Below are 41,178 nucleotides of genomic sequence, written 5' to 3' on the forward strand. Positions count from 1 at the left end.
ATGGGGATGACGGCGAGAGCGAGGAAGAGGATCCATTCCTCTCGGGCATATGGATAGAGCGGTGTCGCGAAAGCGAGACATCCCAGCAGCAGGAACACGGTCGCGGCCAGGTAGACGACGAAGGCGTACGGCAGGATCGGGATCTTCTTTCTGATACTCCTCCCGCTGAGAAGATACGCCGCCAGGGCGGCCATCCCCATCAGGGCGAGGATGTCCCCGATGAGGCTCTCCGTCGTGAGGGCCGCGTCACTGACGCCGATCAGCACCATCCCGAAGAGGGCGACCGCTATGCCCACCGCCGCGGTGCGTTCGGTCCTCTCGCCCAGCCAACGGTGGGAGATGATGGCGATGGGTATGGGGTGTGTGCTCACGAGTATCACCGAGTTCGCGACGGACGTGTACTTCAGAGAGGATATCCAGAACCCGAAGTGGAAGGCGAGCGCGAGCCCCACGAGGGTCAGTGTGAGCACCTCCTTCCTGGAAAGTCGGATGAGATCCCTTCCCTGGAACACAAGCGTCGGGACCAGGAGTATCAGAGTCGCGAACGCGAGCCTGTAGAAGGCTATCACGAGAGAGGGCGCGTCGCTCCATTTGATGAAGATGGATGCGAAGGACACGGAGACTATCGCGATGGGAATGGCCGTCCGAGGATTCATCTTCGGAGACACGAACCACCATGTGAGCGCTCGCATTTTATTGTTCCTCCGAGGCCCTCTGATCCGTTGGGAGGGGCACTGGGAAAGCTTTTTTCGGTGGAGAACAATCCCCCCGACGATGGCAATCATAGAGGAACTCGCCGATGAGGATGTGGAGGAGGCTGCGGAGGCGACGAGAGACTGCATGCGGGACGCCTGGGAGCGTTGGGAGAAGGACTACTATCCCAGGGAGGCGATGGAGTCCGATCTGGCCCGCCACAGCGCTGAGGAATACAGGAAACACATGGGGCTCCCGGACGCGTTCACCCTCGTCGCCAAAGAGGAGGGGAGGATCGCGGGCGTCTGCAGCGGACACGTGGTCGGCAAGAGCGGCGTGGCGAGCCTCGGCTGGATGGGTGTCACGCCGGAGTCCAGGAAGCAAGGCCTCGGGAACCAGTTGCTCGAAGCGGTCGAGGCGTATGTCATGGACAGAGGCTGCCACAAGATCTCCTTGGTGATCCTTCCCTGCCTGACGGACGCCGTAAGGCTTCTCTTCAGGCGAGGATGGGTCCCGGAGTGCAATCTGACCCGCCATTGGTGGAAGGTGGATGTCATGGTCGTCAGCAAGTGGTTCGACTAGGGGGTGCGTGGCGATGGAGATGAAGGAACTGACAATCGAGGACTACGATGCGATGATCGAGCTCTGGCGGGAATCCGGCATCTCCCACAGGCCCGAGGGAAGGGACAGCAGCGAGGAGATGGAGAGGCAGATGGGGCTCTTACCGGAGCTCTTCCTGGGAGCGTTCGAGGGTCCGGTCCTCGTGGGCGTCGTCATCGGGACCGATGACACCCGCAAGGGTTGGGTGAACAGGCTCGCGGTCCATCCAGACCATGGGAGAAAAGGCATAGGCACCGCACTGCTCCGCGAGATGGAGGAGCGCCTGCGGCTTCGGGGAAACAGAATCATAGGCGTCCTCATAGAGACGCCGAACGAGGCGTCGGAGAGGTTCTTCGAGAAGATGGGATACGAACCCTACGGCTCGATAGCGTACCTCAGCAAGAGGGACAGCGATGAGGTCTGATACGCCCGAATCTCAGAAAGAAATATGAACGATGTGAGTTTTCCTGTTGCGGGATCGAACATGGAATCGCAAGACGAAGAGATAAAGGGCGTCCTGCTGACGATGAGGAAGGAGAACCGGGACTACGACGTCGTTCTCACGGACAAGAGAGTGGTCGTGTTGTACATCGGCGAAACGCTGGACCCCGTGTCGAGCCTGTTCCATGACGTCACGTGGTCAGGAGGCGACCCCCAGGCCGCGAGCCAGTGGAGGACCTTCTATCAGGGGAAGGACCTGGAGGAAATGCTCAAGGGACACCAGTGGAACTACGCTGTCCCCTTTGAGGACATCAAGACCGTCACTCTGACGAGACACCCTCAGGGCGGGGGCGAGATCCTTTTCGATACCGCCAAGGGCTGGGTCCATTTCATCTTCGCATACTCTCCCGAGCTTGACAAGGCGAGGATGCTGATGCCGCAGGTATTCGGTGACAAGGTCGTCATCAGGGCATAGAGCACGAGCCGTCGAAGGCCGCACGGCTCACTGATTCGTTCACTTTCCTCGATAAGGGCTCAGCAACATTTAAGTCATCGGAATGCCTATAGTATATTAGACTGAGTGCGACTGCACTCTTCCGATAGGGGACGAGGATGTACGAAATATTCGCATCAGGCCTCAGCTGGCATAATACAGTTGCTTCAGAGGAAAGGAGGTCGGTCCCGTGAGGGCGGAGGTTGTCGTTCTCCTCGCTGCGGCGGGCGTTCTCCTCGTCATCGGTGTTTTTGGATATATGATCACGGAAACGGAGATCGTGGCAGGCGATCCCCCGGACGTACATATGATACAGCCCTATCTCCCAGCAGGGATGACATCTCTGGCACTTGGCCTGATAGTCCTGGTTGTGGCTGTCGTCGCCGCGGTCGCCATGAGATCGAGGTAGCGGTCCCTCGTTCTGACCCGATTCTTGAACCCACGGGCAGACGTTTATGTAGTCCTTCTTGAATGAGCATAGAGCCGAGACGATCTGATGTTCAAGAGGGTAATGATCATCGCTGACAACTACAAGCTCATCGATTCCCTGCTCAGGTATACCCCTATTCTCTTCCCCGATGCGGAGTACCACGTCGTGAGCATCGTGGACTACAGCTATGACATTATGTCTGCAACCTCGTTCGTGGACGACTCGCTGGAGCGAAGCGCGGTGAGCGCCCTCTTCCATTGCGTTGACAATCTGAAGGCGATGGGCATACAGGCAAAGAAGGGATTCTACAAGGGCAACTTCGAGGCCATCGTGGAGAACTACGTCAGGCGGGAGAGGATCGACCTGGTCGCCACGGAGACTCCCATGGAAATGGACCAGAAGCGGACCCACGTATGCTGGCACGTGGAGAAGATATTCAGGACGCCCATCAAGAACGTCCTCATCCTCGACAGAATGCCGGAGCTCCGTCGCCCCAAGAGGATCTTCATCGTTGTGGGGGACTCGCCGAAGTCGTGGCTGGCGGCTGAGCGGGGCCTGCTGCTCTGCAAGGAGTTCGGGGCAACGTGCGGGATGAGCTATGCGGGAAAGAAGGTGAGAAGGTCGGTCTACGAGGGTTTCTCCAGGCTCGCGGAAGAGAACGAGGTCGATTTCGAGATCAAGGAGTTCGAATGGAGCATGAAGGAGGAGATACCGAAGTTCCTCGAGGAATTCGACTTCCTTGTGATGAGCCGGGGAGGGTACAGGCTGAGGGACCAGCTCAGGATGGTCGTGAGAACATTGCCCCTGTCGAAAGGCGAGATAAACATACTCTTCTACGCCCCGATCCCCGTGCTACTGGTAGAAGGAGGAAGGGGGTAGACGATGGTCGAGGCTTGGATCCAGGCAATCACTGTCGTCATTTTCGTCGGCACGTTGGTCCTGATGATCATGGAGAAGTTGCACAGGACAACGGTCGCGCTATTGGGTGCCGCTGCGATGATTGTCGCCCACCTCCTCTTTGGCTATTTCCAACCTAGCGATGGTCTGTACACACCCGACCTGGGCTTCATTGCGATAGACTTCAACACTCTCGGTCTCCTGTTCGGGATGATGGTCATTGTCGGCGTGATCGCTGAGACAGGGTTCTTCGAATTCGTGGCCATCAGAATGACGAAGACAGTCTCGGGCAACTATTGGGGGCTCATGCTGATGCTCGGAATCGTCAGCGCCGTCGCTTCGGCGTTTCTCGACAACGTGAGCACCGTTCTTCTGCTGATACCCATCACGATAGCGATTGCGAAGAGGCTCGAGTTGAACCCTATCCCCATTATTATGGTTGAGATACTTGCATCCAACGTTGGAGGGGCGGCTACACTCGTCGGAGACCCGCCGAACATCATGATCGGCAGTGCCGCGGACATATCGTTCATGAGCTTCATCATTCATGTCACGCCAATCGTGATAATCACCATGCTTGTGGCCATCCCCCTATTCAAGCGGATGTTCAGGGAGGAGATCAAGCAAACCCCGAGCAATCTCGAAGAGATTCTCAAGGTGAATGAATGGGATGAGATTAAGAACATGAAACTTCTCAAGAAGTCTCTCATCGTGATGGGAATCGTCATCATATTCTTCGGGATTCACCACATACTCCACGTACCGGCCTCTGTCATTGCGATTCTAGGTGCTGTAGCATTGCTCGTCTGGGGAAGGATACATCCCGAGGATGCGCTGAGGCACGTCCACTGGTCTACGCTTATCTTCTTCGCAGCCCTTTTCGTTTTCGTAGGAGGATTGGTTCAAGTCGGGGTGATGGATATTGTTGGAGATGCTCTTGTCGGCCTTACAGGAGGCAATCTACTTGTGGCATTGGTGTTCATCATATGGTTCTCCGCGATGACTTCTGCCACCCTGAGCAACATCCCCGCGACCGCCACGATGATTCCGATCATCTTCGCTATGGAGCCATATTTCAACCTGGATGGATTCTTCATCAATCCAATGTGGTGGGCGCTGTCGATTGGTGCGTGTTTCGGGGGAAATGGTCTGTTGGTTGGCTCACCGGCAAATCTTATTGCCGTGGGGATTTCCGAGAAGTTCGGGTTTCAGATAACCTTTCGATACTTCATGCGCAAGGCCTTCCCGTTCATGATTCTCACGTTGATTGTGGGAACCGGACTGTTGCTACTGACCGTGGCAATCCAGCTTTCCCTGATGTAGCCCAGGACTACGATGAACCGTCCACCTCCCATTCCGTGACCGGGGCCGTTCTCGCTCAATCGGAGCATGTGAGGTGGATCTAGAGCTCGGAACCGCCGTTCGGAGGCGAAAAAGGGAAAAGCACATTCGCATATTCATTCCCGTGAAGGATTTCCAGGAGAAGCTCGAAGTCACGAAGTTGACGCTCAGATGGGCGATCAGCGAGTTCGAGAGAGTGGCCCTTGCCTGCAGCTTCGGGAAGGACAGCGTCACCGTTCTCAGTCTGGCCCGCGAGATCGACCCACAGATCAAGGTCTTCATGATCAGAACCGGATACGGCTTCGAAGAGACGGAGAAGTTCAAGAACAGGCTGAAGGAAGAGTGGGACCTCAACCTGGAAGAGATATCCCCGTCCGTGAGCAAGGACGAGCTGGAGGCAGAGCACGGCGAGGACCTCTATTCGCGCGACCCGAAGCTGTGTTGCGAGGTCCTGAAAGTGGAACCCACGATAAGATACCTGAATAACCTGGACGCGTGGATAACAGGTCTCAGAAGTGATGAGACGGAATTCAGAACAAACCTCAGGAGGGTCGAGGAATACGAAGGGATGCCTACGAAGGTCAATCCGATCGTTGACTGGACAAACGATGAGGTGTGGCGATTCATCAAGGACAATGGGATTCCCTACAACCCGCTGTACGATGAGGGTTACGCGAGCCTGGGATGCAAGCCGTGCACTCTTGCCGGAACGTGGGGGCGGTACGAGAGGGCAGGCAGGTGGCACGGGAAGGAGAAGAAGGAGTGTGGGATGCACCTCATGGACTCCTCCGACAGTGAATGACGTGGACTGGGATCCATTCTGGAATTGCCTGGATAGGTTTTCCTATTCCGGATGTCTCATTGCCACCGATTATCGGGAGCGCACTTCGGGCGAAGCCCAGGCTATATGGTTGTGACTGATACAGTTCCCGGAAGGTTGGCCTATTCCTCTGGTGACTCAGGAGCCTCAGGTTCGAACTCTTCCCCGGCTGGGCCGCTTCCTCTCCTGGCCATAACGGCGGCCAGCAGTGCGACGATCGTTAGGACGACAAGCGCGACTATGACTATCCAGGACCACATTGGCATCTCGCCTTCAATGGCTGCAGGCGATGCGGATGCTGAGGTCATTCCAGTCGGAATCTCATTCCCGTCGAAGTCAACGGCTGTGACCACGAAGTAGTGCTTGCCGTCGAGTCCTGCCACCTCGTATGTGGTCGTCGTCTTGTCAAAGACGGTGCCAACAGGTGCCAGGCCACTCACATTGGTGATGTCGTCAGTGCTTGCGTAGATGTTGTAGTAGGCGAAATCCGCCGCAGTGCTTGCAGTCCAGCTCAGTTCCACTCTGTCGTCCTTCGCTGTCGCCGTCAATCCGGTCACAACGTTGGGAGCGTTCAGGACCTCGATGACCTGCAGCGAGAACTCGTCAGCGGCCTCAAGCAGCTCTAGCGCGTAGTAGTAGTTGTGCACACCGTGGCTCTTATCCTCTTCCACGAGGTGCAGATTGAACGAAGCGTTGTCAAGCAGATTCTGAGCTATGGTCAGCGTGTGATCGCTCGCGGTTCCTGCAGTCAACACAGCTTCGAGTGCCGTTTCCGCATCTGCAACACTATCCTCAACATCGCTGATCAGTGAGGTCACGTCTGCCTGCCATGCGTCTATCTCAGCCTGTGCGGTCGCGTTGTCTATGAGCTCAGGCGGGATTCCTCCTGTCTGATGGCAATCCCAGCAGGCCTGCGGGGTGGGCTCGAAGTAGTGTCCCTGGAGTGCAGGAGTCACGCCGCGTGGCGTGTTGTACATGTGACAACTCGTGCATTCCACTGTGCCCATGAAGGGAGCTCCCATTTCGGAGCCTGTAATCCCCTCCCTCATCTCACTCTGTGAATGATGTGGTGAGCTGGGTGATGTCGCCCCTCCTGAGGTATGGCAAGTTGTACATACGTCCTCGGGGGATTGCCTCAGCTGATAATCGTTAGCTGTTGCGCTGTGTGTATCGTGACAATCGGCACAAGTTATGCCTCGCCACTCATCTTTTGGTATGTCGACCGCGGTCCCGTAGGTCGCAGCCGGATCCCACTGAGATGGGGACTTGCACTCCGCACAGTATGTGTTCAAACCACCTGGATCGGTCTGTGCTCTGTTGTCCCACGGTGCATGAGCGGAGGCGTTCCATCCCATCACTGTGTCATCACCGAACTGACCGTCTCCGCCGTGGCATCCTGCCTCGTCGGTACCAGCGCATGATCCGGCGTACGGGTCCCGGTCAGTATTGATCGTGCTTGCGGCGTTAGTGGGAATGTCGGGACCTGGATGGTCACCGCCCGGTCCATGACAGACCTCGCACTGGATTCCCAGCAACGGCAGGTTGTATGAATCGTTCCATGGTAGGCCTGGATCGTAGCCACCGATGGACGTTTCATTGTAGCCGACAACGTGACAGGGCAAACAAGACCCCCCTGCGTACGTGAATTTGTTTGTGGGGGTGCCCTGATAGCTCCAGTTGTTAGCGAAATCCGTGCCGTGCAACGTCGTATGCCAGTCTTCGACCTGGGTGTCATGACAACCTTCGCAGTACGCAACTCCCTTGTAGTTGGCGGGGTTTCTGGTGCCCTGGTCAGACGTGTCTACGGTCTCTCTGCTACTGTCGATCTGTGAGAACACTAGCAGAAGACCTACTGTTATTGCGATTCCGGCTATCAGAAACAGTATCTTTCTGTTCATGAGGATCCTTCTCGCGGCGAGTTGGTTTCAATTGAAACCATTGCCACGGGAACGGAGTCAGCATATTTAAGAATATCGACATGAATAGTTGGGTTTCGTCAAGCGCGGACGTTCGCTCTAATAACTGGCTGAATTGACCCCTCACCCACTTTCACCGATAATCGCAACTTCAAGTCGAGATAACATCCATAACACTGTGATTTTTGCCTATACATGACAACACAATGGGCTTTCTAGGCAGGTTTCCTCTTCTACATCTAAGACGAACATAAACGCTACCGAATGGAGAGAGAAGCCATGACGAGAAGAGAGATTGCGGTTGCGATAGGTTTGTTTGCAGCCCTTGTGACCCTGATGGCTCTGATCCACATTGAGACGTCAGCATCTGCTGATGGAGTCAGAAGCACGCGCGGCGAAGCGGACAACTCATATATGGACACGGCGACGTACATCGGTTTGGACCAGTGCGCCCTTTGCCACAACAGTTCCGCCTACGCCTTCAAATACGACACCTGGCAGGGCTCTCTGCACAGTAAGTCGCTGCAGGACCCTAGCACCGAGACAATCATCCCAACGATTTGGACTGGAGCCCTGAACCTGACCGAGGACGGCGTCTGGGGCAATATCACGCTGCACGAGGTCCGATACTTACCACGTTGACCTGGGAAGCGGCCATAACTACACGGTCTGGAAGGTCATGGGGGTCGAATGGAGGCAGCGCTACGTTACGGAAATCGGCAACAGCAGGTATACCCTCCCGCTCCAATGGAACGTTGTGACGGCGGAATGGGTGCCTTACGACTTGGGCAACTGGTTCGATACGCCCGGCATTCCGAAGACGCCTGCCTATGAACATTCGTGGGACAGGCAGTGCGCAGGCTGCCATACGACCGGTACGACGATTGCGTACGTCGGTGCGGAGTGGGTGGCGAATTACTCGGAGACGGCTGTTGGATGCGTGGCGTGCCACGGACCTAGTGGCGATCACTCCGAGGATCCCGATTTCATATGGAGGTCAGCCGACTCCCGAATCTGCGGACAATGTCACGGCAGAGGTGCCAGCATGGCCACCGAGGGTGGCATGTCGATCGTATGGCCTTGGGGTGCTGACGGCAAGTACCACCCGGGAGACGACATCACAGACTACCTCGACAGGGTTGACCCTATCAACGATCCTGACGCATTCTGGCCAAACAACATGTCCAGAATACACCTTCAACAGTACATCGATTGAGCGGGTTCGGCCCATGCGAACGCCCTGACAACTATAACGACGCTGCCGTTCGGAGAGGACGCGTGCCTGGAGTGTCACTCCGCGGACTACTGGCTCGCCGAGAAGCATGGAGGCCCCCTGCCGACAAAGGAAACTGCCCTGTGGAGTATCGAATGCGCGAGATGCCACAACCCTCATGGGAATCCAGCAAACGACAAGATGCTCTGGAAGTCTGAAGACGAGACCTGCGAGCAGTGCCACAATTCAGAGAATGCGGGTCCGGGCGACACGCCGCATCATCCGAACACTGAACTAATCGAGGGCAATATCAACGTCACGGGGCTGGACGGCAGCCCTTGGATGAACGGAGACGTCGGGTGCACTGACTGCCACATGGTTCTGGTTGCCACAAGCGCAGTTCTGGGCGATATACCGACCCATACCTTCGGCTTCGCTAATCCACAGGAGACCATCGACCACGGCATGCCCAACGGGTGCACGTCTTACTGTCATGACGGAGTGAGCGGTTCCCCGAAGACGGAACAGAAAGCAGTGAACCTAATCGACGAATGGATGGCGAACTACACCGCCAGAGAGGCGGATGTCGATACCGTGATAGAGCAGGCCAGGAACGCGCTGATTGCTGCGGAGGGTCTGGGCTTCAATGAGGAAGAAATAGCCGGGGCACAAGCCGCGTTTGACGATGCCAACTTCTCGTACGAGTACGTTCTGTCAGACCGTTCCGGGGGAGTGCACAACAATCCTTTCCAGATGGCCATCCTCGACTACGCTGAGGCGACCGCTCAAAGCGTGATTGACGACCTGACGCCAGTCACGACCGATGGAGAAGAAGCCCCGCTGGACATGATGTGGATCTACCTTGCCCTAGCGGTGATAATCATCGTTGTGGCCATCATCGCGGTAGTGGCAGCCTCGAGGCGAAGAGGAGCACCTCCTGAAGAGCCTTACGAGGAAGAGGAGCCGCCAACAATCGAGTAACCAGCAATCATGCCTCTCGGACTTCGATGAAGGATAGTGCAAACTATCCTCTCTTCTTCTTTTTTTCACTGTGACACAGCTGTGGCCCTGTCGACGCGCATATTGGGTAAGAGTTACGAGACTAGGGAATTATGGAAGGCGATTGTGTGTCATCATCGGGAACCTGCGATTTCATGGAATAGCCCGATTACCACAACAAGAGATTTATAATACCATGAGAATACACAACCGAAGGGATGGGAAGATGCCTTCGGAGGAGATTGAATGAGATCTATGGAATTATTCCGTAAGCATAGTGGGCCATTTGCGTGCGTACTGGTCCTTTTCGCCGCGCTTCTCTGCACCGTGATGTTGGGCACCACGATAGTGATTGCTCAAGACACCGAAGCTCCCGAAATCGACCACACACCGGTGACCGAAGGATGGGTAGGCGTGGAGATACTGATCTCCGCCACCGTGACTGACAACGTGGAACTGGACGAAGTCTGGCTGAACTACACAAATGTGACTGGCATTGGATTCAATGAGACAATGACCCCCGATGGGGACATATACAATTACACCATACCAGCGCAGTCTCCTGCGGGCACCGTAGACTACTTCATCTGGGTAAACGACACAGAGGATAACCAGAACCTAACAGCCACGAGCACGATCACCGTCTCGGTGGACGATGTGCCTCCCGAAATCGACCACACACCGGTGACCGAAGGATGGGTAGGCGTGGAGATACTGATCTCCGCCACCGTGACTGACAACGTGGAACTGGACGAAGTCTGGCTGAACTACACAAATGTGACTGGCATTGGATTCAATGTCTCAATGACCGAGGATGGAGACGCATATACCTACAGCATGCCAGCGCAGACCTCCACGGGAACTGCAGACTACTTCATCTGGGTAAACGACACAGAGGATAACCAGAACCTAACAGCCACAAGCACAATCACCGTCTCGGTGGACTCCGATGCTCCCGAAATAGATCATACGCCGGTGACTACCGCCAATGCTGGCGTGACATTCAACATCTCCGCCACCGTAACTGACAACGCTGCCGTCGATGAGGTTCACTTTGACTACACGGACGTTGGTGGCGCTCATCACAACGAGACAATGATACTGGTGACGGGAGACACATACAACTACACGATACCAGCGCAGTCTTCTGCAGGTACATTGGAATACTTCATCTGGGCAAACGACACGAGCGATAACCAGAATCTGACTGGGAGCTATACTATTGATATTCAAGCCGCGGACACTACTGACCCGACGATAACTCACACGCCCGTGGAGAGTGCCACAGCCGACAAAGAGGTGTCGATCGAAGCCACGATCACGGACAATGTTGGCGTAGAGAGTGCAACCCTCTACTACAGGAAGCAGGGTGATGCAACCTACACGAGCGCCACTATGAGTGTGTCCGGTGACACCTATACAGCTACGATACCGGCCTCGGCGGTGACAACCGACGGAGTGGAATACTACATCTCTGCTACGGACGGCGTGAACGTGGCCACTTCGCCAGCAACAAATCCAACAACGTCGCCTCACGAGATTGAAGTCACGGAAGAAGCCCCGCTGGACATGATGTGGATCTACCTTGCCCTAGCGGTGATAATCATCGTTGTGATCATCATCGCGGTAGTGGCAGCCTCGAGGCGAAGAGGAGCACCTCCTGAAGAGCCTTACGAGGAAGAGGAGCCGCCAACAATCGAGTAACCAGCAACAATGCCTCTCGGAATAAGGGATAGTTTGGGCTATCCCGTCTTTTCCTTTTTTTCACTCTGACACAGCCGTGGCCCTGTCGACGCGCAACTTGGGTAAGAGTTATATCGTATCTGGGCAATTTACTCTCGATATCATGAGAACCACGACCGCGATAGTCATCGGTGCCATTCTCCTGGCCTCCGCGGTGCTCATATTCGTCCCGCCAAGCACAGCGGACAGTTGGGCCCCAGAGATCACGAACGTAATTCGGAGCCAGAAGTACCCGATGGAGGGGGAGGTCGTGGCATTCAACGCGACCGTGATCGACTCCGACGTCATCTGGTTGGTCGAACTGTATATATGCTTCGAGGGTACCTGCAATCCTGAGACCATGAGCGATCCGGACGGGGACTCTGTCTATGGAACCGAATACACGATGCCATCTGGTTGCGACTACGGTGACTATCAGATATCGGCATCAGACGAGTTCTTCCATAACAACGCGAGCGCCCTGGAGTACTTCCCAATCGTCCACTGGATCAATCTGACCGCCAACGCCACTACGAGCTATCCCGTGATCGACGATCCATTCTGGGTGAACGGAACTGCAGTGTACGACGGCAACGACAGCGCACCGGCCGAGCAATCACCTGTGAAACTCGAGATCCTTGAAACAGCGGAGGAGTGGACAACATACGTGGACAGCAACGGGAACTACTCGTTCGCCCTCGCCGCGCCGAGCGTTCATGGCTCGTACAACCTGAACATCACAGTGACGAATCGCACCATGGCAGCGAACGTCACCCTTCCGTTGGATGTCGCGGACATCGACACCGATGGGGACGGCACTCCGAACTACCTTGACGAAGATGATGATGACGACGGTCTGACGGACCTAGAGGAGGCGGCCCTGGGAACGAGTCCGATAGATCCGGACACGGATGATGACGACTACAATGACAACGATGATGCGTTCCCGCTGAACAACACCGAGTGGAACGACAACGACGAGGACGGGATAGGAGACAACTCTGATGACGATGACGACAACGACGGTCTGACGGACGCGGAGGAGGCCGATAAGGGCACTGACCCGACGCTGGCGGACACGGATGGAGACGGTGTCGACGACAAGGAAGATTATGACCCGCTCGACCCCAGCGTTTGGGATTCGCCTGCGGAATCCTTGGACCCAATGATATGGGTCGTTCTGGCCATAGTCATCATAATAGTCGTCGTGATAGTCGCTGTGACGCTATCGAGCCGTAGAGCTCCTCCAGAATGATCGCTCACACCGTGCGGTCAGAGGACTATCCAGGTGTCCACTGATGTCGAGTGCATCCAGTAGCCGTATCCAGTGACCATCAAGTCTGAGCCTGCAGGTGATATGTCCCGCAGGAGATGTGGCGTGGCGGCAGGGTCAAAGGCCTCGGCCTCCGACACATCTGTCACAGACATCACGTTCTGTATGGTGTAAACGGTGCTGAAGGACGGGAATCCGATAAGGTTCCATCCTTTCTTCAGATCGATATTGGTGGATGTCGGAACCAGACCGGCAACCACGAAGTCGTCCGGTACTGGCGTGTACAGCCAGAATCCCATGGTCCGATCGATGGTCCCCAGGTCATTGATGTTCTGTCCTGCGTCGTGGCTCTTCCAATGGTCGGCCTGATCGGCCGCATCGTAGTAGACAGCTCTTCCCGAGGCGACCGTCTGCAGGACCGTTCCCGCAGAAGTGTCCATCGGGGCAAGTGGGAAGGAGACAAGATTCCATCCGGCCGAAAGGGGCCTGACGAACTTGCCAGCGACTTCTGAGGACTGTGTAACTTCCTCGCCATCATCTGCCCAGACATGGAAGAAGTACGTGTTCGGGTCACCGTCGCCACATCCCATGCATGCCCAGGAATATGTCGCCGCTCCGGTTGCCGGCTCGCTGCCGACATAGCTCTGAGGGCCACCCAGAGTTGGTGATGTGTAGATGTCGTACTCCACGACATCGTTGAAGCCTCCGCCATCATCGGCGGAACCAACCCACTCCAGTGTCACGTCCGAAGAACCGCCACTGAGGTACGCTCCCGTGAGCAGAGGTGGCTCTGGCGGGAAATTGGGTGTTCCGATTCTGAAGAGTCCAGTCTCGTCACAGGACTGCTGGCCGTTCGAGTCTCGGGCACACACCCTGACCTTGCAGTCGCTTGACGAGACCGCAGGAACAGACCAGTAGTGGGCTTCATCGTTAACATTTCCTGAAGCGACAGGGTTCCACGTGAATCCGGAATCGGTGCTGTATTCGATATCGACTCCGTCCACTGCGATCTCGACGTCGTGAGCGGACCACTCAATCGTGTACTCGGTCTCACGGATGACGAGGCTCCCAGCGGTAGGCCGTGTGACCTGTACTAATGGCGGCGCAACTCCATCCAGCCAGTAGACGGTGTTCTCCATCACGGCTTCGGCGTTCGCGTCTGAGGGATATGTGTCGGTCCCTTCGAAGTAGTCAAATGAGATGTAAACCACCCTCGAGTCCGCATCGTGTGTCGCTCGCAGGCCGGCAGTGTTAGTGGTTCCAGTATAGACCAGGATCTGATCGGCACCCATGCCTGGAGAGATGCGACTAGGAGAAGAGTCGAATACGTCGAGAGCGGCTAACCCGTTGGTTATCGGATCGGCCAGAATCCCGTCCGCAGTGGTCTGAGGAACACTGTCCGAGACGAAACTCGCATGAAGATTGGTCAGCATCCAACTGCTCCAGCCTCCGCCTTGGGCATCCTGACCGATGTCCTCACCGGTGATGAACAGGCTTCCTCCTGCTCCGAGGTACAGCTCCAGATTGGTCCTGTCAGTCAGGGAGAGAGTGGTCGTTGCCTCACCTGTGTACCACACTAGGGCGCCGTACTTCACCATGTCACCCATGCTCGGCATTGTCCTGAGGTTCTGATTGCCGTTGTCGCCGATTTCGAGTGTATCCCATAGGTCGTATGGGATTCCCTTCTTCGCCATTACATCCTCGAATCTCTCGAACCCCTCGTCCATCGTGTCCGTATTGTCTCCATTGACCAGCAAGACAGTGGGCTCGACGAAGTCGAGTGTCTCAGCCTGGAGCACAGGCCCGTTGAAGAAGTCCTTATCATAAGCGACATGATACCACATGTTCCTGTTGTCGGTCTGAACGAATACAGCCACTCCGAGGTTCCTCTTATCGGCTGTCACGTGGCTATCGGGTTCTGTGCCGTTCCAGGGACCGACCTGGAAGGTCTTGTAGTAATCAACCGAGTCCCCCATGTTGAAACCCGGAGGGAGGGACTCCTCGTTCAGGACTTTTCGCACTATCCTGTCGTACACCCTCTTGTGTCCTGCCGCGTTCTCAACCGTATTGCCATCCCTGTGGTAGTTGTGGTTCTGATAGACCATGAACCTGACCTTGAGGTTGGATTCGGTAATCGGATCGGTCGCCGTAATCCGAGCTTTCACGTAGCCCGTGTTTCCCGTGATGTTCCCTGACAGTTCTATGGTGAGGTTGCTCATCTCGGAGGGCATCAGCTCATCCTCAATCAATCCTCTGTCGTTGTTGTAGTTACCGTACCTGGAGCCCGCGCCGCCGATATCCCAAAGCTCGGCTCCGTTCGGTGAGGGATCAGTGCTGTCACCCGTGTATGGACCTCCGCCATCGATTATCACGGTCGGGAAGTAGTAGCCGCCACCGGCATAGAAACCCGGACGAGTTGCAGTGTCCGTCACGAAGAACTCGTCGGAGCCTGATGTGTGGTAGACCAGAACGACAAGGTTCTCGTGTCCGAACTCGCGTTCCAGCCTCTTGATCGTGTGTCCCTGGGAAACGCAGGGAGGACACCAGTCTGCCGTGAACTTCTCCAGCAGAACCTTCCTGGGCGTCGATCCGCCTCTGCTTCCTATCGCCGTTTCGGTAGTCTCCTCCGAACCAGACGATTCTGAGACATAGCTGAACCCGGCGAATGCCGAGCTGACAAATACCGCGGTCAGAATCATTGCCCACATATACGTGAATCGTGTCTTCATTTCTGCCTCCTCCTAGATGGCTGAACTGAACCCTAATGGCAATATGAGGGCTATTCTATATCAACGTTATGACCGTTTCAGGCATCCACCACGCTCCATACCCCGCAACATCCTTATCTACGGGCTCTGCAATCACAGGAGAGGTTGTAATCATGGCGACAGAAGAGAAAAGCAGCGAATCCACACTCCTCGACGCTCTCAGGATAGCTATGCAGCTGGAGGAGTACGGGTACAGCTTCTACAAGGAAGTGCAGGGGTTCGTCGAAAGCGACAAGGGAATAGCTCTCCTCGAGTACCTCGCGAGCCAAGAGGTCGATCACATCAAGTGGCTGCAGGTGGAGCATGATAAGCTCGAAAAGGACATCAAAGAGGGCCGGAGAAGCGACGAGAGACTGAACATCGATCTCCCGGACCCTCGGATTGTGTTTTCGAAGAAGGACGAGATAACGCAGAAGATGGACTCGATAGAGGCGACGAAGTTCGCGCTGGACATAGAGAGAAGGTCCATCGAGTTCTACTCCGATTGCGGTCAGCTGACGAGCGTGGAGACCGCGAAGGAGCTCTTCGAGAAGCTCAGTCGCTTCGAGGAGTCGCACGCGAAGCTGCTCCAGGAGAACCTCAGCTACCTCGAGACTGAGGGTGACTGGTACGGCTACACACCGATACTCGAGGGCTAGTTGCTCGACGGAACGGCCTTCGGGAACGCACGATCCCCGCACAAGTGGTGATGAGATGAGACCCAGGAAAGTCAAGATCAGGATAACGAGGATCCTCGAGGGCGGTGAATGTCCAGGAGGTCACACCGTGGGCGAGGAGTTCGTCTACCCAGATGACAGAGGCAAGATATGCGCCAGCGCGATGAACACTATGTTCCCCGCGGTCCGGGTGCTGCAATTCGGCGGCTCCTTCCCGTGGGAAGAGGATCCAGACGTGGCCGTCCTCTGCTGTCCGGACGCCAAGAACCCGGTCGTCTTCGAGCTTAAGAGAGAGAATCGGACCGGTGACTAGAAGTCCACGTCCAGATCCAGGAGCTGCTTGACGAACGGGCCGAAGACCAGGTCCTTTATCGTGATCATCCGCTTGATGCTGTACAGCCGGATCAGGGGCATGTCCGCGATCATCTCGTTCTCCTTCAGGTATCGGATCAGGGCGGAGTTCTCGACCTTGAAGTCCTCGTATGTCTTGTAGATCGAGAGAGTGAAGTTCTCGAACCTCTTGGCGGCCAGGAACATCACGGAGTCGGTGTCGATATAGCTCATGTCGATGGTCCCGCTGTTAAAGGGCGTCCTCGGACTGTACTTCGTGTGGCCCAGGCAGAGTATCTCGAACCCGAGCTTGTTCAGGTTCGGGATGGTGATCGTGCTGATCAGTCCCCTCTTCTCCAGCCTCCTGCGGATGTTGGATATGGTGTGCTTGGACAGGCCCGTCTTCTCGGCAATGGTCCCGTCCCTTGCATCGGGATAGCTCACGAGAGCGTAGAACACCATCTTCTCTCTCGTCTTCAGAGTGGCGGGGTCGCCCTTCACGAACTCCTCCCTGCTCTCCGCATCTTCATCGTCTATGCCGAAGTCCCTGGCCAGTAGTCTCGAGTAGTCGAAGAACCTGACTATGTCGCTCGTCTCCAGAGGGAAGACCATCTGCGTCGGGAATGTCGCTTCCAGCAATCCGAGCTCCGCGAACAGCTGCGTCCTGATGTCGCTGATCTTCTCGATGTTCGTGTAGTTCTTGGAAAAGCTCAGCGAGAACCCATAGTTCGTCTCACCGACGGAATAGAAGAGCTCGTCATAGATCTCGATCCTCTCCCTCGCTCTCTCGACCCTGGCCTCCGCAGAGACCGCCGGGTTGAACTCCGCATACGTCACGCCGAGCATCTCACAACCGAGGTTCTGGAGATAAGGGATCCTCTTTCTCGAGAAGTATCCCTCCTTCGCCAGCCGGTGCTTTATCGTGGTCACCGTGGAGTGCTTCATCCCGAGGATGTCGCTGAGCTCTCGGTCCTTCATGTCCGTGTAACGAACGAGGCCGTGCAGCACCCGCTTCTCGTTATCTGAGAGATGACCTCTTCTCACGGACCGCAGAAGGGGGCGAATCGACAAAAAGGTTTTCATGGGACTTCCCGATATCCTCCATCCGAATTGCGTATTTCGTCATTTGGGAAGGTTCGATAATCCGATTATTCCCATGTATCGAGGATAGAAGCGCGTCCCCGCAATCCACCAAATAAGGCTTATATATCCCTTGAAATGTAATTCCGTCTGCCTCGATATTGAGGCGAGGTCCCCCCATGGATGTCCGTTCCAAGACTCAGTTAACCTTCGGTTTTCTTGAGGGAACAGGCAGTGGGGCATTCTGGCATTGCGCACGCAGAGGACCTTACGTTTTCGGAGGTTGTTGTCCTTGAAGTACTGGCGCAGACCGCTTGACAAAGACGAGATCAAGACACCGAAGGGGCACATATACGTGATCCCGGACAGGTGCAAGGGATGTGGATTCTGCATAGAGTTCTGTCCGAAGGGCGTCCTCGAAGAGTCCAAGGAGATCAACAAGAAGGGGTATCATCTGCCCAAGATCGCGGATGGCAAGGAGGATGACTGCATGAACTGCAATTTTTGCATGCTCATCTGCCCTGAGTTCGCGATATACACGGAGGAAGGGAAATGAAAGCAGTGCTCACGGGAAGCCATTTCATGCTGGGCGATATCGCGTGTGCGGAAGGTGCTCTGGCGGCTGGCTGCAATTTCTTCGGAGGATATCCGATCACACCCGCGACCGAGACCGCCGAAAGGATGGCCCTGCGCCTCCCGCAAGTTGGCGGACACTACATCCAGATGGAGGACGAGATAGCAAGCCTCGCGGCTGTTCTGGGTGCCTCGTGTGCGGGTGCGAAAGCGATGACGGCGACGTCCGGTCCCGGATTCAGTCTGATGCAGGAGAACATCGGGCTCGGGATAGTGACGGAGACCCCGTGCGTGATCGTCAATGTCCAGAGGGGAGGACCATCAACGGGACTGCCCACCCTGGCGGGACAGGCCGACATGATGCAGGCGAAGTGGGGCTCCCACGGAGACTACGAGGCGATCGCCTATGTTCCCAACTCGTGCCAGGAGATGTTCGACTTCACGATCAAGGCCTTCAACACGGCAGAGAAGTACCGCCAGCCTGTGTTCGTCATGGCGGACGAGATAATCGGCCACATGACCGAGAGGGTCGTGATCCCTGGACCGAAGAAGATAAAGCTCGTATCTCGAAAGAGGCCAAAAGGCAAGAAGAACTACCTTCCATTCAAACCGGACAAGGACCTCATCCCGCCGATGGCACTTGCGGGAGAGGGCTATGGCATACACATCACCGGGCTCACCCACGATGCCCGCGGGTATCCCGTGATCGATGAGGAGACCCAGCACGAGATGGTCACCCGCCTGATCGAGAAGATCAGAAGGCACGCACCCAAGATATGGGAGTTCGAGGAAGTCGAGACGGAGGATGCGGATATCGTCGTCGTTTCCTACGGTGCGGCATCCAGATCGGCTGGGAGGGCGGTCAACATCGCGAGGAAGGAAGGGATAAAGGCCGGCCTCATGCGCCTGATCACCGCCTGGCCGTTTCCCGAGAAGCGGATAAAGGAGCTTGCGGAGAGTGCGAAGGCGTTCGTGGTCCCGGAGATAAACATGGGACAAATCTCCCGAGAGGTTGAGAGGTTCGCCTCCGGAAGGGTCCTCAGCGTTACTCACGCGGGCGGAGGAATGCTATCACCGGAAGCGGTTCTACAGAAGATCAAGGAGGTGGCGAAGTGAGTGCAAAAGGAGCAGGGAACGAGGGCAAGATCGAGACCGTTGAGGGGCACCCGCTGGATCACATCCTGAGACAGGACCGGCTCCCCCATATATGGTGTCCAGGCTGCGGGCTCGGGTCCGCGATGACCTGCTTTGCCCAGGCGATCGAGAGGGTTGACATTCCTCTCAAGAAGCAGGTGCTGTTGTCCGGAATCGGATGCACTGGAAGGATAGCGGGGTACGTCAATGTCGATTCCTACCACACGACCCACGGGAGGGCGATACCGTTCGCAACGGGGCTCAAGATCGCCAATCCGGAGCTCTGTGTGACCGTCTTCAGCGGGGACGGCGACCTCTTCGCCATAGGCGGGAACCACTTCCTGCACGCGGCGAGGAGAAATGTCGACATCAACGTCATCTGCGTCAACAACTTCAACTACGGGATGACCGGCGGTCAGCAGGGACCGACGACGCCGGTGGAAGCGAAGACCACGACGACCCGCTACGGGAGCTTCGAGCATCCCTTCAATCTTCCATATCTGGCGGCTGCGATCGGCGCCGTCTATGTGTCCCGATGGACGACCCTGCACTGTCGTCATCTCGAGAAGTCCATGGAGAAGGCCCTCCAGAAGAAGGGCTTCACGTTCATAGAGATCGTATCCCCGTGCCCCACCGGCTTTGGCAGGCCGAACAAGCTCGGGGAAGGACTTGAGGAGCTGAGGTACTACAGAGAGAAATCCGTGATAAAGAACGACGCCTCCTGGGATGAGATGGACCTCCACATGCGCGGGGAGGAGCCCATAGTGGTGGGCGATTTCCTGGACACGGAGAAACCGACCTACCTCGAGCTGGAGGAACAGATGCTCAGAAAAAGGGGGTTCATGAAGTGAGCCGAAAGGAGGTTCGTATGGGTGGCTTCGGCGGCCAGGGAATAATCCTAGCGGGCTTCATTCTGGGGAAGGCGGTCGCGATCTATGAGAAGAAGGAGGCCGTCCAGACGCAGTCCTACGGTCCAGAGGCCCGAGGCGGGTCCTGCCTCGCGGATGTCATCATCAGCGACGAGGACATCAACTACCCGATGGGGACGGTCCCCGACATCCTCGTCCTGATGTCACAGGAAGCTTTCAATGAGAACCATGACAAGATAGCCGACGATGCCATCTTGATCGTGGACGAGGACCTCGTGGATGCGTCGGCGTTCAGGAAGAAGAACAAGGTCTTCAAGGCTCCCGCGACGAGGATCGCGGAAGAACTGGGGAAGAAGATCGTAGCCAACATCGTGATGCTCGGGTTCCTGGCAGCCGTGGGGGATGTGGTCAGCCACGATGCCATGAAGAAAGCCATACTCGACTCTGTCCCGAAGGGGACGGAAGACCTCAACCTCGAAGCCTTTGAGAAGGGATACGAACACGGCAAGAATTCGGTGGCGAACTAGTTGGACAAGGGCGTCCTGGTGATAGGAGGAGGAATAGCCGGCATTCAGAGCGCGCTCGACACGGCAGATGCCGGTCGCAAGGCGGTCATTCTCGAAAGCTCTCCCTTCATCGGGGGTCGCATGGCCCAGCTGGACAAGACCTTCCCGACGAACGACTGCTCCATGTGCATACTGTCTCCCAAGCTCGTTGAGGCGGGGAGGCATCCGAACATAGAGCTCGTCACGAATGCGGACCTGATCGCACTGGAGGGAGAGAAGGGCAACTTCACGGCGACTATACGCAAGAAGCCCAGATACGTGGACGAGGAGAAGTGCGTCGCCTGCGGCATCTGTGCGGAGAAGTGTCCCGTCAAGCTTCCGAGCGAGTACGACGCTTCCACTTCCGAGAGGAAGGCGATATACCGAGCGTATCCTCAGTCCGTTCCGTCCACTTACGTCATAGACAAGGACAACTGCATATACTTCAAGACCGGCAAGTGCAGGGCCTGCGAGAAGTTCTGCGAGGCCAAGGCCATCGATTTCGATCAGAGCGAGGAGGAGGTCAGGATAGACGTCGCCTCCGTCATAATCGCATCCGGAGCGGACGTGTTCGATCCCTCCGAAATACACGAGTACGGCTACGGCGTGCTTCCGAACGTCATCACGAGCCTCGAGTTCGAGAGGCTTCTCAGCGCATCAGGGCCGACGCAGGGGAAGGTCGTGAGACCGTCCGACGGGAAGGAACCTGAGAACATCGCGTTCATACAGTGCGTCGGCTCCCGGTCCACGGTGTACGGAGGAGAGTACTGCTCCTCCGTGTGCTGCATGTATGCGCTCAAGGAAGCTATCGTTGCGAAGGAGCACTCCGATTCCATAGACATCCAGATCTTCTCGATCGACTTCAGGGCGTTCGGGAAGCAGTTCGAGGACTACCGCATCAGGGCCGAGGAGGAGCACGGCATAAGGATCTGGAGAGGGAACAGAGTCTCTGCACTGGAACCTGCCCTTCCCGGGGACGGAGTCCTCGTCGTGTACATCGACGGCGACGAGATCGAGCTGAAGGAGTTCGACCTTGTTGTGCTATCTGTTGGTCTGAGACCCCCAGAAGGGGCGGAAGAGCTCAGCAAGATCACCGGCGTTGAACTCAACGAGTACGGATTCTACAAGACCCCTCCGAATGAGAGCTTCCAGACGACGAGACCCGGCGTCTACGTCGTTGGGACTATCTCTGAGCCAAAGGACATTCCGGACACGGTCTGTCAATCATCTGCCGCATCATTGATCGCTCCCGTGTTCGAAGAAGTCGAAGTTGCCGATGACGAGACGGGAGAAGAGGTTCTGGCGGAAGAGGAGGAGCCCAGGACTGGCGTCTTCATCTGCCACTGCGGCATCAACATCGGCGGTGTCGTCGATGTCCCCTCCGTCGTCGAGCACGTGAGGACGCTTCCGAACGTCGCCTACGCCGAGGACAACCTGTATACCTGCTCCGTCACGACACAGGAGAAGATCAAGGAGGCCATCAAGGAGCACGACCTGAATCGAATAGTGGTCGCTTCCTGCTCGCCCCGTTCGTACGAGAAGCTCTTCCAGGAGACGATAAGGGAGGCTGGATTGAATCCATATCTCTTCGAGATGGCGAACATACGCGAACACTGTTCCTGGGTTCACTCCAAGGAGCCCGAGAGGGCTACCGAGAAGGCGAAAGGGCTCGTCGCGGCCGCAGTCGCGAAGGCGAGGCTGCTGGAACCCCTGCACAAGGTGTCCGTTCCAGTTAACAAGACCGCCCTCGTCATCGGAGGCGGATTGAGCGGGATGACAGCCGCATTGTCATTGGCGGAGCACGGGATAGGAGCGCACCTCGTGGAGAAGACGAAGGAGCTTGGCGGGAATCTGAGACGAGTTGCACACACGCTAGATGGCGAGGACCCGCAGGAGCTCCTCAAGGGCATGATACGGGAAGTGAGGGATAATGACAGCATTACGCTTCATATGGGAACGGAAGTTGAGTCCGTCGACGGATTCATAGGCAACTTCCACACCACGCTGGCGAACGGGGACGAGTTCGACCACGGCGTCGTGATCGTCGCCACAGGCGCTGTGGAGTACAAGCCCACGGAATATCTGTACGGGAAGAGCGATCGCGTCATGACTCAGCTCGAGCTCGAGGAGAAGATGTCGCACAAGGACTTCAAGCCCGAGAGCATGGTCATGATACAGTGCGTCGGCTCTCGTGACTCAGAGTACCAGAACTGCAGTCGCATCTGCTGTTCCACGTCAATCAAGAACGCGTTGCGGGTGAAGGAGAAGCACCCCGACATCAACGTGTACGTCCTGTACAAAGACATACGGACGTACGGGTTCAAGGAGAAGTACTACCGAGAGGCTTCAAGGAAGGGAGTCGTGTTCATAAGGTACGACGACGAGAACCCTCCCGAGGTCACGAAGAAGAAGGGGAAGCCACGAGTCGTCGTCAAGGATGCAACGTTGGGAGAGGACGTCTTCCTGGAGCCGGATTACCTTGTGCTCAGCGCGGGGATACGCCCGAATCCAGACAACGAGAACCTCTCCGAGACGCTCAAGGTCCCGCTGAGCGGGGACGGGTTCTTCCTGGAAGCCCACATGAAGCTCAGACCGCTCGAGTTCTCGACGGACGGGGTCTACCTGTGCGGGTTCGCGCACTCCGCCAAACCTTCGGAGGAGAGCATAGCCCAGAGCAGAGGCGTTGCCGCGAAGGTCCTGGGCCTGTTCTCCAAGGACAGGATAGAGGTCGAACCCCTGATCGCCTACGTGAACGAATCGCAGTGCAGATGGTGTGGCAGGTGCGCTGATGTCTGCGTCTTCGGTGCGATCGATATCGTGGAGTCCGAGGGCGTCAAGTACGCCAAGATAAACGATGTTCTCTGCAAGGGTTGCGGTGCGTGCGTCGTGGCCTGCCCGACGGGCGCGATGGACGTGCACGGGTTCACGAGCGGGCAGCTTGACAAGATCATAGAATGTCTGGAGTGGGAATAGATGAAGGCCCCGTTCGAACCGAAGATCCTCGCGTTCTGCTGCAACTGGTGCGCCTACTCCGGAGCCGACCTAGCGGGAACATCCAGACTGCAGTACCCGCCCAATGTCAAGATAGTGCGGGTGATGTGTTCGGGTCGCGTCGACCCCGGTCACATACTCCGGGCCTTCGAGACTGGCGTCGACGGCATCCTCGTCGCGGGCTGTCACCCGGGCGACTGCCACTACATATCGGGGAACGAGAGGGCGGAGGAAAGAATCGAGACCGCCAAGGCGGTGGCGGAGATCATCGGCATCGGCGAGGACCGCATACGACTGGAGTGGATATCAGCGTCGGAGGGCTTGAGATTCGCCGAGGTCATCGAGGACTTCATCAAGGAGATCAGAGTCAAAGGGCCCAGCCCGGCGGGAGGCGACGCGTGATGGAACTCGATGAGGCGGTGAGGGACACGAACGTCCAGATGTGCTATTCCTGCGGGAAGTGCACTCTCGCCTGTCCCCTTACTCACGACGATCACATCTACTCCCCGCGAAGGATTGTGGAGACGATTCTCGCGCACGGAGAGGAAGGAATCAGTCCCGCCGAGATGTGGGAATGCCTCACGTGCAACGCCTGCTCCACGTACTGTCCGTCCGATGTGAAATTTCCCGCCTTCGTGAGGGAGATCAGAGGCGAACTCGTGAAGGACGGTTCGTACGGTGAGTGCTCCCATGCGGGGATCCTTCATTCGTTGATGAGACTGATGGCAGGAGGCCAGGTGAAGCAGAAGAGGCTGGAATGGCTGGATGACTCGCTGGAGACGAGTCCGAGGAGCAATGTCCTCCTGTTCGTCGGCTGTGCGCCGTACTACGATGCCGTTCTTAGTGAGCACGGGAGCCATACTGAGACCACGAAGAGCGCCGTCAAGCTTCTCAACAGCATTGGCATCAAGCCGCGTCTCCTCAAGGACGAGGTGTGCTGCGGGCACGACATGCTCTGGACAGGGGAGACGGAGACGTTCGAGGACCTGGAAAGAATCAACACCGAGAGGATCAACAAGTCGAAGGTGAAGAAGATCATCTTCACGTGCCCGGAGTGCTATGACACCTTCAAGGAGAACTACAAGGACCTGAGAGAGGACATCGAGCTGCACCACCTTGCTCAGTTCCTGGGCGATAGGATCGATGACCTCGAATTCAAGGAGAACGGCAAGAAGGTGACGTTCCAGGACTCGTGCAGACTGGGAAGGTTCCAGGGCATCTACGAGCCGCCGAGAGACCTCCTGCTCGCCGTTCCCGGCCTGGAACTCGTCGAGATGGAGGACAACAGGAAGAAATCGGTGTGCTGCGGGACCTCCTGCTGGATGAACTGCGACCAGGAATCCAAGAGAATACAGGTGGAGCGCCTGGAGGAGGCCTCGACGATCGCCGACATGATGATCACCGCTTGCCCCAAGTGCCTCATCCATTACAGATGCGCGATGGATGGGCAGAGCAAGCTCGACACAGACGTGAAGGACCTATTCGTGATGTTAGCTGAATCACTGGAGCCGTGACGGGATGGATGAAGAGGAAGAGATCAGGATTGGAGTGTACGTGTGCCACTGCGGGCTCAACATCGGAGCGACCGTTGACTGCGAAGAGGTCGCCGAGCACGCGAAGACCCTGGATGATGTGGTCTACACCGAGCACCAGATGTACACGTGCTCAGAGCCAGGACAGCAACAGATCAGGGACGACATAAAGGAGCACAGGCTCAACAGGGTCGTCGTTGCGTCATGCTCTCCCAAACTGCACGAGGAGACGTTCAGGAACGCGTGCGAAGAGGCGGGACTGAACAAGTACCTCCTCGAGATGGCGAACATCAGGGAGCACTGCAGCTGGGTCCATCTTCACGAGAAAGAGGGTGCGACGGACAAGGCGAAGGACCTCGTTGCGATGGCCGTCGCGAAGGCTCGCCTCCTGAGACCCCAGATAGAGAAGAAGGTCCCCGTGAAGAAGTCCGCGATGGTCATCGGCGGCGGAGTTGCGGGCATTCAGGCGGCCCTCGACCTCGGGGATTGCGGATACAAGGTCTACCTTGTGGAGAAGGAGGCCAGCATCGGCGGGAGGATGGCGCAGATAGACAAGACGTTCCCCACGATGGACTGCTCGATCTGCATACTGGCCCCGAAGATGTCAGAGGTCGGCCGGCATCCGAACGTGGAGGTGCTGACCAACGCGACCGTGAGACACATCGACGGCTACATCGGAAACTTCAGCGTCCTGATCTCGCAGAAGACCAGATACGTCACGGACGAGTGCACGGTGTGCGACGACTGCACCGACGTCTGTCCGGTCACAACACCGAATGAGTTCGATCTGGGCCTGACGACGAGAAAGGCGATCTACATACCATTCCCGCAGGCCATTCCGTCGAGCTTCATCGTCGATATGGACCTCTGCCTCAACGAGGCCAATGTCAGGGCCTGCAACAAGTGCATCGAAGCCTGCGACAAGGAGTGCATAGACTTCGACATGGACCCGGAGAAGGAGATCCAGATCGAGGTCGGAACAATCATAGTCGCAACTGGGATGAAAACCTTCGATCCCAGAGACCTGGAGGAGTATGGATACGGGAGATACACCGATGTCCTCACGACGCTGGAGTTCGAGAGGCTCATCAACGCGTCGGGACCCACGGAGGGTCACCTCATCCGACCCAGCGATGGAGAACAGCCGAAGAACGTGGCGTTCATTCAGTGCGTTGGATCGAGGACCGAGGACAGGGGAAATCCTTACTGCAGTAACATCTGCTGCATGGAGACTATAAAGGACGCCCTTCTCATCAAGGAACACTGGCCCGAGATCGAGATAACCGTGTTCTACATGGACATCAGAGCCTTTGGAAAAGGGTTCGAGGACCTATACAAGCGGGCCAGACAGGAGGGCGTCCGCTTCATTCGCGGTCTGCCCTTCGACATCAAGAAGAATCCGGATGGCACACTGAGGGTGAGAGGGGAGAACACAACGCTCCAGGAGATCTACGACTCCGACTTCGGGGTGGTCATCCTCTCAATAGGCCTCGAGCCGCAGGACGACAGGGAGGACGTCCAGAGGCTGCTCAACATCTCGACTGACTCGAACGGGTTCTTCCTGGAGGCGCATCCCAAGCTCAAGCCCATCGACACGTCGACCGGAGGCGTCTTCCTCGCTGGAACCGCGGAGGCCCCCAAGGACATCAAGGAGAGCGTCACCCAGGCCTCGGCGGCAGCGGCAAGGGCCAACAGGCTCATGATACGCGGAGAGGTCACCGTCGAGGCCCTGACGCCCATAGTAGATGCCGAGCTGTGCACGGGCTGCGGGGCTTGTGAGAAGGTCTGTCCCTACGGCGCGATCACCGCTGACAAGGAGGCGAAGCTCGCTACCGTGGTTGAGGCGGCCTGCGCAGGGTGCGGAACCTGCGGGGCAGAATGCCCGACCGGAGCCATTACGATGAGGCACTTCACCGACGACCAGATCATGGCGCAGGTCGACCACGCGCTCGAGCGGGACCCGCAGGACAAGGTCCTGGTCTTCGCCTGCAACTGGTGTTCCTACGCCGGAGCGGACCTGGCGGGGGTGTCCAGAATGCAGTACCCGACGTCCTCGCGGGTGATCCGAACGATGTGCTCGGGCCGCGTCGCGGAGAAGTTCGTCATGCGGGCGTTCGAGAAGGGTGCGGCCGCTGTGCTGGTCTCCGGGTGTCATCTTCAGGACTGCCACTACATCAGCGCGAACCAGCAGACCGTCAAGAGAGTGAAGCGGTGGAAGAAGAAGCTGGAGAGGAAGGGAGTGGACCCGGACAGGCTCCAGCTGGAATGGATATCTGCCGCGGAGGCCGACAGGTTCGCGTCGAAGATGAAAGAGATGGACGAGATCGTCTCTCAAGTGACCAAGAAGGACATCAGCAAGACGAAGAAGGCGCTGAAGGCGAAGGCCTAGTCGATTTCATGCGACCACGTCCTCAGGTCATGAGCTCGGACCTGTGATGACTAACGAGAATGCTCCTCTTCTTCCATGAACGGAAGGAAGATGATCAGAGACGACCCCATCCACACCAGGGCTCCCATGACCAGGAGAATCCCGCCGAAATCGAAGACCGCCCCGAGCAGGATCAGGAGCAACGGGAGTATCACGGAGACGAAGAGAAGTATGAGCTTGGCCCTGAATGGTTCCATCTAATCCTCCTTCAATTACCGCTAGACCTTAATAACTTTCTGATTCCGCCGCCTTCCGCAGGGCCGCGATCCTCTCGGCCACGTTCCCGCCGTAGATCGCTGAACCCGCCACGAGGACGTTTGCACCAGCCTCGACGACGGACCTCGCGGTCGTGGGGTCAATCCCGCCGTCGACCTGCAGGTCGATTCCGGTTCCCAGTTCCTCGATCTTCCCGCGCGCATCTCTGATCTTCTGCACGACCTCGGGCATGAACTTCTGCCCGCTGAACCCGGGGTGAACCGTCATCACGAGGAGAAGGTCCAGTTTCTCGAGATAGGGTCCCGCCTCGGAGAGTGGGGTTCCCGGGTTGAGAGACAGTCCCGCTTTGTTCCCTCCCGCCCGGATCTCGTCCAGGACCGCATCCGTGTCCTTGTCCGATTCCACATGGATCGTGATGAGGTCGGAACCGGCGGCAATGAAATCCTGAATGAGCGTCTGCGGTCTCTGAACCATCAGATGGCAGTCGAACTCGAGGGTCGTGCATTTCCTTATTCGCTTGACCACGGGAGGTCCTATTGTGAGGTTCGGCACGAAGACACCATCCATGACATCTATGTGTATCATGTCGGCTCCGCCTTTCTCGGCAGCGACTACTTCCTCCCCGAGTTTGCAGAAATCCGCGGACAGAATGGAAGGTGCTATCTTGACCACGTTCCGCTGAATGCCCAGAGGTTATTAAAGGCTTTTGAGGTCGCGGTCTCGAGAGTGCGGATTTCCCTTAACACGAAATCTTATTACGCTTGAGCTTGTTACCCACTCGACTAGGTGGGGAGGTCCTGTTATGCCCAAGCACAGTCGAGAACTGATAGGTAAACTGGAGTATGAAGCTCTCAAGATCCGCCGACACCTCATACGGATGATCTATCAGGCGGGGTCGGGACATCCCGGGGGCTCGCTCTCCGCCACAGATGTGATCACCGCCTTGTACTTCCACGTGCTGAACGTGGACCCCAAGGACCCATCTTGGGTGGACAGGGACAGGTTCGTCCTGAGCAAGGGTCATGCGTGTCCCGCCTGGTATGCGGCTCTTGCGGAAACGGGCTTCTTCCCCATCGAGGAACTGGACACATTGAGGAAGATCGGGAGCAGGCTTCAGGGGCATCCGGACATGAGGAAGACCCCTGGCGTCGAGGCTTCCACGGGATCGGAAGGCCAAGGCCTCTCCAACGGAATAGGAATGGCCCTCGCGGCCAAGCTCGACAGACGGAGCTACCGCATTTATGTGATGGTCGGGGACGGCGAGAACGATTGCGGTCAGACATGGGAAGCGGCCATGTCGGCGTCCTTCTACAAGCTTGACAACCTCTGTGCCATAGTGGACAGGAACCTGATGCAACTTGACGGCCCAACGAAGCACATAATGTCCCTCGAGCCACTTGCGGACAAGTGGAAGGCTTTCGGATGGAAGGTCCTCGAGATCGACGGGCACGACTTCACGGAGATCCTGAAAGCCTTCGACAAGGCTGAGAGCGTGAAAGGCAAACCCACTGTGATCATAGCAAGGACGCTGAAGGGAAAGGGCGTCAGCTTCATGGAGGGAGCGGTCGGGTTCCATGGAAAGGCACCCAACGAGGAGGAGTACGAGCAGGCGATGACCGAGCTCGGGGGCGAACCATGAACTACGGGGCCTGGAAGAAGGAGAGCCAGAGGGACTTCTGGGCGAAGGCCCTTCTTGAGCTCGGAAGGGAGAGAAAGGACATAGTCGTTCTGAGCGCCGACCTCTCCACGTCCGTCAAGACCTCCGTGTTCGCAGAGGAGTTCCCGGAGAGACACTTCAACGTCGGGATCGCAGAGCAGAACATGATGAGCATCGCCGCGGGTTTTGCGGCCTCGGGGAAGACCGTCTTCGCGAGCACCTTCGCGGCCTTCGGGACGGGGAGGGTGTACGACCAGATCAGGCAGTCGATAGCGTATCCAGAGATGAACGTGAAGATAGTCGCGACGCACGCGGGAATAACGGTCGGCGGCGACGGAGCCACGCACCAGATCGTGGAGGACATCGCCCTCATGCGAGCTCTCCCGAACATGACGGTGGTCGTGCCCGCTGACGCACCCGAGACGTATCTGGCAATAAGGGCGGTCGCCGACTATGTTGGCCCCGTATACCTCCGGATGGGACGCGCGGATGTCCCCACGATCGCGTCCATTCAGGACGACTTCGAGCTCGGCAAGGCAACAGTCCTCCGGGACGGTGACGATGTCACGCTCATCGGAACGGGCGTGATGGTGTCAAGGTGCTTGGTCGCGGCCGACGAGCTGACGAAGGAGGGGATCGATGCCAGGGTCCTGAACATGAGCACGATCAAGCCGCTTGACAGGGAGGCCCTGATCAAGGCAGCAAGGGACACTGGAGCTGTCGTCACGGCGGAGGAGCACAGCGTCACCGTGGGAATGGGAGCCGCTGTTGCGATGGACCTGGCCGAGAACGCGCATGTCCCCATGAAGCGCGTCGGGATACCCGACGTGTTCGGAGAGTCCGGGGACTCGGACGAGCTGATGGAGAAGTACGGGTTGACGGCCGAGAACATAATCGAGGCGACGCACGACGTCATGAGAAGGAAGGGTGGAGCCCTATGAAGATATTCTTGGACACCGCGAATGTTGAGCACATCAGGGAGGCGAACAGCTGGGGAGTCGTGGATGGTGTCACTACCAATCCCACGCTCATCGCGAGAGAGGGTCGGAACTTCGAGGAGGTCGTCAGAGAGATCTGCGAGATCGTTGACGGACCCATCAGCGCTGAGGTCGTGAGCGAGGACGCAGAGGGCATGGTCAAAGAGGCCAGGGAGCTCTCCAAGATCCATAAGAACGTTGTGATAAAAATCCCCATGACGCCCGAGGGCTTGAAGGCAACGAGGGTGCTGAAGGATGAGGATATCAAGACGAACGTCACTCTGGTCTTCTCCTCGAACCAGGTCCTGCTCGCCGCGAAGGCGGGAGCCACTTATGTGAGCCCGTTCATCGGAAGGCTCGACGATCAGGGACAAGTCGGCATGGAAGTGATAAGGGAGACCGTGACGATACTCGAGACCTACGACTTCGACACGCAGGTGATCGTTGCGAGCGTCAGGCATCCGATCCACGTCCTCGAATCCGCCCTGGCGGGAGCCCACATAGCCACCGTTCCGTTCGACGTGCTCAAGAAGATGGCGAGGCATTCCCTGACCGACGTCGGGATAAGGAAGTTCTTGGAAGACTATAAGAAGATACCGAAGTGACCGCCGCCACCAGGTTGGCTGCGGACAAACCTTAATATTCGGAAAGTGAATCTCATAGGAAAGCCCCGATGGTGTAGCGGCCTATCATCCGAGCCTGTCGAGCTCGGGACACGGATTCAAATTCCGTTCGGGGCGCTAATCCCGGAGCGTGGTGGAGATCTCCTCCGCCAGCTTCTCCGTTTTGACCTCCTTCTGATCCCCGGACTGCATGTCCCGCACCGATACTGAGTCTCTGGACCACTCGTCCTCTCCCACGAGGATGGCGATCCTGGCTTTCGTGACATTGGCGTAGTCGAGGTTCTTGGAGGGGCCTCTCTCGTTGAGGTCCATGTCACAGGACAGGCCTCCCTCTCTGAGTTCCCGCAGAATCCCTAAGGCGTTGTCCCGCATCGTTTCCCCTATGGGAACGACGAAGACGTCGAGCTTCGGCAAGGGAAGCTGGATTCCCTGCTCCTCGAGGACCAAGAGAACCCTGTCGAACCCGATGGCGAAACCTGTAGCGAAGATCTCTCCGCCTCCGATCGCATCGCCAAACGAATAGGACCCCCCGCCACAGATCTGCTTCTCAGCACCGAGGTCGGGCGAGTCGATCTCGAAGACCATCCCCGTGTAGTAGTCGAGACCCCTTATCACGCTCAGGTCCAGATCGAAGTCCTCCATCCCATACTTCCTCAGCCTCTGTGCAAGAACGCGAAGGTACTCGATCTGGTCCTTGACCTCCTCGGATGACACCAGTCCTTCGGCCTCAGCGAGTATCTCATCCCCGCCTCGGAGGCCAATCAACTTCTCGCAGGGCTCGTACAGGTCCGCCCTTCCCAGCGAATCCAGCGTCGCCCGAAGGCCTTCGAGGTCCCTCTTGTCCAGGAGCTGCAGACACCTGGTCTGTTCCTCGCGGGGGATGTCGAGCACGCCTCTGAGGATGCCGATGTTGCCCAGACGCACCGCGATCCGCTTCATTCCCGTTGAGGACAGGCACCTGACGGCGAGAGAGACTATCTCGGCGTCCCCGTACAGGGGCTTCGAGCCTATCAGCTCCGCCCCGAAGTGATAGAACTCCCTGTACCGCCCCTTCTGCGGCTCTTCGTACCGGAAGCAGTTCGCCATGTAGTACCATTTCAGCGGCTTGGGGGCGTTCCGCATCTCGCTCACGAAGTACCGGAACACCGAGGCGGTGACTTCCGGTCTCAGGGCGATCTCCCTCCCCGCCTTGTCCTTGAAGGCGTACATGTCCTTGACGACCTCTGGCCCGGAACGCGCGGTGAACAGCTCGGTGCGCTCGAACGTCGGCGTGCGTATCTCCCCGAACCCGTACTGCCTGCAGACATCCCGGAACAGGTGTTCGACATAGTTGCGTCTATCCATTGTCTCGACGGAGAAGTCCCTCGTGCCTTTGGGGCGCGGAATCATTGCGCGCCGATTGAGTCGGGCTGACTTAAAGGTTTTCACGAAAAAGGTAATAGCGGAAACTGACCTTTGCAGGGGAAATGGAGTCTAAACGGGGCTTTCATCTGCTCATTGTGGCCTCCGCCCTGATGTGGGGGTCCTCGTTCCCTCTCATCAAAGTGACGCTAGACTACGTGAACCCCTACTTCTTGACGGCTGTGCGGATGCTCATCGCGGGCGCAATCGGGCTCGTCTTCGTCATGGCGTTCTCGCGAATGGCCATCTTCAAAGTGAAGGCCATCTGGATTCTGGCGGGTCTCAATGCCCTGGGATACAGCCTCCAGCACATCGGGATGCAGTACACGCTGGCTTCCGAGTCCGCCCTCCTCATCAACGTCAACGTGATATTCGTCGCCATTCTCGCCGCTTACATCCTGGGAGAGAAGATCACGGTCTGGAAGGCCTTGGCTCTGGCCCTCGGCGTCGGCGGGATCCTGATACTCACATCCAAAGGCGACCTGTCCTTCTTCGCGTCAGAGGAACTGCTGGGTCAGAGCATCTTGGTCGCCTCGGGCTTCTCATGGGCGGTGTTCATAGTCCTCATGAAGAGGCTCCTGGACACGCACGAGATCGCGGACGTTTCGATGGCAGTCGTCGCCGAGACCGCTCTCATTCTCTCTCCGCTCGTGGCGTTCTATCCATCCACGGGGATAGCTCTGGAGGGCTGGGCGGGCATCCTCTACCTGGGCGTCGTTTGCACAGCATTGGCACTCTTCGTCTACCTCGTCGGGCTCAGAAGGGTCGGGGCGACAACATCCTCCATCCTCCTCACGGCCGAGGTCCTGTTCGCCATAATCCTGTCCGTTCTGTTCCTGAGCGAACAGATCACGGCACCGCTGCTTCTGGGCGGACTGCTGGTGCTGCTCGCCATGATCTTAATCTCATGGAACAGGGAGACTACTCCACGGTAACGCTCTTTGCGAGATGCCTGGGTTTGTCTATCGAGCATCCCCTCTCCTTGGCAGTGTAGTACGCAAGGAGCTGCAGGACGACGGTCACCGGTATCGGCGTGAAAATAGCGGGGACGTCTGGAACGTAGAGGACGTCGTCGACATACTTCTCTATGTCCCTATCCCCCTCCGAGGCTATCGCGATCACCGGCGAGCTCCTCGCGCTGACCTCCTTGATGTTGCTGAGCATCTTCTCGTACGTGTGGTCCTTGATGGCAACGGCGACTATCGGCGTCTCCTCTCCCACCAACGCGAGCGGGCCGTGCTTCAGCTCACCGGCTGGATAGCCCTCCGCGTGGATATAGGAGATCTCCTTCATCTTGAGAGCGCCCTCGAGTGCGATCGGGTAGTTCACGTTTCTGCCCAGGAAGAACATGTCCCTGGCCTTGTGGTACTTCTTGGCGATCTTCTGAATCGCCTTGTGCTCGTCAAGCACGCCCTGGACCGCCCGGGGCATCAGGCGGAGCTCTTCCTTCATCTTCCTGGACTCGTCGAAGCTCAGCGTTCTCCTCGCGAGCCCGAGTTGAATGGAGAGTATGTAGAGGGAGACCAGCTGCGTCAGGAACGTCTTCGAGGCGGCCACTCCGATCTCCAGTCCTGCGCGCGTGTAGATGACGTCGTCGGCCTCCCTGGTGATCGAGCTGCCCACGTAGTTCGTGATCGCCAGGCTCCTCCGTCCGCGCCTTCTGGCCTCTCTCGCCGCGCCGAGAGTATCGGTGGTCTCACCGCTCTGGCTGATCAGCAGGACGAGGGGTCTGCCAAAGGCCGCCGTGGAGTATCTGTACTCGGAAGCGAGCTGTGCCTCCGTCGGGACCTTCGCTATGTCCTCGAGTATGTACTTGCCCGCCAGTGCGGCGTGGTAGGAGGTCCCGCAGGCCACGATCTTTATCGAGGGGAACGCATCCCGGCCGAAGCGGCTGACATCGAAGTCGGCAACGCGCCCGAGAAGCGTGTTGTGGACGGCCTGAGGCTGCTCGAATATCTCCTTGAGCATGAAATGTTCGTACCCGCCGCGCTCGGCGTCCTCAACGGTCCACTTGATCCTTTCAGAACGACGCGTGACCTCCTTTCCTTCGAAGGTCGTGATCTCGACGGACTCGGGGGTCAGGACGGCCATCTCGTTGTCGTGCAGCGCTACCACCCTGTCCGTCTCCTTGAGGAGAGCGGATATGTCGGACGCCGCGAAGTTCTCGCCCTCTCCGATCCCCAGGACGAGCGGGCTCTCCTTCCTGGCAACGACGATCTTGCCCTTCTCCTTTGAATGAACTGCGGCGAAGGCAAAGGAACCCTTCAGCATGGGAATGACCTTCCTGAAGGTGGATTCCAAATCCCCAGTGTAGTTCTCCTCCAGCAGGTGGACGAACGTCTCCGTATCTGTCTCGGATTTGAATTTGTGCCCCTTCTTGATAAGGGACTCCTTCAGCTCGAGGTAGTTCTCGATGATGCCGTTGTGGATGATGGCGATCTCGCCCTTGCAGTCGACGAACGGATGGGCGTTGACCTTGGTCGGCTTGCCGTGAGTTGCCCACCTCGTGTGCGCGATGCCGTAGACACCGGAGATGTTGGGCATCGATCCCCTGAGGTTGTCTATCTCGCCCTTGTCCTTGTGTATCCTCAGCTTCTTGCCCACGATGGCCACGCCGGCAGAGTCGTATCCCCTGTACTCCAGCCTCTTGAGAGAATCCAAGAGCAAAGGGGCGGCCTTTCTAGACCCTGTGTAGCCAACTATACCGCACATACCTACACCACGAGGCTCTTGTCTGGAATGGTCCCTCTGAGGACCCTCATCGCGCTGACTCTGGACTTCGCCCCCACGATCGATCCGGGGGAGGCGACGACGCCGTCCTCGCAGAAGACATCCTCCCCGAGGAAGGACCCGATGTCACCGACCTTGTGGAAGTCGCCCTCGACACTCATGGTCGCCGTCGACGAGCTCGAGGAGAACCGCGACCTCAGGAAGGCCCCTTCGCCTATGACGCAGTGCGAGAGGTGGGAGCCTGGCCCGATCGTGGCGTCGGACATGATGACGCTCTCCTCCACGACGGAGTTCGCGGAGACCCTGACATTGTCCCCGATGCTCGTCGAGGGGTAAATGACCGTTCCGGGGCCTATCTCGCAGCCCCTCCCGATCACGACTGGACCCTGAATGTAGCTTCCCGACCTGAGCAGGGACTCCTCGCCGATGAGGACTGGCCCCTTGATCGTGACGTTCTTCTCGACCTTGCCGGACTTCTCTTCCCCGATGTCCCTCAGGACGGTCTCATTGACTCTCAGTATGTCCCACGGGTACACGGCGTCTATCCATTTCCCGCTCGTGTGAACCGCGAGGACGTCGTCACTGCTTGACAGGTCTCTGACCACGGATGTGAGATCGTGAACGCCCTTCCTGGAGTGCGACCTGATCCTGGTGAACACATCACTGGACATGCGATAGATGCCCGTGCTTATGAGATTACCAACCATCTCCTCCGGCTTCTCCATGATGTCCGCGACCTTCCCTGAGCGTATCTGGACAACGCCGTACTTCGAGGGTATCTCGCTCTCCGTGATGAGCGCGCACGGAGACTCGTCCGCCGAGAGAAGGTCCTTGACGACGTTGGGATCTATCACGTTGTCTCCCGGAAGGACCACGAAATCGCCCTTCACCATCTTGCTGGCGGCCAACAGAGCATGGGCGGTTCCCAGCTGCTTCTTCTGAACCGCATAGTCGATGCGGGCCCCGTAGTCGCGTCCGTCCTCGAAGTGGGTCATTATCCTCTCTTTCTTGTATCCCACGACCATGATGATGTCGTTTATTCCATTGGCGACCAGGGACCTCACGACGTACTCCAGGATCGGCCTGTTCGCCACAGGGATCATGACCTTCGGCTTCGAATATGTGAACGGCCAAAGCCTGCTTCCCTCTCCAGCGGCCAGAATGACAGCTTTCATTGTACCACTCGCATAAGAAACCCAGGATCGATTTAACTCTTTTGTCCATTTTCTCAGACACAGCTGAGAAGGCTACGGGTCCAGAGCCTTTTGAGAGAGGCAAGACGGAGGCCAATCAGTACTCCCCTAGTCCCCTGACGACCAATATGATACCCATGACAAAGGATATGAGGAAATCAATCCAACCGAAACATGGACTGTATACGCCAAGGAGAGTCAAGAATAGAACGATGATGGACGCGACAATGAAGAAGATTCCCACCAGAGTACTTCCTGTTCGCACTCAATCCCTCTCAGCCGAATGAGTAATCCACCCGCCCATATGAAATCGTTTCGGGGAAACACTTAACCTCACGTCAGCGATTCTCGTACCGACCGGAGGGATACGATCGTAAGGGTTCCCTGGATGGACAGAGACGCCAAGATCAGGATGTATGCCAAGATGATGGCTCGGTTAGTCTTGATCTTCGGAGTGGTGACCGTGGTCATCTTCACCCCCTTCATATTGTACCTTCACTGGAGCCCCATCGCGATGATTGCCCTGGTCACAACCATACTCGGGATCATTCTGTCCGGCTACGCACATATCAAGTCCCCTGATTTGCCTGCATTGAACTTCAGAATATGGATTGCCGGAACACTCCTGATAGTCGTTGGCATGAGTGTCGCCGACCTGGACATCCGTGGAATCTCCTGGAGGGGTCTTGGTGGGCTTGCCCTTGAATGGGTGGTCTTCGGCTCTGCGATAGTTCTCAATGTCATTGCCGTGCGGAAGGAAAGCTCACCAGATGCAATCGCTTCGAAGTAAAGACATACTCCTTCCTCTCAGGACTGTCGCATTCCCCTGTGCACTGCGACCATTTCCTCAGAGCCTTTCAGATAGAGGCAAGATGGTAGCTACAGTTTCAGTTTCGTGAAGTCTCTAAGTGTAATGAGTGAAGGATAGACAAGAAACGGTATGGCAAGCATGCCTATCAGAATAATCGCATCAGCGAGGATGGTCCTCTCATGAGGAGAGTGGATCGCCCCAACGATGAGGACTACTAGGTCAGCCAACAGCAAGCCACAACCAACACCGAACATGAGCATATGGAACTTAACACTCACTCGATCCCTCACAGAGAGTCCATGACTTACACTCAGAAAAGCGTTTCCTCAGAGCCTTTGAGATAGAGGGAAGACGGAGGCTAATCTCGTGATCCAATTGATGTTGAATACTATTTGACCCGTGGTCTCCTCCGCGGGGGCCTCATGCGGCTATCGGTACCGGACGTAAGGGAGGCCGAACACGTTGGACAGATGGGCGACCTTGAGATTGCCGTTAGAGTTGTCGTGGTAGCTGATCAGGCCGAGGCCGTCAACGCCGATCGTGATGGACGTGAACAGGCCCACAACGCCCGCGACGTCGAGCGCGGTGAGGGTGGCGGCCGTGCAGGCGACGTCCGAGCAGTGGGCGACCTTGAGGTCCTCGTTCATCCAGTCGTAGTAGCTGACCAGGCCGAGGCCGTCGACGCCGATCGTTATGGACGTGTGCCAGCCCACGCTACCCGCGGTGTCGAGGTTTGTGCGGGAGAATACGGCACGTCCCACCCCGATCCCGGGCGGGCCCTGAATACCCTGCGGTCCTTGCGGGCCAGGATCACCCTGAGGACCCTGGGCACCCGTGTTGCCTTGAGGCCCCTGCAGTCCCGTGCAGTCCAGCACATCCACGGCCAAGTCGCCGTTGATGTCCTCTGCCGGGATATCTCCCGTTCCGTTCCCGTTGAGGTCCCAGCAGGCGATACCATCCGCGCCATCAACTCCGTTCGTGCCATCTGGTCCCTGCAGGCCAACACTTCCCTGTGGACCCTGCGGTCCCTGTTCACCCTCCTGTCCTGGTGCTCCAACGGTTCCCGCGGGTCCCGGAAATGCCACCATCCCGATCAGGGCCAAGGCGAGCGCGATGACCGCGATCACGAGACCCGGTTTCGAAACGTCGGTCCTTGGGGCTGGAATCGGCTCAGGAACTTGCTCACTGCTAATACTATGTGGTTCACTCATGAGAGAACATCCTCCAATGGTCAACATTAATTCGTCGAATAAAAGGATTGGGGCGAAATGAGCCCATGCGCAGGAAATCGACGATAGCGCCCAGAATCAGTCCAGGGATATGACCTCGAACGCGATCTTGTCCTCGGAGTTCGCGTTCCTCTCCATGATGTGAGAGATGGCCTCGTTGCAGTTCTCCTCCGTGCAGAGATAGAGGACGCTGAGGCCCTTTTCGACCGCCTCAATCGAGGCCTGAAGGGGTGCGAACTCTATGTCGGGCTCAAGTCCAGCTCGACCAGCGAGGGCCCTTCCCGAGGCGCCGGACACGGCTATGAGGTCAGGGTTCTCCCCGCTCATCAGATGCTTCAACTTGGAGAGGTTCGCTCCTCTGCTGCCCTTCTTCTCGAGCCCGGGTATCTTCCCGAAGACCAGCTTCCCTGGATTCAAACCCATTATGCCATCAAGCTCAGAGATCGCGATGTCCTGGCCCTTCTTCGAGCCGAAGAGAGCGCGGCCGGTGGACGAAGAGCTCCTTCCGGGATAGGCCTTCAGGTAGCCGTTCTCCATAATCAGCCCGACCTTCTGGCCCTTCCTGATGTCGGAGGCGGCGATTGCCCAGCACACGTCGATTATGGCCAGGTCCTTGGCGGAGGACTCGATGAACCTCCTCAGCTCGGAGAACCTGTCGTGAAGGAACTGAACGCCCTCCTTCGTGGGCTTGTACACCCCTCCGACATTGTGCACGAGGCCCTCGGTGGTCATCGTCTTCAGATAGTCCGATATCCCCTGAACGGTCATCCCGAACCTCTCGGCGAGTGTCTTCAGCTTCGAGTGTTCCCGCTTGACCAGTTCCAGGAGGATGAGCAGCTTCGTCGTCTCCCTGAGGTCCCTCAGCAACGTCAATCAATCACCCCCGCCGCTGCCTCTCTTGGCTCTCCTTGCAGTGGGCACTATCATCACCAGACCCGTGGAAGGGCTTCTTTCGATCGCGACCTTCACGCCGTACACCTTCTCGATGTTCTCGTTCGTCAGCACGTCCAACGTCCCGCCGACCTCTTCTACCTTTCCCTTGTCGAGAAGGACGACGTTCTCGCAGTACCTGACGGCCATGTTCAGGTCATGGAATATCGCGACAACGATGAGGTTCCTCTCCCCCGCAAGTCTCTCGATCATGTCCATGATCTGCAGCTGATAGCCCAGGTCCAAATGAGAGGTCGGCTCATCCAGAAGCAGCACTCTCGGATCCTGGGCGAGCGCTCTAGCTATGACCACCCTCTGCTGCTCGCCGCCGCTGAGCTCGGAGAACATCCTCGACCGAAGGTGCCAGCAGTCGGTCGACAGCATCGCTCCCTTGATAACCGCCAGATCCTCCTCGGACTCCATCTGAAGACGTCCGATGTACGGTGTCCTCCCCATGGCGACAATCTCGTACGCCGTGAACGCGAACCCGGGGCGGGTGGTCTGCGGAACGACGCCCACCTTGCTCGCCACATCGCGGAAGCTCATCGTCGACAACATGTCAGCATCCAGCCACACGACTCCGCCGATGGGTTCCAGGACCCTGCTGATGCATCTGATGAGGGTCGTCTTTCCGCACCCGTTCGGACCGACGACACCGAACAGCGTTCCCGAGGGCACGTCGAACGTGACGTCCTTCAGGACCTCCGTGCTGTCATAGCTGCATGAGACGCCGTCGATTCTAAGAAGCATAAGCAAACCCTGTCTTCCTCGAGCGGAGAAGATATATGAAGAACGGAGCTCCGCAGAAGGCGGTTATTATCCCTATGGGGATTTCCTGTCCCCCCGCCACGGTCCTCGCTAGGACATCCATCCAGATGAGGAATATTCCCCCCGCGAAAGCGCTCGCGGGGATGAGGATGCGATTATCGGGACCGAGCGTCATTCTGACTATGTGGGGGATTATGAGACCCACGAAGCCGACTATTCCCACGAAGGCGACCGCGATCGCCGCGAGGATCGATGCGGTCACAAGGACTATTATCTTGACCGTGTCGGCGTCCACTCCGAGCTGTTTCGCTGTCTCCTCGCCCATCAGCATCACGTTCATGTCCCTGGCGAACAGGAAGACGACGAGCCCTCCCATCGCCAGCACGAACGTCGTTATGAGGACCTCATCGAACGTGGTCAGGGCGAAGCTGCCCATTATCCAGGAGATTATCAGGTCCCTGTCCTTTCCTGCGGCGTAGAGCATGTAGAAGCTCACGGCGGAGAGGAAGGACGCGATCGCGACGCCCGCGAGCAGGAGCGTGTCCGTCTTGATCCTGCCCCTGACCTGCGCTATTCCGTACACGGCCGCGACCGTGATGAGAGCACCGGAGAAGGCAAGGATCGGCGTGGAGAGGAGGGAGGTAAGCCCCCAGATGAGACCCAAGGACACGCCGACGGCCGCGCCGGAGGACACGCCCAGGATGTATGGCTCCGCAAGAGGGTTCCTGAATAGGCACTGCATGACCGCGCCTGAGATGGAGAGGGCCGCTCCGACCGCACAGGCGAGCAGGATCCTCGGCAGCCTCAGGTTGACCAATATGCTGGAAAGTGGTCCCTCCGCAAGAATGGAATCGAAGAAGTCCGCCCAGGAATATCTGATGGGCGTCCCCACTCCGATG

General features: G+C 57.4%; 41 protein-coding genes and 1 tRNA gene. 28 read left to right on the forward strand and 14 right to left on the reverse strand.

Annotation, left to right across the window (positions count from 1 at the left end; all coding sequences use genetic code 11):
* On the reverse strand, nt 1-692 hold a 692-nt coding region (locus LN415_04220), incomplete at its 3' end, for a DMT family transporter (GenBank protein MCJ2556296.1).
* Between the two features lie 82 nt (nt 693-774).
* Between LN415_04220 and LN415_04225 the strand changes: the two genes are divergently transcribed.
* From LN415_04225 to LN415_04255, 7 genes are all read left to right on the forward strand, one after another.
* On the forward strand, nt 775-1,275 hold the full coding sequence (locus LN415_04225) for a GNAT family N-acetyltransferase (protein MCJ2556297.1): 501 nt from the start codon (nt 775-777) through the stop codon (nt 1,273-1,275).
* A 13-nt stretch (nt 1,276-1,288) separates the two neighbouring features.
* Nucleotides 1,289-1,717 carry a GNAT family N-acetyltransferase gene (locus LN415_04230; protein ID MCJ2556298.1) on the forward strand — a complete coding sequence of 143 codons (429 nt, stop codon included), beginning with the start codon at nt 1,289-1,291 and terminating at the stop codon, nt 1,715-1,717.
* A 60-nt stretch (nt 1,718-1,777) separates the two neighbouring features.
* Nucleotides 1,778-2,209 carry a hypothetical protein gene (locus LN415_04235; protein MCJ2556299.1) on the forward strand — a complete coding sequence of 144 codons (432 nt, stop codon included), beginning with the start codon at nt 1,778-1,780 and terminating at the stop codon, nt 2,207-2,209.
* 208 nt (nt 2,210-2,417) lie between these two features.
* Complete coding sequence (locus LN415_04240) at nt 2,418-2,636, forward strand: hypothetical protein (protein MCJ2556300.1); 219 nt, start codon at nt 2,418-2,420, stop codon at nt 2,634-2,636.
* An 87-nt stretch (nt 2,637-2,723) separates the two neighbouring features.
* A complete protein-coding gene (locus LN415_04245; protein ID MCJ2556301.1) occupies nt 2,724-3,536 on the forward strand; it encodes a hypothetical protein in 813 nt (270 codons plus the stop codon).
* A gap of 3 nt (nt 3,537-3,539) precedes the next feature.
* Entirely contained in the window at nt 3,540-4,877 is a 1,338-nt protein-coding gene (locus tag LN415_04250) for an ArsB/NhaD family transporter (protein MCJ2556302.1), read from the forward strand.
* 73 nt (nt 4,878-4,950) lie between these two features.
* Nucleotides 4,951-5,697 carry a phosphoadenylyl-sulfate reductase gene (locus LN415_04255; GenBank protein ID MCJ2556303.1) on the forward strand — a complete coding sequence of 249 codons (747 nt, stop codon included), beginning with the start codon at nt 4,951-4,953 and terminating at the stop codon, nt 5,695-5,697.
* Between the two features lie 140 nt (nt 5,698-5,837).
* Here the strand turns inward: LN415_04255 and LN415_04260 are convergent, their stop codons facing one another.
* Nucleotides 5,838-7,613 carry an ammonia-forming cytochrome c nitrite reductase subunit c552 gene (locus tag LN415_04260; GenBank protein ID MCJ2556304.1) on the reverse strand — a complete coding sequence of 592 codons (1,776 nt, stop codon included), beginning with the start codon at nt 7,611-7,613 and terminating at the stop codon, nt 5,838-5,840.
* A 297-nt stretch (nt 7,614-7,910) separates the two neighbouring features.
* Between LN415_04260 and LN415_04265 the strand changes: the two genes are divergently transcribed.
* The 5 genes from LN415_04265 to LN415_04285 all read left to right on the forward strand — a co-directional run bounded on the left by LN415_04265 (nt 7,911) and on the right by LN415_04285 (nt 12,820).
* Nucleotides 7,911-8,273 (forward strand): hypothetical protein, encoded by a 363-nt coding sequence (locus tag LN415_04265; GenBank protein MCJ2556305.1) that lies wholly within the window; start codon nt 7,911-7,913, stop codon nt 8,271-8,273.
* Nucleotides 8,274-8,310: 37 nt separating this feature from the next.
* Nucleotides 8,311-8,847 carry a hypothetical protein gene (locus LN415_04270; GenBank protein MCJ2556306.1) on the forward strand — a complete coding sequence of 179 codons (537 nt, stop codon included), beginning with the start codon at nt 8,311-8,313 and terminating at the stop codon, nt 8,845-8,847.
* Nucleotides 8,848-8,889: 42 nt separating this feature from the next.
* Nucleotides 8,890-9,825, forward strand: coding sequence for an ammonia-forming cytochrome c nitrite reductase subunit c552 (locus LN415_04275; GenBank protein ID MCJ2556307.1), 936 nt, complete (start codon nt 8,890-8,892; stop codon nt 9,823-9,825).
* A 264-nt stretch (nt 9,826-10,089) separates the two neighbouring features.
* Nucleotides 10,090-11,547 (forward strand): hypothetical protein, encoded by a 1,458-nt coding sequence (locus LN415_04280; protein MCJ2556308.1) that lies wholly within the window; start codon nt 10,090-10,092, stop codon nt 11,545-11,547.
* Between the two features lie 142 nt (nt 11,548-11,689).
* On the forward strand, nt 11,690-12,820 hold the full coding sequence (locus LN415_04285) for a hypothetical protein (GenBank protein ID MCJ2556309.1): 1,131 nt from the start codon (nt 11,690-11,692) through the stop codon (nt 12,818-12,820).
* 17 nt (nt 12,821-12,837) lie between these two features.
* Here LN415_04285 and LN415_04290 read toward each other — a convergent pair whose 3' ends face one another.
* Nucleotides 12,838-15,567 (reverse strand): hypothetical protein, encoded by a 2,730-nt coding sequence (locus LN415_04290; GenBank protein MCJ2556310.1) that lies wholly within the window; start codon nt 15,565-15,567, stop codon nt 12,838-12,840.
* 152 nt (nt 15,568-15,719) lie between these two features.
* Here LN415_04290 and LN415_04295 point away from each other — a divergent pair, with 152 nt between their 5' ends.
* Both LN415_04295 and LN415_04300 read left to right on the forward strand, forming a co-directional pair.
* The gene (locus LN415_04295) at nt 15,720-16,244 is read left to right on the forward strand and encodes a ferritin family protein (GenBank protein MCJ2556311.1); all 525 of its coding nucleotides are present in this window, start codon (nt 15,720-15,722) and stop codon (nt 16,242-16,244) included.
* Nucleotides 16,245-16,299: 55 nt separating this feature from the next.
* Nucleotides 16,300-16,575, forward strand: coding sequence for a TIGR04076 family protein (locus LN415_04300; GenBank protein ID MCJ2556312.1), 276 nt, complete (start codon nt 16,300-16,302; stop codon nt 16,573-16,575).
* On the opposite strand, the gene LN415_04305 is transcribed toward LN415_04300, so the two are convergent.
* Nucleotides 16,572-17,675: a helix-turn-helix domain-containing protein gene (locus LN415_04305; protein MCJ2556313.1), complete on the reverse strand. Its 1,104-nt coding sequence runs from the start codon at nt 17,673-17,675 to the stop codon at nt 16,572-16,574. The genes LN415_04300 and LN415_04305 overlap by 4 nt on opposite strands.
* Nucleotides 17,676-17,964: 289 nt before the next feature.
* Here LN415_04305 and LN415_04310 point away from each other — a divergent pair, with 289 nt between their 5' ends.
* Genes LN415_04310 through LN415_04345 form a run of 8 tightly spaced genes read left to right on the forward strand, consistent with a single transcriptional unit; the run spans nt 17,965 to nt 27,705 of the window.
* Nucleotides 17,965-18,228, forward strand: a complete 264-nt coding sequence (locus LN415_04310; GenBank protein MCJ2556314.1) for a ferredoxin family protein — start codon at nt 17,965-17,967, stop codon at nt 18,226-18,228.
* Nucleotides 18,225-19,361 carry a 2-oxoacid:acceptor oxidoreductase subunit alpha gene (locus LN415_04315; GenBank protein MCJ2556315.1) on the forward strand — a complete coding sequence of 379 codons (1,137 nt, stop codon included), beginning with the start codon at nt 18,225-18,227 and terminating at the stop codon, nt 19,359-19,361. The genes LN415_04310 and LN415_04315 overlap by 4 nt, the downstream gene beginning before the upstream one ends.
* Entirely contained in the window at nt 19,358-20,230 is an 873-nt protein-coding gene (locus tag LN415_04320) for a thiamine pyrophosphate-dependent enzyme (protein MCJ2556316.1), read from the forward strand. The genes LN415_04315 and LN415_04320 overlap by 4 nt, the downstream gene beginning before the upstream one ends.
* Nucleotides 20,231-20,247: 17 nt before the next feature.
* Nucleotides 20,248-20,775, forward strand: coding sequence for a 2-oxoacid:ferredoxin oxidoreductase subunit gamma (locus LN415_04325; GenBank protein ID MCJ2556317.1), 528 nt, complete (start codon nt 20,248-20,250; stop codon nt 20,773-20,775).
* Entirely contained in the window at nt 20,776-23,766 is a 2,991-nt protein-coding gene (locus tag LN415_04330; protein MCJ2556318.1) for a CoB--CoM heterodisulfide reductase iron-sulfur subunit A family protein, read from the forward strand.
* Complete coding sequence (locus LN415_04335; GenBank protein MCJ2556319.1) at nt 23,767-24,186, forward strand: hydrogenase iron-sulfur subunit; 420 nt, start codon at nt 23,767-23,769, stop codon at nt 24,184-24,186.
* A complete protein-coding gene (locus LN415_04340; GenBank protein MCJ2556320.1) occupies nt 24,186-25,298 on the forward strand; it encodes a (Fe-S)-binding protein in 1,113 nt (370 codons plus the stop codon). Before LN415_04335 ends, LN415_04340 begins: the two co-directional genes overlap by 1 nt.
* A gap of 4 nt (nt 25,299-25,302) precedes the next feature.
* A complete protein-coding gene (locus LN415_04345) occupies nt 25,303-27,705 on the forward strand; it encodes a hydrogenase iron-sulfur subunit (protein ID MCJ2556321.1) in 2,403 nt (800 codons plus the stop codon).
* Nucleotides 27,706-27,755: 50 nt separating this feature from the next.
* Here LN415_04345 and LN415_04350 read toward each other — a convergent pair whose 3' ends face one another.
* Both LN415_04350 and rpe read right to left on the reverse strand, forming a co-directional pair.
* Nucleotides 27,756-27,941 (reverse strand): hypothetical protein, encoded by a 186-nt coding sequence (locus tag LN415_04350; protein MCJ2556322.1) that lies wholly within the window; start codon nt 27,939-27,941, stop codon nt 27,756-27,758.
* 28 nt (nt 27,942-27,969) lie between these two features.
* Nucleotides 27,970-28,632 (reverse strand): ribulose-phosphate 3-epimerase, encoded by a 663-nt coding sequence (gene rpe / locus LN415_04355; protein ID MCJ2556323.1) that lies wholly within the window; start codon nt 28,630-28,632, stop codon nt 27,970-27,972.
* A 130-nt stretch (nt 28,633-28,762) separates the two neighbouring features.
* On the opposite strand from rpe, the gene LN415_04360 reads away from it, so the two are divergent.
* The 4 genes from LN415_04360 to LN415_04375 all read left to right on the forward strand — a co-directional run bounded on the left by LN415_04360 (nt 28,763) and on the right by LN415_04375 (nt 31,334).
* Nucleotides 28,763-29,599, forward strand: coding sequence for a transketolase (locus LN415_04360; GenBank protein MCJ2556324.1), 837 nt, complete (start codon nt 28,763-28,765; stop codon nt 29,597-29,599).
* On the forward strand, nt 29,596-30,558 hold the full coding sequence (locus LN415_04365; protein MCJ2556325.1) for a transketolase family protein: 963 nt from the start codon (nt 29,596-29,598) through the stop codon (nt 30,556-30,558). Before LN415_04360 ends, LN415_04365 begins: the two co-directional genes overlap by 4 nt.
* Nucleotides 30,555-31,199: a fructose-6-phosphate aldolase gene (fsa, locus tag LN415_04370; GenBank protein ID MCJ2556326.1), complete on the forward strand. Its 645-nt coding sequence runs from the start codon at nt 30,555-30,557 to the stop codon at nt 31,197-31,199. The genes LN415_04365 and fsa overlap by 4 nt, the downstream gene beginning before the upstream one ends.
* Before the next feature lie 62 nt (nt 31,200-31,261).
* A tRNA-Asp gene (locus tag LN415_04375) sits at nt 31,262-31,334 on the forward strand.
* On the opposite strand, the gene hisS is transcribed toward LN415_04375, so the two are convergent.
* Nucleotides 31,335-32,606 (reverse strand): histidine--tRNA ligase, encoded by a 1,272-nt coding sequence (gene hisS / locus LN415_04380; GenBank protein MCJ2556327.1) that lies wholly within the window; start codon nt 32,604-32,606, stop codon nt 31,335-31,337. It abuts the tRNA gene before it with no gap.
* A gap of 77 nt (nt 32,607-32,683) precedes the next feature.
* Here hisS and LN415_04385 point away from each other — a divergent pair, with 77 nt between their 5' ends.
* Nucleotides 32,684-33,553 carry a DMT family transporter gene (locus tag LN415_04385; protein ID MCJ2556328.1) on the forward strand — a complete coding sequence of 290 codons (870 nt, stop codon included), beginning with the start codon at nt 32,684-32,686 and terminating at the stop codon, nt 33,551-33,553.
* Here LN415_04385 and glmS read toward each other — a convergent pair.
* Both glmS and LN415_04395 read right to left on the reverse strand, forming a co-directional pair.
* The gene (gene glmS / locus LN415_04390) at nt 33,540-35,330 is read right to left on the reverse strand and encodes a glutamine--fructose-6-phosphate transaminase (isomerizing) (GenBank protein ID MCJ2556329.1); all 1,791 of its coding nucleotides are present in this window, start codon (nt 35,328-35,330) and stop codon (nt 33,540-33,542) included. The genes LN415_04385 and glmS overlap by 14 nt on opposite strands.
* A 2-nt stretch (nt 35,331-35,332) precedes the next feature.
* Nucleotides 35,333-36,523: an NTP transferase domain-containing protein gene (locus tag LN415_04395; GenBank protein MCJ2556330.1), complete on the reverse strand. Its 1,191-nt coding sequence runs from the start codon at nt 36,521-36,523 to the stop codon at nt 35,333-35,335.
* 406 nt (nt 36,524-36,929) lie between these two features.
* Between LN415_04395 and LN415_04400 the strand changes: the two genes are divergently transcribed.
* Nucleotides 36,930-37,331, forward strand: a complete 402-nt coding sequence (locus LN415_04400; protein ID MCJ2556331.1) for a hypothetical protein — start codon at nt 36,930-36,932, stop codon at nt 37,329-37,331.
* 89 nt (nt 37,332-37,420) lie between these two features.
* On the opposite strand, the gene LN415_04405 is transcribed toward LN415_04400, so the two are convergent.
* The 5 genes from LN415_04405 to LN415_04425 form a co-directional block, all read right to left on the reverse strand.
* Entirely contained in the window at nt 37,421-37,579 is a 159-nt protein-coding gene (locus LN415_04405; protein MCJ2556332.1) for a hypothetical protein, read from the reverse strand.
* 201 nt (nt 37,580-37,780) lie between these two features.
* Nucleotides 37,781-38,563 carry a collagen-like protein gene (locus tag LN415_04410; protein ID MCJ2556333.1) on the reverse strand — a complete coding sequence of 261 codons (783 nt, stop codon included), beginning with the start codon at nt 38,561-38,563 and terminating at the stop codon, nt 37,781-37,783.
* Nucleotides 38,564-38,659: 96 nt separating this feature from the next.
* Nucleotides 38,660-39,454 carry a hypothetical protein gene (locus LN415_04415; GenBank protein MCJ2556334.1) on the reverse strand — a complete coding sequence of 265 codons (795 nt, stop codon included), beginning with the start codon at nt 39,452-39,454 and terminating at the stop codon, nt 38,660-38,662.
* Nucleotides 39,455-40,261, reverse strand: a complete 807-nt coding sequence (locus LN415_04420) for an ABC transporter ATP-binding protein (GenBank protein MCJ2556335.1) — start codon at nt 40,259-40,261, stop codon at nt 39,455-39,457. It abuts the gene before it with no gap.
* The coding region (locus LN415_04425) for an iron chelate uptake ABC transporter family permease subunit (protein MCJ2556336.1) at nt 40,251-41,178 on the reverse strand (928 nt) is incomplete at its 5' end. The genes LN415_04425 and LN415_04420, both read right to left, overlap by 11 nt.

The organism is Candidatus Thermoplasmatota archaeon (assembly GCA_022848865.1).
GTDB lineage: Archaea > Thermoplasmatota > Thermoplasmata > RBG-16-68-12 > JAGMCJ01 > JAGMCJ01.

Bases quoted from the DNA above. Each gene is read 5' to 3' on its own strand.
- LN415_04400 (MCJ2556331.1), top strand. From the start codon at position 36,930: ATGGACAGAGACGCCAAGATCAGGATGTATGCCAAGATGATGGCTCGG.
- hisS (MCJ2556327.1), bottom strand. From the start codon at position 32,606: ATGATTCCGCGCCCCAAAGGCACGAGGGACTTCTCCGTCGAGACAATG.
- LN415_04410 (MCJ2556333.1), bottom strand. From the start codon at position 38,563: ATGAGTGAACCACATAGTATTAGCAGTGAGCAAGTTCCTGAGCCGATT.
- LN415_04235 (MCJ2556299.1), top strand. From the start codon at position 1,778: ATGGAATCGCAAGACGAAGAGATAAAGGGCGTCCTGCTGACGATGAGG.
- LN415_04260 (MCJ2556304.1), bottom strand. From the start codon at position 7,613: ATGAACAGAAAGATACTGTTTCTGATAGCCGGAATCGCAATAACAGTA.
- LN415_04335 (MCJ2556319.1), top strand. From the start codon at position 23,767: ATGAAGGCCCCGTTCGAACCGAAGATCCTCGCGTTCTGCTGCAACTGG.
- LN415_04365 (MCJ2556325.1), top strand. From the start codon at position 29,596: ATGAACTACGGGGCCTGGAAGAAGGAGAGCCAGAGGGACTTCTGGGCG.
- LN415_04350 (MCJ2556322.1), bottom strand. From the start codon at position 27,941: ATGGAACCATTCAGGGCCAAGCTCATACTTCTCTTCGTCTCCGTGATA.
- LN415_04325 (MCJ2556317.1), top strand. From the start codon at position 20,248: ATGGGTGGCTTCGGCGGCCAGGGAATAATCCTAGCGGGCTTCATTCTG.
- LN415_04295 (MCJ2556311.1), top strand. From the start codon at position 15,720: ATGGCGACAGAAGAGAAAAGCAGCGAATCCACACTCCTCGACGCTCTC.
- LN415_04420 (MCJ2556335.1), bottom strand. From the start codon at position 40,261: ATGCTTCTTAGAATCGACGGCGTCTCATGCAGCTATGACAGCACGGAG.
- LN415_04340 (MCJ2556320.1), top strand. From the start codon at position 24,186: ATGGAACTCGATGAGGCGGTGAGGGACACGAACGTCCAGATGTGCTAT.
- LN415_04360 (MCJ2556324.1), top strand. From the start codon at position 28,763: ATGCCCAAGCACAGTCGAGAACTGATAGGTAAACTGGAGTATGAAGCT.
- LN415_04265 (MCJ2556305.1), top strand. From the start codon at position 7,911: ATGACGAGAAGAGAGATTGCGGTTGCGATAGGTTTGTTTGCAGCCCTT.
- LN415_04280 (MCJ2556308.1), top strand. From the start codon at position 10,090: ATGAGATCTATGGAATTATTCCGTAAGCATAGTGGGCCATTTGCGTGC.
- LN415_04385 (MCJ2556328.1), top strand. From the start codon at position 32,684: ATGGAGTCTAAACGGGGCTTTCATCTGCTCATTGTGGCCTCCGCCCTG.
- LN415_04225 (MCJ2556297.1), top strand. From the start codon at position 775: ATGGCAATCATAGAGGAACTCGCCGATGAGGATGTGGAGGAGGCTGCG.
- LN415_04300 (MCJ2556312.1), top strand. From the start codon at position 16,300: ATGAGACCCAGGAAAGTCAAGATCAGGATAACGAGGATCCTCGAGGGC.
- LN415_04230 (MCJ2556298.1), top strand. From the start codon at position 1,289: ATGGAGATGAAGGAACTGACAATCGAGGACTACGATGCGATGATCGAG.
- LN415_04315 (MCJ2556315.1), top strand. From the start codon at position 18,225: ATGAAAGCAGTGCTCACGGGAAGCCATTTCATGCTGGGCGATATCGCG.
- LN415_04395 (MCJ2556330.1), bottom strand. From the start codon at position 36,523: ATGAAAGCTGTCATTCTGGCCGCTGGAGAGGGAAGCAGGCTTTGGCCG.
- LN415_04305 (MCJ2556313.1), bottom strand. From the start codon at position 17,675: ATGAAAACCTTTTTGTCGATTCGCCCCCTTCTGCGGTCCGTGAGAAGA.
- LN415_04245 (MCJ2556301.1), top strand. From the start codon at position 2,724: ATGTTCAAGAGGGTAATGATCATCGCTGACAACTACAAGCTCATCGAT.
- LN415_04285 (MCJ2556309.1), top strand. From the start codon at position 11,690: ATGAGAACCACGACCGCGATAGTCATCGGTGCCATTCTCCTGGCCTCC.
- LN415_04270 (MCJ2556306.1), top strand. From the start codon at position 8,311: ATGGGGGTCGAATGGAGGCAGCGCTACGTTACGGAAATCGGCAACAGC.
- LN415_04250 (MCJ2556302.1), top strand. From the start codon at position 3,540: ATGGTCGAGGCTTGGATCCAGGCAATCACTGTCGTCATTTTCGTCGGC.
- LN415_04290 (MCJ2556310.1), bottom strand. From the start codon at position 15,567: ATGAAGACACGATTCACGTATATGTGGGCAATGATTCTGACCGCGGTA.
- fsa (MCJ2556326.1), top strand. From the start codon at position 30,555: ATGAAGATATTCTTGGACACCGCGAATGTTGAGCACATCAGGGAGGCG.
- glmS (MCJ2556329.1), bottom strand. From the start codon at position 35,330: ATGTGCGGTATAGTTGGCTACACAGGGTCTAGAAAGGCCGCCCCTTTG.
- LN415_04345 (MCJ2556321.1), top strand. From the start codon at position 25,303: ATGGATGAAGAGGAAGAGATCAGGATTGGAGTGTACGTGTGCCACTGC.